Origin of the sequence: Bradyrhizobium yuanmingense, assembly GCF_029167105.1 — a bacterium.
Lineage (GTDB): Bacteria > Pseudomonadota > Alphaproteobacteria > Rhizobiales > Xanthobacteraceae > Bradyrhizobium > Bradyrhizobium yuanmingense_A.
Genome location: NZ_JARFML010000002.1, coordinates 284061 through 341731, shown reverse-complemented (window position 1 = coordinate 341731; position 57671 = coordinate 284061). Strand labels below are relative to the sequence as shown.

The 57671-nt window shown below is 64.6% G+C and carries 52 protein-coding genes, 3 tRNA genes and 1 pseudogene (2 of these 56 cut by a window edge); 36 read left to right on the top strand and 20 right to left on the bottom strand.

The features are described 5' to 3' along the window. Together glnA and P0R31_RS04380 are read right to left on the bottom strand one after the other, a co-directional pair. Positions 1–755: the 5' portion of a type I glutamate--ammonia ligase gene (glnA, locus tag P0R31_RS04385; RefSeq protein WP_036010292.1), read on the bottom strand. 655 nt of this gene lie to the left of the window's left edge; only the first 755 of its 1410 coding nucleotides appear in the window; it begins with the start codon at positions 753–755; the stop codon falls past the left edge of the window. 153 nt (positions 756–908) lie between these two features. Continuing rightward, positions 909–1247, bottom strand: coding sequence for a P-II family nitrogen regulator (locus P0R31_RS04380; RefSeq protein ID WP_007603495.1), 339 nt, complete (start codon positions 1245–1247; stop codon positions 909–911). A 381-nt stretch (positions 1248–1628) separates the two neighbouring features. On the opposite strand from P0R31_RS04380, the gene P0R31_RS04375 reads away from it, so the two are divergent. Continuing rightward, positions 1629–3128, top strand: coding sequence for an NAD(P)H-hydrate dehydratase (locus tag P0R31_RS04375; protein WP_275513010.1), 1500 nt, complete (start codon positions 1629–1631; stop codon positions 3126–3128). Between the two features lie 4 nt (positions 3129–3132). On the opposite strand, the gene P0R31_RS04370 is transcribed toward P0R31_RS04375, so the two are convergent. Next, a complete protein-coding gene (locus P0R31_RS04370; RefSeq protein WP_275513009.1) occupies positions 3133–4434 on the bottom strand; it encodes a multicopper oxidase family protein in 1302 nt (433 codons plus the stop codon). A 154-nt stretch (positions 4435–4588) separates the two neighbouring features. On the opposite strand from P0R31_RS04370, the gene P0R31_RS04365 reads away from it, so the two are divergent. From P0R31_RS04365 to P0R31_RS04355, 3 genes are all read left to right on the top strand, one after another. Further along, a tRNA-Leu gene (locus P0R31_RS04365) sits at positions 4589–4673 on the top strand. A 174-nt stretch (positions 4674–4847) separates the two neighbouring features. After that, the gene (gene tig, locus P0R31_RS04360; protein ID WP_275513008.1) at positions 4848–6209 is read left to right on the top strand and encodes a trigger factor; all 1362 of its coding nucleotides are present in this window, start codon (positions 4848–4850) and stop codon (positions 6207–6209) included. Positions 6210–6490: 281 nt separating this feature from the next. Beyond that, complete coding sequence (locus P0R31_RS04355; RefSeq protein WP_275513007.1) at positions 6491–7126, top strand: ATP-dependent Clp protease proteolytic subunit; 636 nt, start codon at positions 6491–6493, stop codon at positions 7124–7126. Positions 7127–7187: 61 nt separating this feature from the next. Here the strand turns inward: P0R31_RS04355 and P0R31_RS04350 are convergent, their stop codons facing one another. After that, positions 7188–7394, bottom strand: a complete 207-nt coding sequence (locus P0R31_RS04350; protein WP_157283534.1) for a hypothetical protein — start codon at positions 7392–7394, stop codon at positions 7188–7190. A gap of 182 nt (positions 7395–7576) precedes the next feature. Between P0R31_RS04350 and clpX the strand changes: the two genes are divergently transcribed. From clpX to P0R31_RS04335, 3 genes are all read left to right on the top strand, one after another. Continuing rightward, the gene (gene clpX / locus P0R31_RS04345) at positions 7577–8848 is read left to right on the top strand and encodes an ATP-dependent Clp protease ATP-binding subunit ClpX (protein WP_008547851.1); all 1272 of its coding nucleotides are present in this window, start codon (positions 7577–7579) and stop codon (positions 8846–8848) included. 316 nt (positions 8849–9164) lie between these two features. Beyond that, positions 9165–11588, top strand: coding sequence for an endopeptidase La (lon, locus tag P0R31_RS04340; protein ID WP_275513006.1), 2424 nt, complete (start codon positions 9165–9167; stop codon positions 11586–11588). A 72-nt stretch (positions 11589–11660) separates the two neighbouring features. After that, positions 11661–12065: a GFA family protein gene (locus P0R31_RS04335; RefSeq protein WP_275513005.1), complete on the top strand. Its 405-nt coding sequence runs from the start codon at positions 11661–11663 to the stop codon at positions 12063–12065. Positions 12066–12207: 142 nt separating this feature from the next. On the opposite strand, the gene P0R31_RS04330 is transcribed toward P0R31_RS04335, so the two are convergent. Both P0R31_RS04330 and P0R31_RS04325 read right to left on the bottom strand, forming a co-directional pair. Then, positions 12208–12284, bottom strand: a tRNA-Val gene (locus P0R31_RS04330). A 194-nt stretch (positions 12285–12478) separates the two neighbouring features. Then, the gene (locus P0R31_RS04325; RefSeq protein WP_275513004.1) at positions 12479–12841 is read right to left on the bottom strand and encodes a hypothetical protein; all 363 of its coding nucleotides are present in this window, start codon (positions 12839–12841) and stop codon (positions 12479–12481) included. 224 nt (positions 12842–13065) lie between these two features. Here P0R31_RS04325 and P0R31_RS04320 point away from each other — a divergent pair, with 224 nt between their 5' ends. Next, the gene (locus P0R31_RS04320; RefSeq protein WP_275513003.1) at positions 13066–13926 is read left to right on the top strand and encodes a class I SAM-dependent methyltransferase; all 861 of its coding nucleotides are present in this window, start codon (positions 13066–13068) and stop codon (positions 13924–13926) included. A 123-nt stretch (positions 13927–14049) separates the two neighbouring features. Here P0R31_RS04320 and P0R31_RS04315 read toward each other — a convergent pair whose 3' ends face one another. The 6 genes from P0R31_RS04315 to P0R31_RS04290 all read right to left on the bottom strand — a co-directional run bounded on the left by P0R31_RS04315 (position 14050) and on the right by P0R31_RS04290 (position 21271). Further along, positions 14050–15030 (bottom strand): cation diffusion facilitator family transporter, encoded by a 981-nt coding sequence (locus P0R31_RS04315; protein ID WP_275513002.1) that lies wholly within the window; start codon positions 15028–15030, stop codon positions 14050–14052. 2 nt (positions 15031–15032) lie between these two features. Further along, positions 15033–18251, bottom strand: coding sequence for an efflux RND transporter permease subunit (locus P0R31_RS04310; RefSeq protein ID WP_275513001.1), 3219 nt, complete (start codon positions 18249–18251; stop codon positions 15033–15035). Then, complete coding sequence (gene ihpB / locus P0R31_RS04305) at positions 18244–19230, bottom strand: divalent metal ion exporter adaptor subunit IhpB (protein ID WP_275513000.1); 987 nt, start codon at positions 19228–19230, stop codon at positions 18244–18246. Before ihpB ends, P0R31_RS04310 begins: the two co-directional genes overlap by 8 nt. Continuing rightward, on the bottom strand, positions 19227–20501 hold the full coding sequence (gene ihpA, locus P0R31_RS04300; protein ID WP_275512999.1) for a divalent metal ion exporter subunit IhpA: 1275 nt from the start codon (positions 20499–20501) through the stop codon (positions 19227–19229). The genes ihpB and ihpA overlap by 4 nt, the downstream gene beginning before the upstream one ends. A gap of 56 nt (positions 20502–20557) precedes the next feature. Then, positions 20558–20920 (bottom strand): hypothetical protein, encoded by a 363-nt coding sequence (locus P0R31_RS04295; protein WP_275512998.1) that lies wholly within the window; start codon positions 20918–20920, stop codon positions 20558–20560. A gap of 120 nt (positions 20921–21040) precedes the next feature. After that, positions 21041–21271, bottom strand: a complete 231-nt coding sequence (locus P0R31_RS04290) for a hypothetical protein (RefSeq protein WP_036025354.1) — start codon at positions 21269–21271, stop codon at positions 21041–21043. A gap of 354 nt (positions 21272–21625) precedes the next feature. On the opposite strand from P0R31_RS04290, the gene P0R31_RS04285 reads away from it, so the two are divergent. Then, complete coding sequence (locus P0R31_RS04285) at positions 21626–22516, top strand: hypothetical protein (protein WP_275512997.1); 891 nt, start codon at positions 21626–21628, stop codon at positions 22514–22516. A 131-nt stretch (positions 22517–22647) separates the two neighbouring features. On the opposite strand, the pseudogene P0R31_RS04280 reads toward P0R31_RS04285, so the two are convergent. The 3 genes and pseudogenes from P0R31_RS04280 to P0R31_RS04270 all read right to left on the bottom strand — a co-directional run. Beyond that, a pseudogene (locus P0R31_RS04280) lies at positions 22648–23253 on the bottom strand (alpha/beta fold hydrolase); the annotation flags it as partial. A 137-nt stretch (positions 23254–23390) separates the two neighbouring features. Then, positions 23391–24641: a peptidase T gene (pepT, locus tag P0R31_RS04275; protein WP_275512996.1), complete on the bottom strand. Its 1251-nt coding sequence runs from the start codon at positions 24639–24641 to the stop codon at positions 23391–23393. A gap of 104 nt (positions 24642–24745) precedes the next feature. Beyond that, a complete protein-coding gene (locus tag P0R31_RS04270) occupies positions 24746–25075 on the bottom strand; it encodes an HU family DNA-binding protein (RefSeq protein ID WP_036010212.1) in 330 nt (109 codons plus the stop codon). A 234-nt stretch (positions 25076–25309) separates the two neighbouring features. On the opposite strand from P0R31_RS04270, the gene P0R31_RS04265 reads away from it, so the two are divergent. Next, positions 25310–25386: transfer RNA gene (locus P0R31_RS04265), tRNA-Asp, on the top strand. A gap of 99 nt (positions 25387–25485) precedes the next feature. Here the strand turns inward: P0R31_RS04265 and P0R31_RS04260 are convergent. Beyond that, positions 25486–26985 carry a caspase family protein gene (locus P0R31_RS04260; RefSeq protein WP_275512995.1) on the bottom strand — a complete coding sequence of 500 codons (1500 nt, stop codon included), beginning with the start codon at positions 26983–26985 and terminating at the stop codon, positions 25486–25488. 16 nt (positions 26986–27001) lie between these two features. Further along, positions 27002–29128: a caspase family protein gene (locus P0R31_RS04255; protein ID WP_275512994.1), complete on the bottom strand. Its 2127-nt coding sequence runs from the start codon at positions 29126–29128 to the stop codon at positions 27002–27004. A gap of 344 nt (positions 29129–29472) precedes the next feature. On the opposite strand from P0R31_RS04255, the gene P0R31_RS04250 reads away from it, so the two are divergent. Continuing rightward, on the top strand, positions 29473–29724 hold the full coding sequence (locus P0R31_RS04250) for a hypothetical protein (protein WP_275512993.1): 252 nt from the start codon (positions 29473–29475) through the stop codon (positions 29722–29724). Between the two features lie 300 nt (positions 29725–30024). After that, entirely contained in the window at positions 30025–31083 is a 1059-nt protein-coding gene (locus P0R31_RS04245) for a hypothetical protein (RefSeq protein WP_275512992.1), read from the top strand. 167 nt (positions 31084–31250) lie between these two features. Here P0R31_RS04245 and P0R31_RS04240 read toward each other — a convergent pair whose 3' ends face one another. Further along, positions 31251–31454 carry a hypothetical protein gene (locus P0R31_RS04240; RefSeq protein ID WP_036010204.1) on the bottom strand — a complete coding sequence of 68 codons (204 nt, stop codon included), beginning with the start codon at positions 31452–31454 and terminating at the stop codon, positions 31251–31253. A 361-nt stretch (positions 31455–31815) separates the two neighbouring features. On the opposite strand from P0R31_RS04240, the gene P0R31_RS04235 reads away from it, so the two are divergent. From P0R31_RS04235 to P0R31_RS04130, 22 genes are all read left to right on the top strand, one after another. Then, entirely contained in the window at positions 31816–34068 is a 2253-nt protein-coding gene (locus tag P0R31_RS04235; protein WP_275512991.1) for a TonB-dependent siderophore receptor, read from the top strand. Positions 34069–34746: 678 nt separating this feature from the next. Further along, a complete protein-coding gene (locus tag P0R31_RS04230; RefSeq protein WP_008136158.1) occupies positions 34747–35112 on the top strand; it encodes an NADH-quinone oxidoreductase subunit A in 366 nt (121 codons plus the stop codon). Continuing rightward, the gene (locus P0R31_RS04225) at positions 35109–35693 is read left to right on the top strand and encodes a NuoB/complex I 20 kDa subunit family protein (RefSeq protein WP_193760674.1); all 585 of its coding nucleotides are present in this window, start codon (positions 35109–35111) and stop codon (positions 35691–35693) included. The genes P0R31_RS04230 and P0R31_RS04225 overlap by 4 nt, the downstream gene beginning before the upstream one ends. An 11-nt stretch (positions 35694–35704) precedes the next feature. Further along, entirely contained in the window at positions 35705–36319 is a 615-nt protein-coding gene (locus tag P0R31_RS04220) for an NADH-quinone oxidoreductase subunit C (RefSeq protein WP_271498686.1), read from the top strand. 2 nt (positions 36320–36321) lie between these two features. Beyond that, positions 36322–37518, top strand: coding sequence for an NADH-quinone oxidoreductase subunit D (locus P0R31_RS04215; protein WP_036010192.1), 1197 nt, complete (start codon positions 36322–36324; stop codon positions 37516–37518). Beyond that, on the top strand, positions 37518–38495 hold the full coding sequence (locus P0R31_RS04210) for an FkbM family methyltransferase (RefSeq protein ID WP_275512990.1): 978 nt from the start codon (positions 37518–37520) through the stop codon (positions 38493–38495). Before P0R31_RS04215 ends, P0R31_RS04210 begins: the two co-directional genes overlap by 1 nt. A gap of 12 nt (positions 38496–38507) precedes the next feature. Continuing rightward, positions 38508–39119 (top strand): NADH-quinone oxidoreductase subunit NuoE, encoded by a 612-nt coding sequence (gene nuoE / locus P0R31_RS04205; protein WP_275512989.1) that lies wholly within the window; start codon positions 38508–38510, stop codon positions 39117–39119. Next, entirely contained in the window at positions 39119–39319 is a 201-nt protein-coding gene (locus P0R31_RS04200; protein WP_275512988.1) for a hypothetical protein, read from the top strand. Before nuoE ends, P0R31_RS04200 begins: the two co-directional genes overlap by 1 nt. Positions 39320–39334: 15 nt before the next feature. Next, entirely contained in the window at positions 39335–40660 is a 1326-nt protein-coding gene (gene nuoF / locus P0R31_RS04195; protein ID WP_183238902.1) for an NADH-quinone oxidoreductase subunit NuoF, read from the top strand. Between the two features lie 5 nt (positions 40661–40665). Continuing rightward, positions 40666–42741: an NADH-quinone oxidoreductase subunit NuoG gene (nuoG, locus tag P0R31_RS04190; RefSeq protein WP_275512987.1), complete on the top strand. Its 2076-nt coding sequence runs from the start codon at positions 40666–40668 to the stop codon at positions 42739–42741. Positions 42742–42751: 10 nt separating this feature from the next. Further along, a complete protein-coding gene (nuoH, locus tag P0R31_RS04185; protein WP_085969087.1) occupies positions 42752–43819 on the top strand; it encodes an NADH-quinone oxidoreductase subunit NuoH in 1068 nt (355 codons plus the stop codon). Between the two features lie 8 nt (positions 43820–43827). Continuing rightward, positions 43828–44322 (top strand): NADH-quinone oxidoreductase subunit NuoI, encoded by a 495-nt coding sequence (gene nuoI, locus P0R31_RS04180; RefSeq protein ID WP_157283556.1) that lies wholly within the window; start codon positions 43828–43830, stop codon positions 44320–44322. 9 nt (positions 44323–44331) lie between these two features. After that, the gene (locus tag P0R31_RS04175; protein WP_275512986.1) at positions 44332–44970 is read left to right on the top strand and encodes an NADH-quinone oxidoreductase subunit J; all 639 of its coding nucleotides are present in this window, start codon (positions 44332–44334) and stop codon (positions 44968–44970) included. Beyond that, on the top strand, positions 44967–45275 hold the full coding sequence (gene nuoK, locus P0R31_RS04170; protein ID WP_008547737.1) for an NADH-quinone oxidoreductase subunit NuoK: 309 nt from the start codon (positions 44967–44969) through the stop codon (positions 45273–45275). The genes P0R31_RS04175 and nuoK overlap by 4 nt, the downstream gene beginning before the upstream one ends. Before the next feature lie 8 nt (positions 45276–45283). Further along, positions 45284–47374 (top strand): NADH-quinone oxidoreductase subunit L, encoded by a 2091-nt coding sequence (nuoL, locus tag P0R31_RS04165; RefSeq protein WP_275512985.1) that lies wholly within the window; start codon positions 45284–45286, stop codon positions 47372–47374. Continuing rightward, entirely contained in the window at positions 47375–48883 is a 1509-nt protein-coding gene (locus P0R31_RS04160) for an NADH-quinone oxidoreductase subunit M (RefSeq protein WP_275512984.1), read from the top strand. Between the two features lie 22 nt (positions 48884–48905). Beyond that, a complete protein-coding gene (gene nuoN, locus P0R31_RS04155) occupies positions 48906–50342 on the top strand; it encodes an NADH-quinone oxidoreductase subunit NuoN (RefSeq protein WP_275512983.1) in 1437 nt (478 codons plus the stop codon). Between the two features lies 1 nt (position 50343). Continuing rightward, entirely contained in the window at positions 50344–51150 is an 807-nt protein-coding gene (locus P0R31_RS04150; protein WP_275512982.1) for a biotin--[acetyl-CoA-carboxylase] ligase, read from the top strand. Further along, complete coding sequence (locus P0R31_RS04145; RefSeq protein WP_275512981.1) at positions 51150–52820, top strand: ribonuclease J; 1671 nt, start codon at positions 51150–51152, stop codon at positions 52818–52820. The genes P0R31_RS04150 and P0R31_RS04145 overlap by 1 nt, the downstream gene beginning before the upstream one ends. 10 nt (positions 52821–52830) lie before the next feature. Beyond that, on the top strand, positions 52831–53235 hold the full coding sequence (mce, locus tag P0R31_RS04140; RefSeq protein WP_157283560.1) for a methylmalonyl-CoA epimerase: 405 nt from the start codon (positions 52831–52833) through the stop codon (positions 53233–53235). A 9-nt stretch (positions 53236–53244) separates the two neighbouring features. Continuing rightward, a complete protein-coding gene (locus tag P0R31_RS04135; protein WP_275512980.1) occupies positions 53245–53520 on the top strand; it encodes a DUF1467 family protein in 276 nt (91 codons plus the stop codon). A 30-nt stretch (positions 53521–53550) separates the two neighbouring features. Continuing rightward, entirely contained in the window at positions 53551–53898 is a 348-nt protein-coding gene (locus P0R31_RS04130; protein WP_275512979.1) for a hypothetical protein, read from the top strand. Positions 53899–53912: 14 nt separating this feature from the next. Here P0R31_RS04130 and P0R31_RS04125 read toward each other — a convergent pair whose 3' ends face one another. Beyond that, complete coding sequence (locus P0R31_RS04125) at positions 53913–54176, bottom strand: GlsB/YeaQ/YmgE family stress response membrane protein (protein WP_275512978.1); 264 nt, start codon at positions 54174–54176, stop codon at positions 53913–53915. A gap of 32 nt (positions 54177–54208) precedes the next feature. Continuing rightward, the gene (locus P0R31_RS04120; protein ID WP_275512977.1) at positions 54209–54658 is read right to left on the bottom strand and encodes a YidB family protein; all 450 of its coding nucleotides are present in this window, start codon (positions 54656–54658) and stop codon (positions 54209–54211) included. Positions 54659–54931: 273 nt separating this feature from the next. On the opposite strand from P0R31_RS04120, the gene mtnK reads away from it, so the two are divergent. Further along, positions 54932–56212 (top strand): S-methyl-5-thioribose kinase, encoded by a 1281-nt coding sequence (gene mtnK, locus P0R31_RS04115; protein WP_275512976.1) that lies wholly within the window; start codon positions 54932–54934, stop codon positions 56210–56212. A gap of 148 nt (positions 56213–56360) precedes the next feature. Further along, positions 56361–57671, top strand: partial view of an ABC transporter substrate-binding protein gene (locus P0R31_RS04110; protein WP_430516795.1) — the 5' portion only. The gene runs 279 nt beyond the window's last position; the window shows 1311 of its 1590 coding nt (coding positions 1–1311); it begins with the start codon at positions 56361–56363; its stop codon lies off the right edge, out of view.

Genomic DNA, 57671 nt, shown 5'->3' with positions numbered 1-57671 from the left:
TTGCCGTAGATGTGCGCGACCTGGTGGATGCAGTATTTGTAGATCTGGATGTGGTCGGCCATCAGCGTCAGCGTGTCGAACTTCATGCCGAGCTCGTGCTGGGCGGAAGCGACCTCGTGGTGATGCTTCTCGACCTTGACGCCCATCTTGGCCATCGCGCCCAGCATCTCCGAGCGCATGTCCTGCACCGAGTCCTGCGGCGGCACCGGGAAATAGCCGCCCTTGGTGCGGACGCGGTGGCCGAGATTGCCGCCTTCATATTCGGTGTCGGAGTTGGTCGGCAGCTCCGAGGAGTCGAGGCGGAAACCGGTGTTGTAGGGGGTGGAGGAGAAGCGCACGTCGTCGAACACGAAGAACTCGGCTTCGGGGCCGACGAACACGGCGTCGCCCACGCCCATCGACTTCACCATCGCCTCGGCCTTCTTGGCGATGCCGCGGGGGTCGCGGTTATAGGGCTCGCCGGTGGTCGGCTCGAGCACGTCGCAGGTGATGACCATGGTGGTCTCGGCGAAGAACGGGTCGATCGTCGCGGTCACCGGATCGGGCATCAGGCACATGTCGGACTCGTTGATCGCCTTCCAGCCGGCAATCGAGGAGCCGTCGAACATCGTCCCTTCGGCGAAGATGTCTTCATCGATCATGCTGACGTCGAACGTGACGTGCTGCCACTTGCCGCGCGGATCGGTGAAGCGCAGGTCGACGTACTTCACGTCGTTGTCCTTGATCGATTTCAGGACGTCTTTGGCGGTCTTCATGCATACCCCTTATGGCTCTGCGGGTCGGTTTCCAGGTGAGCAAGATTGTTCTCGCTTTTGGCGAGTTCGCGCGCGACCGCACAAACGAAATCAGGCCGCCGAAGCAGCCTTATTTCTTGTCAGAGTGTCGCAAAATGCGGGATAGCACCCGGTTCAGATAGCGTCCAGCCCGGATTCGCCGGTTCGGATGCGGATCGCCTCTTCGATGTTGGAGACGAAGATCTTGCCGTCGCCGATGCGGCCGGTCTGCGCGGCGCGGCGGATCGCGTCGATGGCGCGCTCGACCAGATCGTCGCCGATCACGATCTCGATTTTGACCTTCGGCAGGAAGTCGACGATGTATTCTGCGCCGCGGTAAAGTTCGGCGTGACCCTTCTGCCGGCCAAAGCCCTTGGCCTCGGTGACGGTGATGCCCTGCAGACCGACTTCTTGAAGCGCTTCCTTCACCTCGTCGAGCTTGAATGGCTTGATGATGGCTTCGATTTTCTTCACTGCGCGACTCCCGGCCTTTCGATCCAATAGCAACGTCTTCGTCAGGACGCGCATTTCTCAACGCACGATCTTGTCTTCTCTGTGCCGGGATCCCTGACCCGTCCGGCAACAACGGCCGGCCACGCCCTTCAAGATCTCAGTGAGCACGACGAACCGAAGCGGCTTCCTCGAAAGCAGGGTCTATGCCAAGTTGCAAATGCCCTGATTATCGGAGCGTTATCAGCCTTTTAACGAGCATCTCTGAGTGATGGTGCCGACCTGCACAAAATACCGAAGACCGCAAAATAGGCAAACGGTTCAATATATGTGCAGTTCGACGTTCCCGCCGCCGGATCGGCGCCAAAGATGCCTGTTCAAGAGGCGTTTGTACTAGGAAGTGGCATGGAAGTTCTGACCAACGCCGAAATGCAGCGCGCCGACCAGCTCGCCATCGCGGCCGGCACGCCCGGTTTCAAGCTGATGCTCAGCGCCGGCCAGGCGGTCGCCGAGGCCGCCCAGGGCTTGGTGGAGGAGGGGCCGATCCTGATCGTGGCCGGCCCCGGCAACAATGGCGGGGACGGTTTCGTGGCCGCGGCCGAGCTCGCCGCGCAGGGGCGCGAGGTCTCGGTGATCCTGATGTGCGAGCGGGACCAGCTCCAGGGCGATGCCGCCTCGGCCGCGCGCGGCTGGAAGCACCCGGTGCTGCCGTTCAACCCGCAGGCGATCGGCAGGCCTGCGCTGATCGTCGATGCGCTGTTCGGCGCGGGCCTCAGCCGCACCGTGGATGGCGAAGCGCGCGCCATGATCGAGGCGATCAACGCCAACGGTGCCCCGGTGCTGGCGGTCGACCTGCCGAGCGGCATCAACGGCACCAGCGCGGCCGTGATGGGCGTGGCGGTGAACGCCACCGAGACCGTCACCTTCTTCCGCAAGAAGCCGGCGCATCTGCTCTTGCCCGGGCGCATGCATTGCGGCCGCGTGCGCGTTGCCGACATCGGCATCGATGCGCAGGTGCTGGAGGAGATCGCGCCGCAGACCTTCGAGAACGATCCGGATCTCTGGGGCGCGGCCTTTCCGGTGCCGCGCATCGACGGCCACAAATATGCGCGCGGTCACGTGCTCGCGGTCTCGGGCGATGCAGCCGCGACCGGCGCGGCACGGCTCGCCGCGCGCGGCGCGCTGCGCGCCGGCGCGGGCCTCGTGACGCTGGCGAGCCCGCGCGATGCGCTCGCAATCAATGCTGCCGCGCTCACCGCGGTGATGGTTCGCCCCGTCGACAGCGCGATCGAGTTCGGCGAGCTGCTCGGCGACAAGCGCTACAACACCTGTATCATCGGCCCCGGTGCGGGCATCGGTGAGCGCACCTGCGATCTCGTCCACACCGCGCTTACCGCGTACCGGCATCTGGTGCTCGATGCGGATGCGCTGACGAGCTTTGCCGCAACCCCCGAGCGCCTGTTTGAATCGATCAAATCCTCGCAGGACAATGCGGTGGTGCTGACCCCGCACGAAGGCGAGTTTCCGCGCCTGTTCTCCGACCTCAGCAACAAGCATCCCGGCCGCTCCAAGCTCGAGCGCGTCCGCGCCGCCGCCGAGCGCTGCGGCGCCGTCGTGCTGCTGAAGGGCCCGGACACCACAATCGCCGCCCCCGACGGCCGCGCCACCATCGCCGCCAATGCGCCGCCCTGGCTCGCCACGGCCGGCGCCGGCGACGTGCTCTCCGGGATCATCGCCGGGCTCCTGGCGCAAGGCGTGCCGGCGTTCGAGGCCGCCAGCATCGGCGTCTGGATGCACGGCGAGGCGGGAAGCGAAGCTGGGCCGGGCCTGATCGCGGAGGATCTCACCGAGACGCTGCCGGCCGTGCACCGGCGGATCTATGACGCGCTGGGCATCGAATACTGAACGTTCACTCCACCCCGTACCAGCGCACCAGCCGCGGCGCGGTCCAGTCGGTCACGACGGATTCGATCAGCCAGCGTCCGGGCGAGGTCGCGGCGAAGGCGATGCGCTGGGTCTGGCCGGGCTCGATCGCGAGCGTGTCGAGCCAATAGGGCTTCCAGCCGTCGTCGAGCTTGTCGAGCAGCCGGAAATGGTGGCCGTGCAGGTGAAACACGGTGGTGACGGGGGCGGGGTTCTGCAGCGCCAGCACCACGGTGCGGCCGGTCTTGGCGCGGAAGGCGGGGGCGGAGGCGGTGGAGAAGGTCGCGGGCCGTACCCAGCCGGAATCGGCTGTACCGAGCGCGACATCGAACCGCAGGGCGCCTCTCAGATCGAGCTTCTCGGGCAGATCATTCGGCGGGAGCGGTTGGGGCGGCGGCAGCGGCTCGCGCTCCAGCTTCCCGGAGACGGTCAGGTTTCCGACCCGGCGCGCCTCCTTGCCATCATGCAGCAGAAATGGGGCCGAGGTGGCCGCATCCACGAAGGCGTCGGCCCGCGCACCAGGGGCCAGCACCAACGCGCCGTTGCGCGCGGGGAACGGCTCGGCCGGCTGGCCGTCGAGGGCCATCACGCGGACTTCGTGGTTTTCCAATTTGATTGCGAGAACAGAGCGTTGCGAGCCGTTGATGAAGCGTAGCCGCAGCCGCTCGCCCGCGGAAGCTGAGAGTTCGAATGAAGTCTCGCCGTTGATGGTGTAGAGCGGCATCGTGTCCTTCGGGTCCAAGCCCGGCGGGACCGCGGTGCCATCCGGCCGCAGGCGCCATTCCTGGATCAGCAGGAGCTCGTCACGATCGACGGCGACCGGGCCGGTTTCGGCCACGATGATCGGAAGCGCGCGTGCGGGCTGCTGCAGGCGGTGCTCGAAGAGGCGGAAGTCGGCCAGCAGGGTGCCTGCATCAGGCACTGAAATAATTGATGTTTCCGTCGCACCCGGCGCTGCCGGGGCGCGGCCGCGGAGCGGGTCGGCGGCCATCGGCGCGTGGAGGCTGTACCAGACTGGCGCAATCGGCACAGGGAGGTTGTTGCTGAAGACCAGCTGGCAGCGATCGAAGCGCTTGAGACGCACGTCTCTGAGGTGGCTTACGGCGGCCAGCTCCCAGATTGGTGTAGCCGGCTGACCCGGTCTCAAAGCCAGCGTTGCCGGCCTCGCCTGCAGCGCGAGCTGGGCCGTGACGGAGGGGCCTGCACCGCCCACGATCAGCCCGGCTGCCGAGGCCCCTAAGCCGGCCAAAACCTCGCGCCGATGGGGAGCATGGATCCGCGTTGTCATGGCACGATCCGGACCACGCCGTGCTGGATAAGTCCAGCCGCAGTGCCTATTTGAAGCCTGCCTCCATCAGGCCATTTTTTTGCTGCGAACAGTCAGGCGCATGCTATAAGCCCGGCCGCCCGCGGCATCGCGGCCGGTCTTGATGCAAATTCACGCGGGCGTGGCGGAACTGGTAGACGCGCTGGATTTAGGTTCCAGTGACGAAAGTTGTGGGGGTTCGAGTCCCTCCGCCCGCACCAAGCGCTTATCGCGTTTGCACGGATTACGAGGCCTGCTTCCGCGCGGATGATCGTCCGCCTGAAGCGGGTCCGATGAACCACCGGCGTGGAGGCGATCGCCTCGCGCCGGATCGATTAACGACAGCGTCCCGACGCGCGACGTGCCGGGGCCGAACGAAAAGAAGATTGGACGCCATGCAGGTCACAGAAACCCTCTCCGAAGGTTTGAAGCACGAGTTCAAGATCAGCGTTCCCGCGTCTGATCTCGACGCCAAGGCCGGTGCCAAGCTCGTCGACCTCAAGGACAAGGTCCGCATCAACGGCTTCCGTCCGGGCAAGGTGCCGGTCTCGCACCTGAAGAAGGTCTATGGCCGCTCGGTCATGGCCGAGACGATCGACCAGACCATCCGCGACACCAACACGCAGCTGTTCTCCGAGCGCGGCTTCCGCCTTGCGACCGAGCCGAAAATCACCATGCCGAGCGAACAGGCCGAGGTCGAGGAGCTGCTCAGCGGCAAGACCGATCTGACTTATACTGTCGCGATCGAGGTGGTGCCGGCGATCGCGCTCGCCGACTTCAAGAGCTTCCAGGTCGAGAAGCCCGTTGCCGATGTCACCGACGCCGATGTCGACGAGGCGATCAAGCGCATCGCCGATTCCAACCGCACCTATGCCGATAAGGGCGAGGGCGCCAAGGCCGCGTCGGGCGACCGCGTCACCATCAACTTCACGGGCCGCATCAACGGCGAAGTCTTCGAAGGCGGCACCGGCGAGGGCATCCAGGTCTCGATCGGCTCCAACACCTTCATTCCCGGCTTCGAGGAGCAGCTCATCGGCATCGGCGCGGGTGAGACGCGCACGCTGAAAGTGTCGTTCCCGAAGAACTACATGAACGACAAGCTGGCGGGCCAACCGGCGGAGTTCGAGACCACCGCCACGCTGATCGAGGCGCCGCAGGACCTCGCCATCGACGACGAGTTCGCCAAGTCGCTCGGCCTGGAATCGCTGGACAAGCTGAAGGAAGCCGCACGCGAGCGCCTGGTTGCCGAGTTCGCCACCGCCACGCGCCAGCGCGTCAAGCGCGCGTTGCTCGACCGCCTCGACGAGGCGCATCGCTTCGAGGCGCCGCCCTCGCTGGTGGACGAGGAGTTCAGCCTGATGTGGAACTCGGTCAAGGCCGAGATGGATTCCGCCGGCAAGACCTTTGCCGACGAGGACACCACCGAGGACAAGGCGAAGGAGGAGTATCGCAAGATCGCCGATCGCCGCGTACGGCTTGGCCTGGTGCTCTCCGAGATCGGCGAGAAGAACAAGATCACCGTGACCGACGACGAGGTCGGCCGCGCCGTAATCGAGCGCGCGCGCTCGATGCCCGGCCGCGAGAAGGAGGTCTGGGACTTCTATCGCAACAACGCCCAGGCGCTCGCCCAGCTTCGTGCGCCGATCTACGAGGACAAGGTGGTCGACTTCATCCTCGAGCTCGCCAACGTGACCGAGAAGAAGGTTTCGCGCGAGGACCTCTACAAGGACGACGATGCGGAAAAGACCGCAGCCTGAAGGGTTTGACGCAGCCATCTATTAATGATGATCAACGAAGAGGCCCAGCTAGCCAGGTGGCCGGCTGGGCCTCTTTGTGCGAATCAGCTTCAACTGCCCCCTCGGATTAAGCCTTAATGCGCCGCGCACTTGTCAGACGCGAATTGGGCTATATCTGTCGGTACGCCTTCTACTTCTTACCCAAGTTCCTGCATCACAGGACGTCCATTCGCCTTCCGGCAAATCCAGCCAAGCTGGCAAGCCTGCCCGGCGATGTCCGTCTCCGAAACCCTAGGTGACTCATGCGCGATCCGGTTGAAACCTACATGAACCTCGTGCCCATGGTGGTCGAGCAGACCAATCGTGGCGAGCGCGCCTACGACATTTTCTCGCGCCTCTTGAAGGAGCGGATCATCTTCGTGACCGGCCCGGTCGAGGACGGCATGTCGACGCTGATCGTCGCGCAGCTCTTGTTCCTCGAGGCGGAAAATCCGAAGAAGGAAATCTCGATGTACATCAACTCGCCGGGCGGCGTGGTGACGTCGGGCCTTGCGATCTACGACACCATGCAGTTCATCCGCCCGCCAGTCTCGACCCTGTGCACCGGTCAGGCGGCTTCGATGGGCTCGCTGCTGCTTTGCGCCGGCGAGAAGGACATGCGCTTCTCGCTGCCGAACGCGCGCATCATGGTGCACCAGCCCTCGGGCGGCTTCCAGGGCCAGGCAACCGACATCATGCTGCACGCCCAGGAGATCCTGAACCTGAAGAAGCGGCTCAACGAGATCTACGTCAAGCACACCGGCCAGACCTACAAGTCGATCGAGGATGCGTTGGAACGCGACAAGTTCCTCACGGCGAACGACGCCAAGGAGTTCGGCCTGGTCGACAAGGTGATCGACAAGCGCGCCGAGGAGCCGGCGCCGGCGAAGACCCCGTAGCACTACCGAGCGTCACGACGAGCCCTCGGTTTGCCGTGGACCCGTCAGGGCGGCGTTCACGTTAGGTGCGCGTGCGCGCGGCGCAAAACGCGGTTTTGCGCCCTGCGACAAGCAGAAAGTTCCGCTTTCGTGCTTGTTTTTCGTGGCAATCCAGCAACGCCGGGGTGTTTTCGATCACTTCGCCCGTGCCAAGACCGGAAATCACGGTATTGTCACGGGTAGCCGGCGACCCCCGATTAGCGAATTCTTGATAGTCGGGTGACAGCATGGTTGGCTACGATTGATCGGCTATGATCGCGGGAGAATCGAGCCACCGTGATTCGCACGGAATGTAGTAAAGCGTAGGGTCTTTTTTGGTACGGAATTTGCTCTACTTAAGCTTCATGCCGACCATTGTGTCGGAATGGAGCGATCGAGCGGAACGGGATCGAACCGCGGACGGAGACATGAATGAGTAAGGTCGGCACGAGCGACTCCAAGAACACGCTATATTGCTCGTTCTGCGGCAAGAGCCAGCACGAAGTCCGCAAACTGATCGCGGGTCCCACGGTCTTCATCTGCGACGAGTGCGTCGAGCTCTGCATGGACATCATCCGCGAGGAGAACAAATCCTCGCTGGTCAAGTCGCGCGACGGTATTCCGACGCCGAAGGAAATCTGCAAGGTGCTGGACGATTACGTCATCGGCCAGAGCCATGCGAAGAAGGTCCTGTCGGTCGCGGTGCACAATCACTACAAGCGCCTCAACCACCAGACCAAGCACAACGACGTCGAGCTCGCGAAGTCGAACATCCTGCTGATCGGTCCGACCGGCTCGGGCAAGACGCTGCTCGCGCAGACGCTCGCCCGCATCCTGGACGTGCCGTTCACGATGGCCGATGCGACGACGCTGACCGAAGCCGGCTATGTCGGCGAGGACGTCGAGAACATCATCCTGAAGCTGCTCCAGGCCGCCGACTACAACGTCGAGCGCGCCCAGCGCGGCATCGTCTACATCGACGAAATCGACAAGATCAGCCGCAAGTCCGACAACCCCTCGATCACGCGCGACGTGTCGGGTGAGGGTGTGCAGCAGGCGCTGCTCAAGATCATGGAAGGCACGGTGGCTTCGGTCCCGCCGCAGGGCGGCCGCAAGCATCCGCAGCAGGAGTTCCTGCAGGTGGATACCACCAACATCCTGTTCATCTGCGGCGGCGCTTTCGCCGGCCTCGAGAAGATCATCTCGGCGCGCGGCCGGTCGACCTCGATCGGGTTCGGCGCCCAGGTGCTCGCGCCGGAGGATCGCCGGACCGGCGAGATCTTCCGTCACGTCGAGCCTGAGGACCTCCTGAAGTACGGCCTCATCCCCGAGTTCGTCGGTCGTCTGCCGGTCGTGGCGACGCTCGAGGACCTCGACGAGACCTCGCTGAAGAAGATCCTGACGGAGCCGAAGAACGCGCTGGTGAAACAGTACCAGCGGCTGTTCGAGATGGAGAACATCGAGCTCACCTTCGCCGACGAGGCGCTTGGCGCGGTCGCCCGCAAGGCGATCGAGCGCAAGACCGGCGCGCGAGGCCTGCGTTCGATCCTCGAGGCGATCCTGCTCGAGACCATGTTCGACCTGCCGGGCCTGGAGGGTGTGGAAGAAGTCGTGATCTCCCGCGAAGTCGTGGAAGGCACGGCGCGTCCGCTCTACATTTACGCCGATCGGTCCGATCGCGCGGTCGAGAACGCCAGCGCCTGATCTGACGGCGCTGGAACGCTCCAATCGTCTCCTCGAGTTGGCTGCGGAGCCGTGGTTCCGCAGCCGGTGTTGCGTCGCTTACCGCGTTGCGTAAGCGCCTGATGGCGCGCGTTTTTCAATGACTTGACACCCCCCGGGTCGATAGCCACCTAATGTCGGCGGCGAGCGAAAATTCTCTTCAAGATTCGCCTCAGTTCCGTTCCGGCGAGCCGGTCCAACCTGTAGAGGACCGGTTCTGCGGATCACCTCGGCACCTTGTGGCGGTTGCGCATGATCGCGGGCTGCGTGCAAGGGGGCAAAGCAAAAGGAAAAGGCCATGACCAATCCAAAACCCCGGCCAACAATCGTTCATGGCGAAGCACACGCCTATCCCGTGCTGCCGCTGCGCGACATCGTCGTCTTCCCGCACATGATCGTTCCGCTCTTCGTCGGTCGCGAGAAGTCGATCCGCGCGCTCGAAGAGGTGATGAAGAACGACGCGCTGATCATGCTCGCGACGCAGAAGAACGCGTCCGACGATGATCCGGCGCCCGATGCGATTTACGAGACCGGTACGCTTGCCAGCGTGCTGCAGCTCCTGAAGCTTCCCGACGGCACCGTGAAGGTGCTGGTCGAAGGGCTCGAGCGTGCGCGCGTGGCGAAGTACACCGACCGCGCCGACTATTATGAGGCGACCGCCGTCGCGCTTGCCGACACCGATGCGAAATCGGTCGAGGCGGAAGCGCTGGCGCGCTCGGTCGTGTCCGACTTCGAGAGCTATGTGAAGCTCAACAAGAAGATCTCGGCCGAGGTCGTCGGCGTCGTGCAGGCGATCACCGATTTCGCCAAGCTGGCCGATACGGTCGCCTCGCATCTCGCCGTCAAGATCGCCGATCGCCAGGGCATCCTGGAGACGCTGTCCGTCACCACGCGCCTGGAGAAGGTGCTGGGCCTGATGGAGAGCGAGATCTCGGTGCTGCAGGTCGAGAAGCGCATCCGTTCTCGTGTCAAACGACAAATGGAGAAGACCCAGCGCGAGTATTATCTCAACGAGCAGATGAAGGCGATCCAGAAGGAACTCGGCGACGACGACGGTCGCGACGAGCTCGCCGATCTCGAAGAGAAGATCTCCAAGACCAAGCTCTCCAAGGAAGCGCGCGAGAAAGCGCAGCATGAATTGAAGAAGCTGCGCCAGATGTCGCCGATGTCCGCGGAAGCGACCGTTGTGCGCAACTATCTGGATTGGCTGCTGTCGATCCCGTGGAACAAGAAGTCCAAGGTGAAGAAGGACCTGGAGCAGGCGCAATCAATCCTGGACTCCGATCATTACGGGCTGGAGAAGGTCAAGGAGCGTATCGTCGAGTACCTCGCGGTGCAGTCGCGCGCCAACAAGCTGACCGGGCCGATCCTGTGCCTGGTCGGGCCTCCCGGCGTCGGCAAGACCTCGCTCGGCAAGTCGATCGCGAAGGCGACGGGGCGCGAATTCGTGCGCGTCTCGCTCGGCGGCGTGCGCGACGAGGCCGAGATCCGCGGTCACCGCCGCACCTATATCGGCTCGATGCCCGGCAAGATCATCCAGTCGATGCGCAAGGCGAAGTCGTCCAATCCGCTGTTCCTCTTGGACGAGATCGACAAGATGGGCGCCGATTTCCGCGGCGATCCGTCCTCGGCGCTGCTCGAGGTTCTCGACCCCGAGCAGAACGGGACCTTCAACGACCACTATCTCGAGGTCGACTACGATCTGTCCAACGTGATGTTCATCACCACCGCGAATACGCTCAATATTCCGGGGCCGCTGATGGACCGCATGGAAATCATCCGGATCGCGGGCTACACCGAGAACGAGAAGGTCGAGATCTCGCGCAAGCACCTGATCCCGAACGCGGTGTCCAAGCACGGCCTGGACTCCAAGGAGTTCTCGATCGACGACGAGGCGCTGCTGCTTCTGATCCGCCGCTACACCCGCGAAGCGGGCGTGCGCAATTTGGAGCGTGAGCTCTCTACACTCGCCCGCAAGGCGGTGAAGGAGCTGATGATCTCCAAGAAGAAGTCGGTCAAGGTCACCGAGAAGACTCTGGAAGAGCTGCTCGGCGTGCCGAAGTACCGCTTCGGCGAGATCGAGAGCGAGCCGCAGGTCGGCATCGTCACCGGCCTTGCCTGGACCGATGTCGGCGGCGAGCTGCTGACGATCGAAGGCGTCATGATGCCCGGCAAGGGCAAGATGACGGTCACGGGCAATCTGCGCGACGTCATGAAGGAGTCGATCTCCGCGGCGGCGTCCTACGTCCGCTCGCGTGCGATCAACTACGGCGTCGAGCCGCCGCTGTTCGACAAGCGCGACATCCACGTGCACGTGCCGGAGGGTGCGACGCCGAAGGATGGTCCGTCCGCGGGCGTTGCGATGGCCACCGCGATCATCTCGGTCATGACCGGCATTCCGGTCCGCCACGATGTCGCGATGACCGGCGAGATCACGCTGCGCGGCCGCGTGCTGCCGATCGGCGGCCTCAAGGAGAAGCTGCTGGCTGCGGCCCGCGGCGGCATCAAGACGGTGCTGATCCCCGAGGACAACGCCAAGGATCTCACGGAGATTTCCGATGCGATCAAGGGCGGGATGGAGATCATCCCGGTCTCGCGCCTCGACGACGTTGTCGCCAAGGCGCTGGTGAAGAAGCCGACGCCGATCGTCTGGGAAGAGGACACCAAGGTGACGGTGAAGCCGGACGGCGATGAAGCCGCCGGCGGCCTGACCGCTCACTGAGTGTGCGGCTCGAAAATGATGATAAAACGGCGCCTTCGGGCGCCGTTTTTGTTTGGGGAAGGGGAGGAGGCCATGCACGTCGATGGGCAATGCCATTGCGGGAAGGTCGCGTTCGAGGCCGAGGTCGATCCGGAGGCAGTCTCGGTCTGTCACTGCACCGATTGCCAGACGCTGACGGGCTCGCCGTTCCGCGTGACGGCCATCTGCACCAAGGCCGATGTCCGCCTGACCCGTGGCTCTCCCAAAATCTACGGCAAGCGCGGCGACAACGGCCGCATGCGCTTCCAGCACTTCTGTGCCGATTGCGGTTCCCCGCTGCTCACCAGCGGCGAGGGCGACCAGGCCGACGATTGGGGCATCCGCTGGGGCAGCATCCGGCAACGGAACGCGCTACGGCCGGTGCGGCAGATCTGGTGCCAGTCGGCGGCGGTGTGGATCGATGCGGTGCCGCTGCTGCCGGGCCGGCCGCAGGATTGAGGGCTGAGCTTGCCGGGCTGAATTTCGCCGCGATAAGCCCGCCTTCGCCCGTTGGGCTTCGGCGCGGCAGCCTTCGCTCGCTTCGCGCCCATGACCTGCTGTGCTGGCCTGCCGAGCCGTAGCTCGCGAAGCGAGCGAAGGCTGGTGGGCGGTCACGGATTCGAACCGCGGACCCTCTCGGTGTAAACGAGATGCTCTAACCAGCTGAGCTAACCGCCCAATGGCGCCTCTTTAGCGCCCCGGCGGGTGCCGAAGCAAGGGCCGAGCGCGCCCGACCCGGCTGCAATTGCCGGCCCGGTGAGAGCTTTCATGCCGGACACGGCCAGCCCTGCAGCAGGTCCGCTGCAGGGCAATCTTTCTCGCAGCGCGGATCTCGACGTCCGGCCGAGGAGTCGGCGATCATGCTCTGGGTGTCAGGCTGTCTTGGTGAACATCGTCAGGACACCGTCGACGATGTTGATCGCGACGACTTGTGCCGAGCTCAAGCCCTTGGCCTTGAGCACGGATGCGGCCTGCGGCGTGGCGTCGATGGACTGCCGAAGCGACTGGATGTCCGTCTCGCTCGTATGCGCCACGAGTTCATCGACCTTCGCGCGCACGGCCGGCTGCAGTTCCTTGACGTCCACAACCTGTATGCTCCGTATCACCGTGCCGGACTGCGTGGATGGTTGCTCCGTGTCGGATTGCGATGATGCGCCCTGTGCGTGCACCAGGGCAGGTGTTCCCAGCGAGAGAGCTGCAACGATGACGGATGCCGTGAAGCTGCGCATGGTCATGCCTTTCCAGTTTGAGGAACGGCGAGCCTATCGAGGAAATCTGGTTGGCATCTGATTCCGGTGTGGCCGTTCGGTGAAACGAATGCGGCCGCAATGCGCGAGGGCGAGAGATGGCCGCCTCGGTTCCGGGAGAGCGTGCGCTGGACGTCGCGACGTGCTATCGCCGCTATGCCGCCGTAGAACCGTCAGGAGAAGGGCATCGCGTAATGGGACCGGGGGACAGCATGCAACAGCCCAGCGGACACGAGCAAAACGCCGACCAGATCGCTTATTGGAACGGGCCGAGCGGGCAGCGCTGGGCCGATCGCCATGAGGCGCAGGAGAAACTGCTTGGGCCGATCGCCGACGTGTTAATCGACCGCGCCAAGCCGAAGCCGGGCGAGCGGGTTCTGGATGTCGGCTGCGGCTCCGGCGCGACGACGTTTGCCTTCGCAAAGGCGGTGGCGCCTGGTGGCTTCGCGCTCGGTCTCGACGTCTCCGAGCCGATGCTGGCACAGGCGCGGGCGCTCGCGCCGAAGGGGCTGCCGCTCGATTTCGTGCTGGCGGATGCGACCGTTTATCCGTTCGAGCCGGCGAGCTTCGATCTGCTCGCTTCACGATTCGGCGTGATGTTCTTTGCCGATCCGATCGCGTGCTTCACCAATCTGCGTCGCGCGCTGAAGCCAGCCGGCCGGCTCGCCTTCGCCTGCTGGCGCGAGCCGAAAGAAAATCCGTGGGCGATGGCGCCGCTGATGGCGGTCTATAAGCACGTGCCGAAGATGCCCCCGGTTGGGCCGGAGGAGCCGGGCCCGTTCGCCTTTGCTTCGGAAGAGCGCGTCATGCGCATCCTGAAAGGCGCAGGATTCGTCGGCGCGGCGATGGAGCCGCATGATCTTCCGATGGATATCGCGATCGGTGGCGGGCTCGATGCGGCCGTGGAGGGCTCGCTGCAGATCGGCCCGGCCAGCCGTGCGCTCCAGGGCCATCCGCCGGAGACCTACGAGGCCGCCAAGGCTTCGATCCGCGAAATGCTCACGCCGTTTTTGAAGGGGCAGAGCGTGACGTTGCAGGGCGCGATCTGGATCGTGACGGCGAAGGCTGGCTAGGCCGCAGCTCTCTCCGCTGTCATTGCGAGCGGAGCGAAGCAATCCAGAGTCCCTCCGCGGACACAGTCTGGATTGCTTCGTCGCTTCGCTCCTCGCAATGACGACGGAGGCAGTGCAGCCGCCTCACACCACATCATCCGGTGCCAGCGCGCAGCCGTTGTCCGGATGGGTCTCCACCTGAAGCGTGGTGTGGCCGATGCGGAACGACGTCTTGAGGAGCTGCGTCGTCTCCATCAGGAATGCGTCGCCGCTGCCTGCCGGCATGACGAGATGGCAGGTCAGCGCCGTCTCGGTGGTCGAGATCGGCCAGACGTGGAGGTCGTGGATGGCGGAGACGCCGGGACGCGCGAGCAAAAAGGCCCTGATTGCTGCGAGGTCGGTACCCTTGGGCGCGGCCGCCATCGACATGTCGATGGAGCCGCGCAAGAGGCTGGTCGTGCTCCAGAGGATGGTGGCGCAGATGATGAGGCTGGTGATGGGATCGAGCCAGAGCCAGCCGGTCCAGATGATCAGCGCCGCCGAGACCACGACGCCGAGCGAGACCGCGGCGTCGGCGGCCATGTGCAGATACGCGCCTTCGATGTTGATGTCGTCCTTGCGTCCGCCAGCGAACAGCAGAGCGGTAAAACCGTTGATGAGGATGCCGATGCCGGCGACCACCATCACGGTGACGCCTGCGACCGGCTCCGGCTCGCGCAGGCGCAGGATCGCCTCCCAGCCGATGGCGCCGGTCGCGACCAGCAGGAACACCGCATTGGCGAGCGCCGCCAGGATGGTGGAGGCGCGAAAGCCGTAGGTAAAGCGGCCGCTGGGCGCGCGGCGAGCTGCGATCGAGGCGCCCCAGGCGATGACGAGGCCGAGCACGTCCGACAAATTATGGCCGGCATCGGCGAGCAGGGCGGTGGAGTTGCCGACATAGCCGTAAACCGCCTCGGCGACGACGAGCGCGGTGTTGAGCGTGATGCCGAGCGCGAACGCCTTGCCGAAATTGGCGGGTGCATGGACATGGCCGTGTCCACGGCCATGATCGTGTGTATGGCCATGCGCATGCGAGTGGCCCGCATGATCATGGTCGTGATGACCGTGGTGGTCGTGGCTGCCCAAATCTAGCGCTCCGCAGACGCCGCCAAATCAGGCGCCATTGTAGGCGTTTCATCTGCCGCGTCACGGCGGAACAGCACGTACAGCGCCGGCAGCACCAGCAGCGTCAGGACGGTCGAGGAGAGAATGCCGCCGATCACCACGGTTGCGAGCGGCCGCTGCACCTCGGCGCCGGCGCCCGTGGCGAGCGCCATCGGCACAAAGCCGAGCGAGGCGACGAGGGCGGTCATCAGCACCGGGCGCAGCCGCGTCAGCGCGCCTTCGCGCACCGCCTCCGCGACCGATCGCCCTTCGCTGCGCAGCCGCTCGATGAAGGCGATGATGACGAGGCCATTGAGCACGGCAACGCCGGACAGCGCGATGAAGCCGACGCCGGCGCTGATGGATAGCGGAATGCCGCGGAGCAGCAGCGCGGCAACGCCACCGGTCAGGGCCAGCGGCACGCCGGAGAACACCAGCGCTGCATCCGTAGCCGATCCCATGCCCATGAACAGCAGCAGGAACACCAAGAGCAGCGCCACCGGCACCACGATCGTCAGCCGCTTGGTGGCCGAGACCAGCTGCTCGAACTGGCCGCCCCAGCCGATCCAGTAACCCGGCGGCAGCTTGACCTTCTCGGCAACGGCCGCCTCGGCCTCCGCGACGAAGGAGCCGAGGTCGCGCGCGCGGACATTGGCCGTGACGACGATGCGCCGCTTGCCGTTTTCGCGGCTGATCTGGTTCGGCCCCGGCGTCGCATCGACGGTGGCGACCGACGACAACGGCACGTAGCGCATCTGGGCGAGGGGAGAGCTGGCCAGCGCCGTTCGAACGGCGCTGCCGGTTGCCGCCTCCTCGGCGGGCGGCAGCGGGATCGGGATCGCCCGGATCGCCTCGAGATTGCCACGCAGGTGCTCCGGCAGGCGCACGACGATGTCGAAGCGGCGATCGCCTTCGAACAGCTTGCCGGCCGACTTGCCGCCGACTGCGATCTCGACGATGCCCTGCACCTCGCCGACGCTGAGCCCATAGCGGGCGAGCGCCTGGCGGTCGAGGCGGACGGTGAGGATCGGCAGGCCCGCGACCTGCTCGATCTTGACGTCACTGGCGCCGCGGATGCCACGGATGGCGGCGTCCACCTGCTTGGCGGCGCCTTGCAGGATGTCGAGATCGTCGCCGAATATCTTGACGCCGACATCGGTTCGTACGCCCGAGATCAGCTCGTTGACGCGGAACTGGATCGGCTGGGAGATTTCATAGGCGCTGCCGGGGATCTCGTCTGCAGCATGCTCGATGGCCTCGACCACCTCCGATTTCGACTTGCCGGGGTCGGGCCATTCGGCGCGCGGCTTCAGCATGACGTAGCCATCGGTCTGCGCCGGCGACATCGGGTCGGTGGCGATCTCCGCGGTGCCGATGCGGGTGAAGAACTCCTTCACTTCCGGAACCTGCATGATGCGCTTTTCCAGCGCCTTCTGCAGGTCCAGCGACTGCGTGAGGCTGGTACCTGGAATCCGGATCGAGGCCAGCGCGACGTCCCCTTCGTCGAGACTCGGAATGAACTCGCCGCCCATGCGCGAGGCGGCGATGCCGCTCGCGGTCACGATGAGCACGGCGGACAGGGCGACGGCAAGCCGGTTATCGATGGCAAAGCGGAGCAGGGGGAGGTAGGCGCGCTTCGCCGCGCGCATGAACAGGTTTTCGTGCTCGGACACCTTGCCGGTGACGAAGATGGCGACGGCCGCCGGCACGAAGGTGATGGAGAACAGCACGGCCGCGCCCAGCGCCATCAGCACCGTCAACGCCATCGGCGTGAACATCTTGCCCTCGACGCCGGTCAGCGTCAGCACGGGCAAATAGACCACGGCGATGATCAGCGTTCCGAACAGGCTCGGCTTGATCACCTCGCTCGACCCGCGCAGGATCGCGCGCAGCCGTTCGGCGGTCGTCAGCAGGCCGCCCTTGTCGCGCTGGGCGGCCGCCAGCATGCGCAGGCAATTCTCGACGATGATGACGGCACCATCGACGATGATGCCGAAGTCGATTGCGCCCAGCGACATCAGGTTGGCGCTGACCTTGGTCTCGACCATGCCGGTGATGGTCATGGCCATGGACAGCGGAATGACGCAGGCCGTGACCACCGCGGCGCGGATGTTGCCGAGGATCAGGAACAGCACGGCCACCACCAGCGCCGCGCCTTCCAGCAGGTTGTTCCGAACCGTGCGGATGGTGGCTTCGACCAGGTCGGTGCGGTCGTAGACGGTCCGCGTCACGACGCCCTCGGGCAGCGACTTGGCGATGTCCTCCAGACGGGCCGCGACGCGGCGGGCCACGGTCCGGCTGTTCTCGCCGATCAGCAGCATGGCGGTGCCGAGCACGGTCTCCTCGCCGTTCCAGGTCGCAGCGCCCGTGCGCAAATCGCGCCCCTCGGTGACAGCAGCGACGTCCCTGATCCTAACGGGATTGCCGCCGCGCGAGCCGATCACGATGTCCTGGATTTCGCTGATCGTGCCGACCTGGCCCGGCGAGCGAACCAAATATTGCTCGCCGTTGCGCTCGATATAGCCGGCCCCGACATTGGCGTTGTTGGCGGCGAGCGCGGTCATCACGTCGCGGAAGCCGAGCCGGTAGGCCATCAGCTTGCCGGGATCCGGCAACACGTGGAATTGCCGCTCGAAGCCGCCGATGGTGTTGACCTCGATCACCCCAGGCACGTTGCGCAGCTGCGGCCGGATGATCCAATCCTGCACGGTGCGCAGATCGGTCAGCGAATAATCGTGTCCGCCTTGCGTCTTCGCGCCTGCCTTGGCTTCGACCGTGTACATGAAGATCTCGCCGAGGCCGGTCGAGATCGGACTCATCGCGACCTCGACGCCCGCCGGCAGCTGGTCCTTCACCTGCTGGATGCGTTCGCCGACGAGCTGCCGGGCGAAATAGATGTCGGTGCCGTCCTTGAAGACGATCGTCACCTGGCTGAGGCCGTAGCGCGACAGCGAGCGGGTGTAGTCGAGCTTTGGCAGGCCGCCCATCGCGGTCTCGACCGGGAAGGTGATGCGCTGCTCGGTCTCGAGCGGCGAAGAGCCGGGGGCGCGGGTGTTGATCTGGACCTGGACGTTGGTGATGTCAGGCACGGCGTCGATCGGCAGACGCTGGAAGTTCCAGGCGCCGAAGGCGATCGCGCCGAGCGCGAGGACGAGGACCAGCCAGCGCTGCTGCAGCGAGACGGCGATGAGACGCTCAATCATGCTCGGCCTCGCCCTTGCCCATCTCCGCCTTCACGACGAAGCTGTTTTCGGCGACGTAATGCTCTCCGGCCGAAAGGCCGGCCTTGATCTCGACATGGCGCGGATCGGAATCGCCTGTTTCCACGGGCCGGGCCTCGATCTTGTCGCCGTCCTCGCGCACGAACACGATGGTCTTGTTCTCCAGCGTCTGGATCGCGCTGCGGCGCACGGCGACCGCGACGTTGCGCGCCGCGAGGATCAGCCGCGCCGTGACGAACAGGCCGGGCCTCAGCCGTCCGTCCGGATTTGGCAGCACCACGCGCGCCAGCGCGGTCTGGGTCTCGCTTGAGCCGATCGGTGCCATGTAGGAGATCGTGCCCTTGATCTCGCCGCGGCCGTCGTCGGGATCGATCAGGACCTCGTCGTTGAGGCGGACTCGGCGGAGATCCTGCCGGTAGATCGACAGGTCGACCCAGATGGTGGAGAGGTCGGCGACCACGAAGGCCGGCTTCTGCTCGGAGGCGTATTCGCCGAGCGAGATCTGCCGCTCGATGATGGTGCCGGCAATCGGCGCCTTCAGCTCGTAGACGGTGAGGCTCTGGTTGCTCTCGATCGCGGCGAGCAGGTCGTCCTTGCCGACCTTGTCGCCGATCCGCCTCTGGATGGATTTGGCGAGGCCCGGAAAGCGCGGCGTCACCTGCACCACGGCTTCCTGGTTGGCGCGCAGGATGCCGTTGAAGGCGAGCGTGTCGGTCAGCGTGGCGCTCGCGGCTTCCGCCAGCGTGACGCCCGCGGCCGCCAGCTTGACGTCGGAGATGCGGATGCGGTCGGCGCCGTGCTCGTCCTGCTCGACGCGATCGTTCGGCTTCTTATGTTCGGAATGCTCGGCGTGTTCGCCGTGCTCGGTGTGCGCGAGCTTGTCAGGAGCGAGCAGGGAATAGCCGTAAGCGCCGAGCGCAGCGGCAATGACGGCCACGAGAATGGTGGAGGAGATTTTCATCGTGCGCTCTCCCGCGCCAGCGTGAAGGGATTGCCGACGAGGCCCTCGATGATCGCAACGCCGGCGTGGAAATTCTGCAGCGCCTCCTGCTCGCGCAACCGCGCCTGGGTCACGCTGGCCTGGGCGTCGAGCACTTCGAGCAGGGTAAAGCGGCCCTGGCCGTAGCCTTGCGAGATCGCCTCGGAGGCCTCGACGGCCTTGGGGATCGCGCTCTCGCGCAGCACCGCGAGCTCGCGCAGCGAGCCTTGCAGTGAGTCATAGGCGCGGCCGGCGATCACGATCAGCGCGTTGCGGTTGGCCTCGCGCTCGGCTTTGGTCTTGGCGAGGCTTTCCTGGGCCGAGAGGATGTTGCCCTGGTTCTGGTCAAACACGGGGATCGGCACGGAGACGGTCAGCCGCGCCGCATCGTCGCCCGTTTCGTTGAAGTGGCGCCAGCCGGCCGCGATCCGCACGTCTGGATAGGGCCTGAGCCGTGCCAGCAGCAGCTCGGCATTGCGCTGGGCGTAGACCGCGGTCCAGCGCACCAGCTGCGGATTGGCATCGATGGCCGCAACCACCGCCTGGAACGCCGGCGGGCGTCCGGTGGTGTCGAGCCGGCCGGACACCTCGCCGAATTTGGCGGCGGGATCGCCCATCAGCACCGCAAGCTCGCGCCGGGCGCTCGCCAGCGTCGCCTTGAAGCGTTCGCGGTCCGCCTTCACCAGGGCGGAGGCGACCTCGGCGCGGCCGGTCTCCGCCGGCGAGGAGGCACCGGCCTCGACACGGCGGCGCAGAAGCGGCGTCAGGCGGTCGATCGCGGCGATCTGCTCGTCGAGGATCTGGATGCGCCGCTGCGCGCCGAGCACACTGAGAAAGGCGATCGCGGTCTCCGACAGCACCTCCAGCCTGATCGCCTTGCGCTGGATCGCGGCGACCTCGACGCCGGCTGCACCTGCGGCAATCCGCGCCTCGCGCTTGCCGAACAGCTCGAAGGCCTGGCTGATCTGGAGCGTGGTCTCCGCCGCGCGCGTTCCGCGATATCTGCCGGAGCCGAATGAATCGTCCTGTTCGTAGGACAGTTCCGGATTGAGCAGGGCGCCCGCCTGGATACGCTGGCCCGTGGCGATGCCGACGTCGCGCTCGGCTGCCGTCAGGCGCGGACTCGCCGCCAGCGCGCGCGACAGCGCGCTTCGCATCGTCAAAGTCTGGGCGTGAGCGGGTGCAAGCGCCGATGCTGCAATCAGACACGCTGCCGCGCACGCCAGGCGCGCGGCCATTCCCCTGCAAAACATAAAATCGACCTGTGAAGGATGAACCTAATGGGCGCGGGGGCGCCCGACCAATCCGTTCAGGCAATAGGTCTGGGAGGGGGAGAGTCGGTATCGGGCACAATTCCGGCGAGGCGGGGGGCCTGTTGCGGGCTCGGTGCCGACACGAGCGCGATCGCTGCGGTCGATGGTGCCGGCTGTGCCACGGCCAGCGAAAAGCAGCCGTGGCAATGATGGCCGCCGATGGTCTTGTGGTCGCCATGGCCGGTAGCGCCATCGAGGACCGCGGCGATCTCCGAACCGCCGCGGGGCGTGGTGACGTCGATGTCGTGCGCGCCGTGCAGAGCGCCCGCGAGCAGATAGACCGCCGCGATCAGCACGGACAGCAGCCCGCGCGGAAAACGCGAGCGGCGGGATCCTGAGGGCTGACGGTTTGCGAGCACGAGGTCACTCTGGTTGCGGTCTGTGCCGGGCCTAGCATGGGTGCGGGAACAGTGTCGACCCGCAACATTGTTACGTCCCTGGAACAATTGCCGCAGCAGTGCATGCGCTGCCAGCGCCTGTCACTGGCGGACAATGACGGGCCGATGTGGCGCCATGGTTTCGATCGTGCGGGCCGGAGCTTCGCTGCCATCGTCACCTTCCATGGTGATGACCGCCCGACAGCTCGCTTCCATCGCCCGTTCCAGCCATTTGATGGCTTCGTCGATCCATTGGTCGTGGTGCTCGGGATCGGCGAGGGCCTTCTCCCGGAATGCATTCGCCTGATGCAGGCACGCCGTTCTGCGGTCCACGCGCCTCTCCTGATCTGGAGGTTCCGCCCTGATCGCATCATTGATGATCCCGTCTCCGGCGTCGTTAACATACGACAGAGGAGACGCGTCGGCCGCAACGCGGAAAGGCCCCGGCCGGACGAGCCGACTGGGGCCTCATGTGCTCACAATCTCTATCCCTAGGACTTGGACCGACAACCCGCATCTTCCAAGTTCGTTCCATACGCTCTGTCCAATTTGGAACGTTCCTCATACCTCGCGATTAGCAGAGAAACTGAGGAGGACGGACAATGGACGGACTGATTTACTTGATCGGCTTGATCGTCGTCATCATGGCGATCCTGTCGTTCTTCGGCCTGCGCTGAGAGCGCCGCGATGACGGTCGAAACTCTGATGCGGGAAGAGGTCATCGAAGGCGGCCTGGCAGCCGAGGCGCCTCGAACGATCCAGTGGAGCTCGGTGTTTGCGGGCGCGCTTGCTGCGAGTGCAATGTCGTTCATCCTGATCGGTTTTGGTGTCGCGGTCGGCCTCGGTGTCAGTTCGGCCTCGCCGAGCTGGCGCGATGCATCGGCAGCGTTGGCGCTGCTTTCCGGGCTCTATCTGATCATCCAGGCGATCGTCAGCTTCGGCTTCGGCGGTTACGTCGCCGGCCGAACCACCCGGTCTGAGCCCGCGTTCGCAACGATCGAGGATGACGGCGAGCGGCGAGACGGCCTTCACGGGCTGACCGCCTGGGCGCTGGCGGTCCTGGCCGGCGCGGCGCTGCTGGCGCTTCTCGGCGCCGCCGCGATCGACCGTTCGCCGATGCGCAGTTCGGCGAGCAACACCTCGGCGGCCGAGCCCTTGTTGAGCTATGAGCTCGACAAGCTGTTCCGCGCGCCGCGCCGCGCACCGAACACTGACCTGAGGGACGCGCGCGCCGAAGCCGGACGTATCTTGATGACCTCGTCCAGCCACAGCGGCGTCAGCACCGATGATCGGACCTATCTCGTGCAACAGGTCGCTGCCGTTACGGGACTGGCGGCCCCCGATGCCGAGCGGCGGGTCGATGCGCTGATCGCAGACTCGAAGACGGCCATCAACCGCGCGCGACGCAACTCGATCATCGTGGCGTTCTCGGTCGCAGCCGCGACCCTGATCGGCGCCGCGGTGGCCTGGGCTGCAGCCGTTGCCGGTGGCCGGCATCGTGATGGCGCACCGTTGCCGAACTGGATGGCGAGCGCCAACCGCTTCCACCGCAACCCGCGCGCGATGCCGGTGCCGTAGGCTAAATCGGGGGTGGGCCTACCTGTCCGCCCCCCCGCATGCCGCTGAACGAACCCCGCAACGAGGGCTGTGATCTCCGCCGGGCACTCCAGGCTCGGAAGATGGGCCACATCACGCAGCTCGCGGCCTTCTGCGCCCGGAATTGCCGCGACGAGATGACGGCAGCGGTCCTGCACATAGGGGAAATCGAGGTCACCCCATATGATGAGGGTCGGCACTGCGATCTCATGAAGCCGTTTGAAGAAGGGTCTGATGTCGACGTCCGATCCGAACGGCGGGTAGCGGAGTGCGATGCCGTTCATATCAAGGAACAGATCGCGAGCCGGACCGCCAACGCGACCTTCGGCAGCCCGTGGTCCGTCCAGCCAGAGGCGCGCCTTCATCGCGTTCATCCGATCAAGATCGCCTGACGCTTCGATCTCCTTCCATCGCATCATCAGCGTCTCGATGTCGGCGGGATGGACCGGATCGGGTGCACCCGCGACATTGGGGGCGATCAGAACCAGGGCGCGAACGCGCGAGGGATGCCGGACGGCGGCATCAAGCGCGATGCGCCCGCCAAGTGAGCAGCCGACGAGGATTGCGGGCTCGCCGCCTGCGGTTGCCTCCAGCACTACGAGGAGATCGGCGAGCGCGGAAAAGTCTTCGGGCTCGGCGCGGGTTTCGCCGAGCCCGCGTCGGTCATACCCGACCGCCCTGTGCGTGGCGCTCAATTCATCGAATTGAGTGCGCCACATGCGCCGGTCGCACACATTAGCATGAAGAAACACGACGGCAGGGCCGTCGCCTGCCACTTCTGTCGCGAGGCTGGCACGGCCGGACGCGACGTATTGCATCGAAGCGCGGTGATGATTCATTCCAGTCTCGTCGCGCTTCAGGCCTTCTCCTCCCAGATCATCGCCAGATGCACGATGGTCTCCACCGCCTTTTCCATGTCCTGCCGGCTGACCCATTCGAGCCGCGAATGGAATGCGTGCTCGCCGGCGAAGATGTTGGGGCAGGGCAGGCCCATGAAGGACAGGCGCGAGCCGTCGGTGCCGCCGCGGATCGCGGTGCGCATCGGGCGCAGGCCGGCGCGGCGGATCGCCTCGATGGCGTATTCGAGCACGTGCGGGTGACGGTCGATCACCTGCTTCATGTTGCGGTACTGCTCCTTGACCTCGAACGTGTAGGTCGAGCGCGGATAATCCTTCATCACGTCCTTGACGATGCCCTCGAGCAGCGCCTCCTTCTCCTTCAGCCCGTCCTCGGTGAAGTCGCGGACGATGAAGGAGAGCGTCGCCTGTTCGAGCGCGCCGTCGATGCCGATCGGATGCAGAAAACCTTGCTTGCCCGAGGTGGTCTCGGGCGAGCAGCCCTCCTTCGGCAGACGCTCGACGATGGCGGCGGCGATCTTGATCGCGTGCTCCATCTTGCCCTTGGCGTAGCCGGGATGGGCGCTGACGCCGTTGATGGTGATGGTGGCGCCGTCGGCCGAGAAGGTCTCGTCCTCGACGCAGCCGGCGCTCTCGCCGTCCATGGTGTAGCCGAAATCGGCGCCCAGCTTGTTCAGGTCGACATTGTCGACGCCACGGCCGATCTCCTCGTCCGGCGTGAACAGGATCTTGATGGTGCCGTGCTTCACCTCGGGATTGTTGATGAAGAAATGCGCGGCATCCATGATCTCGGCGACGCCGGCCTTGTTGTCGGCGCCCAACAGCGTGGTGCCGTCGGTGGTGATGATGTCGTTGCCGATCTGGTTCTTCAGCGCAGGGTGCTCATTGAAGCGGATCACCTGGCTGGTGTCGCCGGGCAGCGTGATGTCGCCGCCGCGATAGTTCTTCACGATTTGCGGCTTGACGTCCTTGCCGGTGACGTCGGGCGAGGTGTCCATATGCGAGCAGAAGCAGATCACCGGCACCTTCTTGTCGGTGTTGGCCGGGATCGTTGCGTAGACGTAGCCGTAATCGTCGAGATGCGCGTCCACAACGCCCATGGCTTTCAGCTCGGCAGCGAGCACGCGGCCGAGATCCTTCTGCTTCTCGGTCGACGGCGAGCTGGGAGATGCCGGATCGGACTGGGTATCGATGGTGACGTAGCGCAGGAAGCGCTCGGTCACGGTATGTGAAAAGGAGAGGGAGGACATTTCTGGTCAAACCGCCGCGTGTTCGGGAAGCTGGCGGTATATCAGAAAAGCGGGCCGGGATGCGGCCGGACCCGGGCTCGGGCCAAGCTTGACGTAAAGTGACCTCAAATCGCCTCCTTCAGCTCCTTCACCGGGCGGAACGCGACCTTCCTGGTGGCCTTGATGTGGATCGCTTCGCCGGTGGAAGGATTACGGCCGGTGCGGGCGGCGCGCTTGCGGACCTGGAGGATGCCGAGGCCGACGATGCGGACCCGGTCGCCCTTCTTGAGGTGCTTGGTGATCAGATCGACCATGTCGGTCAGGACGGCCTCGGCATGCTTTTTGGAGACGTCCTGGCGCTCGGCAATGTCGGCGGCGAGGTGCTTGAGCGTGATCGTGGCGGGCGCGGCCGCCTTCTTCGCCGAATCCTTCTTAGCCGGATCCTTCTTAGCCATGTCTGGCCTCCTCGATCTTGCAGGTCGTCCAGAGGGAGATGGGCCCCTGACCCGCAAGTTCCCGGAGGCGTAGACGATTCGGGACCGGACTGACTACGCCGCCGGCGTTGCCGAGGGCCGCGTTCGTGTGTGCCAGCACTGGAATCCGCTGGTTTGAGCTGTGGATGCAACATCCTTGACTTCACCAGATCGGGCCTTTAAGTCCCCCCTCGTTCCGCAGACATTGCGTGTCACGCGGGAGTAGCTCAGTTGGTTAGAGCGCCGGCCTGTCACGCCGGAGGTCGCGGGTTCGAGCCCCGTCTCTCGCGCCATTTTTGGCAAATAGATCAAACAGTTGCTGTCTTTTGCAGCCAAAAGCGCCGCTTGGACTGCCGTTTCATCCCGATCGCTTCCTCCCCGCCAGAATGCGTTTATTTCGGCTTGGACTCCTCGATATGCGCGAGGATGCGCCGTGCGTCGGTGCTGCCGGCCTGCGCCGCCTTGGCCAGGAGCCGCCTGGCCTCGGCAAGGTCCCGTCGGCCGCCGATTCCGTTGGCGTTGCACCGGGCGAGATTGACCAGGGCTTCGAGTCCGCCCATCGCGGCGCCCTTCTGGTACAGCGCCCGAGCCAATTTCAGGTCTCGCCTGGCTCCCAGTCCCTTCTCGGCAAGCTCCCCCATCCTGTTGATGGCGGTCGCATCGCCGAGCTCGGCGGCCCGCTGGTACAACGCATAGGCCTTTGCGGGATCGCTGGTCGCGCCGATTCCACGCTCCTGCTGGAGGCCGAGGCTGACGAGTGCTGGCGCAATCTTCTTCTCGGCGGCCATCTCATAGTAGAAGCGCGAGCGGGCGGGATCTTTCTCGACGCCGTTGCCGTTCTCATACATCAATCCGAGCTCGTAGAGCGCGCGTGCGTTGCCGAGCTCGGATGCCGCCTTGTAGCTCGCCACCGCTCCCGCGTAATCACGCATGGCGAACAATGAACGCCCGAGCTGGTAGTGCAGGCGGTCCACCCCTGGCGACCGCTTGACCGCCTCCGCGCACGCTGCAACCGCGCCCGCCGCCCTTGTATCGTCGCGCGTCTCGCCTTGGTCGGCGCCGGCTGCCCTCAAATCCGCGAGCCCGGCAACGGCGTTGTCGCAGTGCTGCATGACGGCGGGATCGTCCTGGACGACTTGCTTGACGGGATGGAGATAGATCTTGTCCTTGGAAAGCTGACCATACATGTAGGGCGTCTGCTTCCGGTGCGTTGCCTGCCGAACCTCGTCGCGAACGTTGCGAAACACGAAGTTGATCTCGAGGTCGGCCTGCCGGAGGTATTTCAGCAGCGCCGCAGCGAAAGGGCTGTTGCGGCCTTCGCCTTCTTCCGCGGTCCGCCCCGGCTCCGCCGGAAAGAACACGAGCGTGTTGCGGATTGGTGCGCTTCCGGCTGAGGTCAGGGAAGAGCTGCTGCTGCGGCCATTCGGTATGGCAGGGAACGGGTTCTCCCGCATGGCATCCAGGATCACCAGGCCCAGCCTGCGAGCCCGCCCTGCGGCAGCGGTCACCGCAGCCAGGGAAACGGTCTCTGCGTTGGCCGACTCAGGTGTCGCGAGATGCGCATCGACGGGGATCAGGTAACTGCCGACACCGGCAGCTGCGCTGTATCCGGCAAAATAGAAGACCGCGATGTCCGCAGCGGCGGACTTCTCGGTGAAGGCGACGAGCCCCACGCGCAGATCGTCGATGGTCGTGTTCTTGCGCAGATCGACGTCGAAGCCGAGGCCGGCGAGACCCGCGGCAATGTCCTCGGCATCGTTGACGGGAGAGCCGAGCGGCGGCGCGTTCGCGTAGCTCGCGTTTCCAATGACCAAGGCGACACGGCCGTTGGAAGCTTCTGCTTCGGCGTCGAAGAGAAGCCCGATGGCAATGAACAGTGCCAGCCAGCGCAAGATGGAGTCGCGTCCCTTAGTCGATGCTCGAACGGAGCTGCCGCCTCATCCAGTCGCGGTCGGTGAGAAAATCGAGGCCGAGCAGACCATAGTCGACGCGCAGAAACCCGTCCACTCCAGACGACACCGCCGCGGGAGTCTGCCGCGCGACCTCCTGCGCCATCACGCCGACATAGAACCTCGCATCGCCCTTGTATCGATAGCGATAGAGGCGGAGGCCAGTATCGGTCCAGCCGAGTGCCGTGATGTCCTCCTTGAGGCGGATGTCCGATGGAATGGTGACGCGGCTCGCGGCATTCGAAGCGGCAGTAGAGGCCGCTCTGCTGGCCGCGCTCGATGCCGCGCTCGAGGCTGATCGGCTGGCAGCGCTCGAAGCCGCGGATGACGCAGCCGCAGAGGCAGCTCTGCCCGCTGCGGCTGATGCCGCCTGCGATGCCGCCCGGCTCGCTGCGCTCGATGCGGCATTGCTGACCGCAGTCGAAACGGCATTGCTGACAACGTTGCCGACGACGTTGCTGACGACGCCACTGACCACATTGCCGACATTCTGGTTCACGCGTGCAACCACTCGCCGATATTCGCGATTGCGAACCTTTTCCTCTTCCGAGCGGGTGTAGGCGGAAACCAGGAGCCCGCGCCTGCGCGCCTCGGTCACCGCGTTGATCATGCATCCCTTGGGATTGCCCTTGGACCGGCAAAGCTGGAATTGAAGCTGGACGTAGTCGGGGTATTTTTTGATGGATCTGGCACACGCCCCGGAATCGCCGTCGAAGCAGGCGTTCACGTCCCGATCGTGCGCTGATTGCAGCATCAGCTCGGTGGAATTGACCGGTCGCAGGGCAAGGTCGCTGCCCGGCGGCAGGCGGTTATGGCGCGAGCTCGGATAGCGCTCGGCAAATCGGCCAACCACGCTCTTATCGCGTGATTCCTTCAGGACGTCCCATGCCTTCTCGACTGCCTCCGAATTGCCGGTGGTCGTCTCGGCCGAGGCGAGCTGATAGCTCGCCGGTGGCGGACCGGGCATGTCGATCTGCCCGGTGGCTTGGCCCGGCTTAGCCGACTTCTCGAGCGAAGCCAGCGCGACCCGGGCGCTCTCGACATGCTCGCCGAACGGATAGAGATCCAGATAGGCGCGGTAGGCCGCGAGCGACTTCTGTCGCTCGACGATCTTCCAGGCGTTCGTTTCAGCCGTCTGCAACTGCGCAATGCGCCGGTCGATTTCGGCCGTATGCGCGCTCGCCGGGAATTGCTGGGCGAAACGGCGCAAGGTCGCGATCTCGTTGGTCGAGCGGACGAACTCCCAGGCGAGCTGCTCGGCATCTGCTCCACCATCGCTGCTTGCGATGGCGGCTTCGCCGTTGAGATAGATGTCGCCCTTCGGCAGCGTCCCGTAGATTGCCGGCTCTTGTGTCCCGGTCTCCTTCCAGACTTCGTCGTGCACGATCCGGAAGAGATAGTTGATCTCGAGTTGCGGCGTTTCGACATGGCGCAGGAGCGAGCCGGAGTAGGGGCTATTCCGCCCGGCCCCGTCGCTCGCCGTCGTGCCGGCAGCGGCCGCAAAGGCAACGAGCACGTTGTCGCTCACCTCGACAGGGGCAAGACCGCGCGTGTCGGCCGCGAAAGGCGTCGGGGAACGGGGTGTGCCGGACACTGGCGCGGCCGCCTTCGATGGCCGCGACGACAGCGCGCGTCCCGCGGCGGCGACCTTCGTCGTTTCGAACGGGTCGTTGCGACAGGCATCGAGAACCACGAGGCCGATGATCTTCGGCATCACGGAGATATCGATCAGGGTCTCGAGATTGATCGCCTCGGCATAGACATCGATCTCGGACTTGATTTCGGCATCGACCGGAATCAGCCAGTTCTTTCCGTCCATTTCGACGCCGTGGCCCGCGAAGAAGATCACCGCCTTGTCGGCCGTCTTCGCTGCATTGCCGAATTCGATGAGGGCCTGCCGGAAATGATTGTAGTCGAGGTCGGCGAGGTGCCTGACGGAATATCCCAGACGACCCAGCGACGTCGCCATGTCGGCGGCGTCGTTGGCCGGGTTGATGAGTTTTGGGACCTTGCGATAGTTGCTGTTGCCGACGACAAGCGCGATCCTGTCTCCAGCGGCCGCCTGCAGCATTGTCGCAACGAGCATCGACAATGCTAAGCAGCCGAGAACGGCGATCCGGCGTGCCAGATCCTGCAACATGAAGACGGGACGCGAGCTTGCGAGAACGAAAATCCCGAAATGGGCAGGCATTGGCAGAAACTCAGAAAATGAAAAATCGCAGAAACGGGCTAAGGCGGCTTGTTCGTGAATTTTACATCAAGGGATGCTGGATGACGACATCAAAGGCCTCCGTGTTCAGGATTTCGTGAACCGGGAGTGGCGATGCTTCGACCAAGAGGCTGCACGTCGCGAGCGGTGAAACCAGTCGCGCTGCGCTGGTGTTGATGGCGCAGGCGGCCGAAGGCCGGCGACATCTTCGGAGACTGCGGATGACCAGGACAGTCAAGTTCGCCCGTGCGCCGATTCTGGCTCTGCCGCTGCTCGTCGCTTTGTGCAGCGTGGCCCGCTGCAATGATCCGGCCGAGTCGTCACGCGACTCGATCATCCAGAACGTTCGAGAGGACGTGCGGCGGCACATCCGGGCACGGGAAGCAGGCAAGCCCAAGAAAAGTCCGGAGCTGAGCCAGGCGGCAACGCAGCGTGGTGCCACGAAGAAGCGAAACCGCTCGACGGTGGAGTAGAGGGGATATCGGCGCGCCCCCTGCGTTGAGTTGCTCTCGTATCCGGGAGTGTCGCTCGGCGTGCAGCGGGGCCTGGGAAAGTGTTGCAAATGAGCATCAACCGGACGCGCTTGATGGAGCTGAACCCCCAATTCAGCCAATCAGGTGAAGACGCCGCGGGTGCTTTGCAAATAAATTCGGCGCCTGAAGCCTGCGGGAATTTACCTCCCGCCAAGGCTCGGGGCTGAACCAGCAGGGGGCTGATCGAAGACCATGAGGGCAGGAATTCTCCTCCGCGGCTTTGCGGTGGCCGTACCTTTTTTGCTTAGTCTGTTTGCAACGCGACCGGCCTCGGCACAGGAGGTCAATGTTCCGCAGCAAGTCGTCAACAACGCCGTCCAGACCATCATTCAGAACGTCCGCGACCAGATTCAGCATCGCAGGGTCGTTGCTCCTCCTGGAATGCTGCGCTTCAGCGGCGAGGAGTCGGATTTCGACCGTCGTGATCCGTTCGCCGCGAGGGGTGTCAGCAATCCGTTCGGTGCGCTGGCCTACGCCAAGGCTCCGGCACTTGCAGCGCCGTCCCCGGCGGCTTGGCTTTACGGCGTGAACCTCGTCGGCAGTGGCGACAGTGCGCAATCGAGTGGGGTCCAGGTCAGCGTTGCGACGGTGACCGGCGCAGTCGATGTGACCAAGATCGGTATCTTCACTGCAACCGACGCGCTGACCTTCATCGGGACTGGCTCCCACTCGTGGGCGCACACCTTCGTGAATGGCGGACTGACCACCGATGGTTCAGTTCCATCGACTTCCGGCACCCTGTCGTACATCAACGGCGGTTTCTCGACTGACTTCACCGCGCTCGCGAGCTGGACTCGCAACACGTCCAATCTGCCCCTTGCCGCGACCGCGGACGGCAGCGGCATCGCCTATACCTGGAACGGCCAATACCGGTTCGACTTCCCCTACACCGTGTGGTTCGAGCCGACGGTCGGCGTAACCTATTCGGAGAGCTATACCGCCAATTTCGGCAGCAAGACGGGCGATTCAACCGAATTTCACGGTGGCATGCGCGTCGGATTCGAGGCGGACTGGCTGGGCTTTAAGATCCAGCCATCGATCTCGGGGCAGTACTACAGGATCGTCGACGCGAGCGGCGCCGGCGCCGTTGGAGGCGCGGTCCCCGTTGCGGCCGGCATGATCGGTACCAATGGCCTTCGCGGCTCCGCAAAGGTCAACGTGCTCTGGACGCCGCAGCTGTCGTCCTACCTCGAAGTTCATGGCAGCAGCATCACCGTGCCGGACCCGCTTCTGCCTGGGGTTGGCGGATTCGGAACCTCGATCGCGGGGTCTCAGGCCGGCCTTCGCTATACCTGGTAGCGTGATCTCGAAGACGGATGCCCGCCGTGCCCGGCGGGCATCTTCTTGCGCTCCTTCTCGCGTCTGGCGGAGGCAACATCCCCCACGGCGCCGTCGCAAGGGCGAAACCAAACGAAAAGGCCGCCCAAAGGCGGCCGTTTGGTGTCAAACCGGACCTTTTCGGTTGTTCAGCGAATCTCGGACGTCCCGGCGCTGGTCACCACCACCGGCTTGCCGGCCTTGATGACCTGGGTGGACTGTGCGGTCTGGCTGTAATCGGCGTGGGTGCGGGCCGCGATCCCGAAGCCGGCCACGGCAATGCCGGCCACCAGCGCCACCACCACGATCTTCAGGTGGGTCGCACGATCAGCAGAATGAATTGAGTGGTTCATCTGAGCCTCCCGACGGGCTTTGCCGCCGTCTATGGGCTCATCTTCTACGGGCCATCTGTTTCCGGATGGTTTCGCGGGTTCCGCAAAATGGTTTCATCTCCTGCTTGGCGGGGCTCGCCCGGAGTGGGGGTGGGAGGCGGCGCCCTTCCGAGGCCGGGCATATCGATCCGGAGCGAGGGGGTCCCGGAGGCGCGGACGCCAAGCTCATCTGGAGTGCTTCTAAGAGTCTTTCTAAGAAGCTTTCAATTAGGGAAATCGCGCGCCCTCACATAAGCGTCACCACAAGCGCATGCCGTTGGGGAACAGGCGGCATGACGCATCGAACATGCAGCTTTGGGGTGGCGCGTTGAACAGTCTTGGAATGCTGCGGTCGGCCGTGTTGGCGACCGCATCCGCTTGGGTCTTGATGCCTCAGGCATCGCTTGCACAATCTTCCGCGCAGAGTGGCGCGCAGAACATTCCGCCGGTGACGGTCACGGCGCCGGAAGCGCGCCGCCGCACCGCGGCGACGCCTCAGCGCCGCGCAACGCGGATCTCGGTGCAGACCCCCGCCACGAACAGGCCGCAGCCACGGCGCGACGTCGGCTTCGTCGAGACGCCGCGCGGGCCGGTGAACGGCTACGTCGCCGGCCGCAGCTCGTCGGGCACCAAGACCAACACGCCGATCATGGAGACGCCGCAGGCGGTGTCCGTCATCGGTGCCGAGCAGATCCGTGACCAGAAGCCGAACAAGCTCGACGAGGTCCTGCGCTACACCGCCGGCGTGCGGGCAGGGACCTTCGGTGCGGACACTCGCAACGATTGGTGGCTGATCCGCGGCTTCAAGTCAGAGGATATCGGTCTGTTCCTCGACGGCATGCAGCTGTTCTATACGTCTTACGCAAGCTGGAAGCTGCAGACCCCCAACATGGAGCGGGTCGAGGTGTTGCGCGGTCCGTCGGCGGTGCTTTACGGCGGATCAAGCCCGAGCGGCATCGTCAACGTCATCAGCAAGATGCCGCCGGCGGAGCCGATCCGCTACATCGAGGCGGGCGTCAACAATTTTGGCAACGCCTATGTCGGGTTTGATTTCGGCGGTCCGGTTGCGACCAGCCCTGACAACGGCAAGCTGTTCGCACGCGTGGTCGGCCAGGTCCAGAACGGCGGTACGCAGGTCAACTTCACACCTGACAACAACTACTTCATCGCGCCGTCGGTCACGTGGAAGCCCGATGCCGACACGACCTTCACGGTGCTGGCGTCGGCCTCGAAGCAGGATACCCGCGGCATCAACTTCCTGCCCTATCAGGGCACGGTGACCAGCGCGCCGTTCGGCAAGATCCCGACCAGCTTCTTCGTCGGCGATCCCAGTGTCGACAAGTTCACGCGCGAGCAGGAGATGCTCGGCTACCAGTTCGAGCGTCATCTCACCGACGATGTGACGTTCCGGCAGAACGCTCGCTTCGCGCATGTCGACATCACCTATCGCGGCTATGTCGGCAACGGCTGGGACAACATCAACACGGCGACGATGGGCCGCTATAACTGGTATGCGAAAAACACAGCGAATCAGGCCAATCTCGACAACCAGTTAGAGTACCGTTTCAACACCGGCGCCGTCAGGCACACGATGCTGTTCGGTGTCGATCTGCGGGGCTATCAAATCGACGATTACCAGGCCTTCGGGTTCGGTGTGCCCTCGATCAACGTCTTCAATCCGGCCTATGGAGGAGCTGAGGTTCCGCTACCCGGCTCGCCGTTCCGCAACTTCCTCATCACGCAGAAACAGGCTGGCACTTACGTTCAGGACCAGATGAAGCTCGGCAATTTCACGCTGGTGCTGAGCGGCCGCAATGACTGGGTCGAGACGACGCAGGAAGCCCGGGACACCGGCGCCACCGTCGCCAGCCGCGACGACAGTAGGTTCAGCGGCCGTGCGGGGCTGATCTACAATTTCGACAACGGCATCGCGCCCTATGTGTCATACTCGACCAGCTACAATCCGGTCATCGGCCTGAATGCGCAGAACCAGCTGTTTCTGCCGGAGACCGGCCGGCAGGTCGAGATCGGCGTGAAGGTCGCGCCGACGGGCTTCGACGGCTACTTCACCGCCTCGGTGTTCGACCTGAAGCGCCAGAACGTTGCGACGACGACGGTGACGACGCCGGTGCTGCAAAACCAGACTGGCGAGGTAACGTCCCGCGGTATCGAGCTTGAGGCCGTAGCCAACGCCACCAAGGAGCTGAAGTTCATCGGCGCCTTCACCGCCTATCATCTCTTCAACAGCAAGGATCTCAATCCGGCCTTGATCGGCAAGACGCCGACCAACACACCCGAACTCCTGGTGTCGGGTTGGGCGGACTACACCTTCAAGGACGGGCCGCTCGCGGGGTTCGGCTTCGGCGGCGGCGTGCGTTACATCGGCTCGTCCTGGGCCGACCAGGCCAACACGCTCGAGGTTCCCGCGGTCGTGCTCGGCGATCTCGCGCTCCACTATGAATGGCAGAACTGGCGCACGGCGCTGAACGTGATCAACCTGACCGACAAAATCTATGTCGCAAGCTGCGCGTCGGCCACGTCCTGCTTCTACGGCGACCGTCGGCGCGTCACCGCCAGCGTCTCCTACAAATGGTGAGGACAGCCGAGGGCAGGGCCGGAAGGCTCTCGGACCAAGAGCAACCGATCGTGATGTTCGCCCGGCTCCGCCTGGGTGTCCGCTGATCCGCCGTCACGATGAGCTCGCGGGCCATGCCCCCCGGCCCAAAGCTCATCCGAGCGCGGCGCGCGACCGGCAGGTCGCCGCCGCCGCGCTCGCGGCCGGCTTGGAGCCAGTCGCGGACACAATCGCCGGACGAGCTCCGGTCCCGTGATGACGCATGGCTCCTCCGATTACTCTGAGCTGTGGACAGGTCTTTCCTGCACCTGAGGCGGCGGCACCAGCATTGGTGTCGGGGCCGCGCCGATCGGCAAATCTGTCGCCGCGACAATGGGGGGAAGTTGCCCCTGCGGCGCTGCACTGCCGCACCAAAAACCCGAGCATTTGGTCGGTCAGCGCGCAGCGAATAGCTGCCTCGGCCCGAGTGCCGCAATCTCAGAACGGCTGACCTGCGAGACCGTGGCGGCCCTTGCTGGGTGGGGCGATCTGCTCCATACCAGCCGCGGGGTGATTCCGGGATTTTCACCGTTCTGGGGGCGGCAAAGGGCCTGAAAAGAGCGTGTCTTGCGCCCATTGGTGCACTGCGCTAAGGCTCAGAATAATTCCAAATCGGACGAATCCGTGGCTGTCCCGAGGCTGCGGGAAAAGGGCTCGCCAATGAGCGGCATTCTGCAGAACTATCTTCCACTCGTCGTCTTTATAGGGGTAGCGGGCCTGATCGGCCTCGTGCTGCTGATCGCGCCGTTCATCGTGGCGTTCCAGCAGCCGGATCCCGAAAAGCTGTCGGCCTACGAGTGCGGTTTCAACGCCTTCGACGACGCCCGCATGAAGTTCGACGTCCGCTTCTATCTCGTCGCCATCCTCTTCATCATCTTCGATCTCGAGGTGGCGTTTCTGTTTCCCTGGGCGGTGGCGTTCGGCAAGCTTGGCGCGACCGGCTTCTGGTCCATGGTGGTGTTCCTCGCCGTGCTGACGGTCGGGTTCGCCTATGAATGGAAGAAAGGGGCCCTCGAATGGGATTGAACCCGAATACGCAGTCCGCAGGTCCGGTGATCGCACCGGCCCCGAAGGGCATTCTGGATCCGTCGACCGGCAAGCCGGTCGGGGCCAATGATCCGTTCTTCCTCGAGGTCAATTCCGAGCTGTCCGACAAGGGCTTTTTCGTGGCCGCGACCGACGACCTCATCACCTGGGCGCGCACCGGCTCGTTGATGTGGATGACCTTCGGTCTCGCCTGCTGCGCGGTCGAGATGATGCAGGTCTCGATGCCGCGCTACGACGTCGAGCGCTTCGGCTTCGCCCCGCGTGCCTCGCCGCGCCAGTCCGACGTGATGATCGTGGCGGGAACGCTGACCAACAAGATGGCGCCGGCGCTGCGCAAGGTCTACGACCAGATGCCCGAGCCGCGCTACGTCATCTCGATGGGCTCCTGCGCCAATGGCGGCGGCTATTATCACTATTCCTACTCGGTCGTGCGCGGCTGCGACCGCATCGTGCCGATCGACATCTACGTGCCGGGCTGCCCGCCCACGGCGGAAGCGCTGCTCTACGGCGTGCTGCTGCTGCAGAAGAAGATCCGGCGCACCGGCACCATCGAACGCTAAGGTTTTACGTCATGGACGACGCCAAGCTCGACGCCCTGGGGCAGACGATCGTTAGCGCGCTTCCGGGCGCCGCGACCGGTCACTCGGTGGCCTTCAACCAGCTCACCGTGGACGTCGAGGCCGCCAGGATCGTCGAGGTGGTCAAGTACCTCCGCGATGATCCGAACTGCCGGTTCGTCAACATCACCGACATCACGGCGGTGGACTACCCGGATCGCGAGAAGCGCTTCGACGTGATCTATCACTTCCTGTCGCCGACCTTGAACGCGCGGATCCGGCTCAAGGCGCAAGCCGACGAGACCACGCAGGTGCCGTCGCTGATCGAAATCTTCCCGGGCGCGGACTGGTTCGAGCGCGAAGCCTACGATCTCTACGGCGTGTTCTTCGTCGGCCATCCCGACATGCGCCGCATCCTCACCGACTACGGCTTCGAGGGCCATCCGCTGCGCAAGGATTTCCCGCTCACCGGCTTCGTCGAGGTCCGCTACGACGATCAGGAGAAGCGGGTGGTGTACGAGCCGGTCCGGCTCAACCAGGAATTCCGCAAGTTCGACTTTTTGTCTCCTTGGGAAGGAGCCGACTATCCGGTGCTTCCGGGCGATGAAAAAGCGGGGCCGAAGGTCTGATCATGAACGAGCAACCGCAGAACCTCCGCAACTTCACCATCAACTTCGGACCGCAACACCCGGCGGCGCACGGCGTGCTGCGCCTCGTGCTGGAGCTGGACGGCGAAGTCGTCGAGCGTGTTGATCCGCATATCGGCCTGCTTCACCGCGGCACCGAGAAGCTGATCGAGCAGAAGACGTACTTGCAGGCGATCCCTTATTTCGACCGCCTCGACTACGTCGCGCCGATGAACCAGGAGCACGCCTTTTGCCTCGCCGCAGAAAAGCTGCTCGGCATCGAGGTGCCGCGCCGCGGCCAGCTGATCCGCGTGCTCTATTGCGAGATCGGCCGCATCCTCTCGCATCTGCTCAACGTCACCACGCAGGCGATGGACGTCGGCGCGCTGACCCCGCCGCTGTGGGGCTTCGAAGAGCGCGAGAAGCTGATGGTGTTCTACGAGCGCGCTTCGGGCAGCCGCATGCATGCGGCTTATTTCCGTATCGGCGGCGTGCATCAGGACCTGCCGCAGAAGCTGGTCGACGACATCGAGGCCTGGTGCGATCCGTTCCTCAAGGTGGTCGACGATCTCGACCGTCTGCTCACCGCCAATCGCATCTTCAAGCAGCGCAACGTCGATATCGGCGTGGTGCCGCTGAAGGAAGCCTGGGAATGGGGTTTCTCGGGTGTGATGGTGCGCGGCTCGGGCGCGGCCTGGGACTTGCGCAAGTCGCAGCCCTATGAGTGCTACGCCGAGATGGATTTCGACATCCCGATCGGCAAGAACGGCGACTGCTACGACCGCTACCTGATCCGCATGGAAGAGATGCGCCAGTCCGTGCGCATCATGAAGCAGTGCATCCAGAAGCTGAACGCGCCCGACGGCAAGGGCCCGGTCGTCGTCGAAGACAACAAGGTCGCGCCGCCGCGCCGCGGCGAGATGAAGCGCTCGATGGAAGCGCTGATCCACCACTTCAAGCTCTACACCGAAGGCGTCCACGTGCCGGCCGGCGAGGTCTATGCCGCGGTCGAGGCGCCCAAGGGCGAGTTCGGCGTCTATCTCGTCGCCGACGGCACCAACAAGCCCTACAAGTGCAAGATCCGCGCGCCGGGCTTTGCGCATCTGCAGGCGATGGACCACATCTGCCGCGGCCATCTGCTCGCCGACGTCTCGGCAATCCTCGGCTCGCTCGACATCGTGTTCGGAGAGGTCGATCGGTGATGGCGCAGGCGCCAATCCAGTTTGACCGCGCCTCGGGGGCCCTTGAAGGGGCCAACCTGTGGGAGCGGACGGCTGCCTTGGCGCTGGTGACGGGATCGAAGATCTCCTCGCACTTCTCGCATATGGGCTACATCGCCTGCGCGAACCTGCTGCGAAAAACGCTTCCCGAACGCAACATCGCGATCCGGCTCAATCCCGACGCCGTGTTCGAATTCCCCTATGGCGACGGTTATTGGAGCAAGCTGCTCAATCGCTCGTATAACTATGAAGACGAGCTCGAGCTTCTGTTCGCCGACTCCATCGACGTCGACTACACGCTGCTCGATTGCGGCGCCAATTACGGCTATTGGTCGGTGCTGGTCTCGAGCAAGCCGTTCGGCGCGCACAAGGCGATAGCGATCGAGCCGTCGGGCCAGAACTATCCGAAGCTCGCCAACAATGCCCGCGTCAACGGCGGCCGCTTCGAGACGATGAAATGCGCCATCGGCTCAGCCCGCGGCACCGCGCGTCTGTCGGGCACCAAGCACGAGGCCTTCAGCATCGCCGGCGATCAGTCGGCGGGCGGCGAGGAGGTGCCGGTGATCGCGCTCGACAATTTGATCGAGGACGGCAAGGTCGCGGCCACCGGCAAATACCTGATCAAGCTCGACGTCGAAGGCGTCGAGATCGAGGCGATCAAGGGCGGGGCACGACTGCTGCAGGCCGACAGCGTCATCATGTGCGAGGAGCACGGCAGCGACCGTTCTCACGCCGTGTCGCGCTTCATCCTCGAACAGACCCCGCTGAAGCTGATCGTATTCGATCCGCGCAGCAACCGCATGGAGACCGTGACCGAGCTGTCGATCCTCGACCGCATCAAGGTCTCGACCCACGTCGGCTACAACGTTTTCGGCACCGCAAGCGCATTCTGGCAGGACAGGATCGAGGCCATGAACGCCAAGAACCTGAATGCCAAGACCGCGCGCCGCATGCAGTGAGAGATTGAAGAGATGTCCGTTCGCCGATTAGCACCGAAGGAAGTCCAGCCCGCGAGCTTTGCGTTCACGGAGGAGAACCTCGCATTTGCGCGGCAGCAGATCGCGAAATATCCGGCCGGACGCCAGGCCTCGGCCGTCATCGCCATTCTCTGGCGCGCGCAGGAGCAGAACGAGGGCTGGGTGTCGGAAGCCGCGATCCGCGTCATCGCCGACATGCTCGACATGCCCTATATCCGCGTGCTGGAAGTCGCGACCTTCTACACGATGTTTCAGCTCGCTCCCGTCGGCAGGAAGGCCCACGTCCAGGTCTGCGGCACCACGCCGTGCCGCCTGCGCGGCGCCGAGGACCTGATCCACGTCTGCGAGTATCGCATCCATCACGAGCCCTTTCACCTCTCCAAGGACGGCAATTTCAGCTGGGAGGAGGTGGAGTGCCTGGGCGCCTGCGTGAACGCGCCGATGGTGCTGATCGGCAAGGACACCTATGAGGACCTGACCAAGGAAAGCTTCGGCAAGGTGCTCGACGGCTTCGCTTCGGGCAATCCGCCCAAGCCCGGTCCGCAGAACGGCCGCCAATTCTCGGCGCCGATGACCGGACCGACCACGCTCAAGGAGATCACCTGATGCGTGATCTCGTCGTAACCGGAGGGACCGCGGCCGTGAAGAAATGGAGCTTCGTCGCCATGCACGCCGCGATCGCGGCTGCCTTCATGTTCCTGCTGCAGCGTTACTTCATGAACGCGTCGCAGGAGACCAGTCTGCTCTGGGCGCTGTTCTTCGCCGTCTGCGCCGCCGGACTTGCCTACAAGCAGTCCATTCGTTGATCGGAAAGCACTGATATGCTCGAGGACAAGGACCGCATCTTCAAGAACCTCTACGGCCTCCATGATTGGGGGCTGGAGGGTGCGCGGCGTCGTGGCGCCTGGGATGGCACCAAGAACATCATCGACAAGGGCCGCGACTGGATCATCAACGAGATGAAGGCGTCGGGCCTGCGCGGTCGCGGCGGCGCCGGCTTCCCGACCGGTCTCAAATGGTCCTTCATGCCGAAGGAATCGACCGACGGCCGTCCCAGCTATCTCGTCGTCAACGCCGACGAATCCGAGCCCGGCACCTGCAAGGACCGCGAGATCATGCGGCATGATCCGCATCTGTTGGTCGAGGGCTGCCTGATCGCGAGCTTCGCGATGAACGCGCATGCCTGCTATATCTATGTCCGCGGCGAGTTCATCCGCGAGCGCGAGCGCCTTCAGGCCGCGATCGACCAGGCCTACGAGGCCAAGCTGATCGGCAAGGACAACGTCAACGGCTGGCCGTTCGACCTCTACGTCGCCCACGGCGCCGGCGCCTATATCTGCGGCGAGGAGACCGCGCTGCTCGAAAGTCTCGAGGGCAAGAAGGGCCAGCCGCGGCTGAAGCCGCCGTTCCCGGCGAATGTCGGTCTGTTCGGCTGCCCGACCACCGTCAACAACGTCGAGTCCATCGCCGTTGCGCCCGATATCCTGCGCCGCGGCGCGGCGTGGTTCGCCGGCATCGGCCGGCCGAACAATGTCGGCACCAAGCTGTTCTGCATTTCCGGCCATGTCGAGCGGCCCTGCAACGTCGAAGAGGCCATGGGCATCCCGTTCCGTGAGCTGATCGACAAGCATTGCGGCGGCATTCGCGGCGGCTGGGATAACCTCAAGGCCGTGATCCCCGGCGGCTCGTCGGTGCGCATGGTGCCGGCCGAGCAGATCATCGACACGCCGATGGATTTCGACAGCCTGAGCAAGCTGCGCTCGGGCCTCGGCACCGCCGCGGTGATCGTAATGGACAAGTCGACCGACCTGATCCGTGCGATCGCCCGCATCTCCTATTTCTACAAGCACGAGAGCTGCGGCCAGTGCACGCCGTGCCGCGAGGGCACGGGCTGGATGTGGCGCGTGCTGACCCGCATGGCCGAAGGCCGCGCCCACAAGCGCGAGATCGACATGCTGCTCGAGGTCACCAAGCAGGTCGAAGGCCACACCATCTGCGCGCTCGGCGACGCCGCGGCCTGGCCGATCCAGGGCCTGATCACGCATTTCCGCCACGAGATCGAAGCGCGCATCGACCAATATTCGCACAAGGCCGATGTCGACGACATCGGCGTCCGCGATCCCGTGAACATGGTCGCGGCGGAGTAAGAGACATGACCAAGCTCATCATCGACGGCAAAGAGATCGATGTCCCCGCCGAGTACACGCTGCTTCAGGCGTGCGAGGCGGCCGGCGCCGAGATTCCGCGCTTCTGCTATCACGAGCGGCTGTCGATCGCCGGCAATTGCCGGATGTGCCTCGTCGAGGTGAAGGGCGGCCCGAAGCCGGTCGCGAGCTGCGCCTGGGGCGTGCGCGATTGCCGTCCGGGCCCCAAGGGCGAGCCGCCGGAGATTTCGACGCGTTCGCCGATGGTGAAGAAGGCGCGCGAAGGCGTGATGGAATTCCTTCTGATCAACCATCCGCTGGACTGCCCGATCTGCGACCAGGGCGGCGAGTGCGACCTGCAGGACCAGGCGATGGGCTATGGTGTCGACACCAGCCGCTTCGCCGAGAACAAGCGCGCGGTCGAGGACAAATATCTCGGCGCGTTGGTCAAGACCTCGATGAATCGCTGCATCCAGTGCACGCGCTGCGTCCGCTTCTCGGCGGAAGTCGCCGGCGCGCCCGAGATGGGCGCCACCGGCCGCGGCGAGGACATGGAGATCACGACCTATCTGGAGCACGCGCTGACGTCCGAATTGCAGGGCAACCTCGTCGACATCTGCCCGGTTGGCGCGTTGACCTCGAAGCCCTATGCCTTCGCGGCGCGCCCGTGGGAGCTCGGCAAGACCCAGTCGATCGACGTCATGGACGGCGTCGGTTCTGCGATCCGCGTCGACACCCGCGGCCGCGAGGTGATGCGGATCCTGCCGCGCATCAACGAGGCCGTGAACGAGGAGTGGATCTCGGACAAGACCCGGCACGTCGTCGATGGCCTGCGCACCCAGCGTCTCGACCGGCCCTATATCCGCGAGGCCGGCAAGCTGCGCGCAGCGAGCTGGACCGAGGCCTTCGCCGCGATCGCCGCCAAGGCGGCGCGCACCGACGGCAAGCGCATCGGCGCGATCGCAGGCGATCTCGCCGGCGTCGAGGAGATGTTCGCGCTGAAGGACCTGCTCGGCAAATACGGTTCGAGCAATTTGGCCGTGCAAGGCGGCGACGCCTTTGATCCCGCGCTCGGCCGCGGCTCCTACATCTTCAATCCGACGCTCGCCGGCGTCGAGCAGGCGGACGCGCTGCTCATCATCGGCGCGAACCCGCGGAAAGAGGCGGCCGTGTTCAACGCCCGCATCCGCAAGCGCTGGCGCGCCGGCGGCTTCAAGGTCGGCGTGATCGGCGCCAAGCCCGATCTCACCTATGATTACGACCATCTCGGTGCGGGCACCGAGACGCTGGCCGAGCTCGCGGCCGGCAAGCACTCCTTCATGGACGTGCTGAAGAACGCCAAGAGCCCGATCATCCTGGTCGGTGCGGGCGCGGCCGCCCGTCACGACGGCGCCGCCATTCTCGCCGCCAGCGCCAAGCTCGCGCTCGATGTCGGCGCGGTCAAGGACGGCTGGAACGGTTTCGGCGTGCTGCACGAGACCGCCTCGCGCGTCGGCGCGCTCGACATCGGCTTTGCCGCAACAAGCGGCGGCCTCAACGCCGCGCAGATGACGACCTTCGGCACGCTCGACTTGCTGTTCCTGCTCGGGGCCGACGAGATCAAGGCGCCTGACGGGACCTTCGTCGTCTATATCGGCACTCATGGCGATCGCGGCGCGCACCGCGCCGACGTCATCCTGCCGGCGGCCGCCTACACCGAGAAATCCGCGATCTACGTCAACACCGAAGGCCGCGTGCAGATGACCGGCCGCGCCGCGTTCCCGCCGGGCGAAGCCCGCGAGGACTGGGCGATCATCCGCGCATTGTCGGAAGCACTCGGCAGGAAGCTCGGCTATGACTCGCTGGCGCAGTTGCGTCAGGCGATGTTCAAGGCCGTGCCGCATCTGATCCGTCTCGACCAGATCGAGGCCGGCTCGGCCGACCAGATCAAGAAACTGGCGGGGAAGGGCGGTTCGCCCGAGAAGGCGCCGTTCAAGCCTCTGGTCGAGGACTTCTATTTGACCAACCCAATCGCGCGTGCGTCCGCCGTGATGGCGGAATGCTCGCGCCTCGCCTCCGGGCAGATGCTGACCGCAGCGGAGTGAGCGTGATCTGATGGAATTCTTCGAAAGCGCATTCTGGACTGGGTTTCTCTGGCCGCTGATCATCATGGTCGCGCAGAGCGTCCTGGTGCTCGTCGTCCTGCTGGTCGCGATCGCCTATATCCTGCTCGCCGACCGCAAGATCTGGGCGGCGGTGCAGATCCGGCGCGGCCCGAACGTCGTCGGCCCATGGGGCCTGCTGCAATCCTTCGCCGACCTTTTGAAGTTCGTGCTGAAGGAGCCGATCATCCCGGCCGGCGCCAACAAGGGCGTGTTCCTTCTTGCTCCCTTGGTCTCATGCGTGCTCGCGCTCGCCGCCTGGGCCGTGATCCCGACCAATCTCGGCTGGGTGATCGCCGACATCAATGTCGGTGTCCTCTTCATCTTCGCGATCTCGTCGCTATCGATCTACGGCATCATCATGGCCGGCTGGTCGTCGAACTCGAAATACCCCTTCCTGGCCGCGCTGCGCTCGGCGGCGCAGATGGTGTCCTACGAAGTCTCGATCGGCTTCGTCATCATCACCGTCCTGCTCTGCGCCGGCACGCTGAACCTGACCGCGGTGGTCGAGGCCCAGCACGCGCGCGGCCTTGCCAGCCTGATCGGGCTGCCGCAGCTGACGATCCTGAACTGGTACGTCTGGCCGCTGTTCCCGATGTTCGTGGTGTTCTACGTCTCGGCGCTGGCGGAAACCAACCGTCCGCCCTTCGACCTCGTCGAAGCCGAATCCGAGCTCGTCGCCGGCTTCATGGTCGAATACGGCTCGACGCCATACCTCTTGTTCATGCTCGGCGAGTATGTCGCGATCGTCACGATGTGCGCGCTGGCGACCATCCTCTTCCTCGGAGGCTGGCTGCCGCCGGTGGACCTGCCGCCCTTCAACTGGGTGCCGGGGATCATCTGGTTCTCGCTGAAACTGTTCTTCATGTTCTTCCTGTTCGCGATGGCGAAGGCGATCGTGCCGCGCTACCGCTACGATCAATTGATGCGCCTCGGCTGGAAGGTGTTCCTGCCGCTGTCGCTGGCGATGGTGATCGTGGTGGCCGGCGTGCTGCATTTCGCCGGCATCGCGCCGAAGTGAGGGCCGTCATGGGTATCAACGTCAACGCCACTGCACGCTCGCTTCTGCTGTCGGAATTCGTCTCGGCGTTCTTCCTCGCCATGCGTTATTTCTTCCAGCCGAAGCCGACGCTGAACTATCCGTTCGAGAAGGGCCCGATCTCGCCCCGCTTTCGCGGCGAGCATGCGCTGCGCCGCTATCCGAACGGCGAAGAGCGCTGCATTGCCTGCAAGCTGTGCGAGGCGGTCTGCCCGGCGCAGGCCATCACCATCGAGGCTGGCCCGCGCCGCAACGACGGCACCCGCCGCACCGTGCGCTACGACATCGACATGGTGAAGTGCATCTATTGCGGCCTCTGCCAGGAAGCCTGTCCGGTCGATGCGATCGTCGAGGGCCCGAATTTCGAGTTCGCGACCGAGACCCGCGAGGAGCTCTATTATGACAAGGCCAAGCTGCTCGCCAACGGCGACCGCTGGGAACGCGAGATCGCCAAGGCGATCGAGCTCGATGCGCCGTACCGGTGAGGTGAGGGCATGATCCTTCCCGCGCTGTTCTTCTATCTCTTTGCCGGCGTCTGCGTCGCCTCGGCCGTGATGGTGATTGTCTCGCGCAATCCCGTGCACTCCGTGCTGTACCTGATCCTGGCCTTCGTCAACGCCTCCGGCCTGTTCGTGCTGATGGGCGCCGAGTTTCTCGGCATGATGCTGATCGTCGTCTATGTCGGCGCGGTCGCGGTGCTGTTCCTGTTCGTGATCATGATGCTCGATGTCGACTTCCTCGAGCTGCGCGAGGGCTTCATCGAGTATCTGCCGGTCGGTCTCGTGATCGGCGGCATCTTCCTATTCGAGCTGCTGCTCACCGTGGGCTTCTGGGTCATCAACCCCGGCGTCTCCAAGACGATCACGGCGGCGATCCCGGCCAACGTCTCCAACACCGAGGCGCTCGGGCTCGTGCTCTATACGAAGTACATCCATTACTTCCAGCTCTCGGGCATGGTGCTCCTGGTCGCCATGATCGGCGCCATCGTGCTGACGCTGCGCCACAAGGAGAAGGTCAAGCGGCAGGACATCAACGTTCAGAACGCACGCACACCCGACATGGCGATGGCGATGCGCAAGGTGGCGCCGGGGCAGGGGCTCTCGGACGCGGACGCGGCGGAGTGGGTGAAATGACGATCGGGCTCGGACATTATCTGGCGGTCGGCGCGATCCTGTTCACGCTCGGCATCCTCGGCATCTTCCTGAACCGCAAGAACATCATCGTCATCCTGATGTCGATCGAGCTGATCCTGCTCTCGGTCAACATCAACCTCGTGGCGTTCTCGACCTTCCTCGGCGACATCGTCGGCCAGGTCTTCGCGTTGCTGGTGCTGACGGTCGCGGCGGCTGAAGCTGCGATCGGTCTCGCCATCCTGGTGGTCTATTTCCGCAACCGCGGCTCGATCGCGGTTGAGGACGTCAATCTGATGAAGGGCTGAGCTCTCCAATGGTTCAGGCGATCGTTTTTCTGCCTCTGCTGGGCGCCATTCTGGCTGGCCTGATCGCGCTGTTCGGCGCCCATGCCCGCAACCCCTCGGGCGACGAGCTCGATCATCACGGCGACCACGGCCATGGCGCGCATGCCCATGCGTCCGACAAGATCAACGAGGATGCCTCCGTCATCCACGAGAGCCATCACGACGACGATCACGCCCACGGCCCGACCGAGCCGCCGGCGGCGGGCTCGCGCGCGGCCGAGCTGATCACCACCGGGCTGCTGTTCGTTTCGGCGGCCCTGTCCTGGATGACGCTGGTCGACGTCGGCTTCATGCATCACGATTACAGGATCCAGCTCTTGCCCTGGATCTTCTCCGGCGATCTCCAGGTCTGGTGGACGCTGCGCGTCGACACGCTCACGGCGGTGATGCTGGTGGTGGTGACGACCGTCTCCTCGCTCGTGCACCTCTATTCCATCGGCTACATGGACGAGGACCCGAACCGGCCGCGCTTCTTCGGCTATCTCTCGCTGTTCACCTTCGCCATGCTGATGCTGGTGACGGCCGACAATTTGGTGCAGCTGTTCTTCGGCTGGGAAGGCGTCGGTCTCGCCAGCTATCTCTTGATCGGCTTCTGGTACCAGAAGCCCTCGGCGAATGCCGCCGCCATCAAGGCCTTCGTGGTCAACCGCGTCGGCGACTTCGGCTTCGCGCTCGGCATCTTCGCGGTCTTCATGCTGGTCGGCTCGACCGACTTCGAGACCATCTTCCACGCCGCGCCCGGCCTCACCGGCAAGACCATCAACTTCCTCGGCTGGCACGCCGACGCGCTGACCCTGACCTGCCTGTTGCTGTTCATGGGCGCGATGGGCAAGTCCGCCCAGTTCCTGCTGCACACCTGGTTGCCGGACGCGATGGAAGGCCCGACCCCGGTGTCGGCGCTGATCCACGCCGCGACCATGGTCACCGCTGGCGTGTTCATGGTGGCGCGCCTGTCGCCGCTGTTCGAGCTCGCGCCGACCGCCCAGGCCGTCGTGATGTTCTTCGGCGCCACCACCGCGTTCTTCGCGGCCACGATCGGTCTCGTCCAGAACGACATCAAGCGCATCGTCGCCTATTCGACCTGTTCGCAGCTCGGCTACATGTTCGTGGCGATGGGAGCGGGGGCCTATTCGGTCGGCATGTTCCACCTGTTCACCCACGCCTTCTTCAAGGCGCTGCTGTTCCTAGGCTCCGGCTCGGTGATCTACGCGATGCACCACGAGCAGGACATCCGCAACATGGGCGGCCTCTGGAAGAAGATCCCCTACACCTATGCGGTGATGGTGGTCGGCACGCTGGCCCTGACCGGCTTCCCGCTCACCGCCGGCTACTTCTCCAAGGACGCGATCATCGAGTCCGCCTACGCCTCGCACAATCCGTTCGCGGTGTACGGCTTCCTGATGACGATCATCGCCGCCGGCCTGACCTCGTTCTACTCCTGGCGCCTGATCTTCAAGACCTTCCACGGCGAGCCCCATGACGAGCATCATTACGAGGCCGCGCATGAGGCCCCGCTCTGGATCCTGATCCCGATCGGCGTGCTCGCGGTCGGCTCCTTCGTCGCAGGCCTGCCGTTCAAGGAGCTGTTCGCCGGCCACGGCGTCGAGGAGTTCTTCCGCGAGTCCGTGAAGATGAACCCGCACATCATCGAGGAGATGCATCACATCCCGCAGACCATCGCCTTCCTGCCGACGGTGATGATGGTGCTGGGCTTCCTCGTCTCCTACCTGTTCTACATCCGCCGGCCCTATCTGCCGGTCGAGCTCGCAAACACGCAGCCGATGCTGTACCAGTTCCTGCTCAACAAATGGTACTTCGACGAGCTCTATGACCTCATCTTCGTCCGTCCGGCGAAGTGGCTCGGCTATCAGCTCTGGAAGAAGGGCGACGGCTTCATCATCGACGGCTTCGGCCCCGACGGCGTCTCCGCCCGCGTGCTGGACGTCACCCGCAACGTCGTCAAGATCCAGACCGGTTATCTCTATCACTACGCATTCGCCATGCTGATCGGCGCCGCCGGCCTGATCACCTGGTTCATGTTCGGCTTTGGAGGCCAGTAAATGACAACCTGGCCCATTCTTTCGGTCACGACGTTCCTGCCGCTGGTCGGCGCGCTGATCGTCTATCTGAGCCGCGGTAACGACGAGGCGGCGCGGCGCAATTCGCGCTGGATCGCGCTCTGGACCACGCTTATCACCTTCGCGGTGTCGGTGATCCTGGTCATGCGCTTCGACCCCGGCAATCCCGATTTCCAGTTCGTCGAGAAGGCGAACTGGCTCGCCACCGGCATCACCTACCACATGGGTGTCGACGGCATCTCGCTGCCGCTCGTGATCCTCACCACCGCCGTGATGCCGTTCTGCATCATCGCGAGCTGGAAGGCGATCACCAACCGCGTCCGCGAATACATGATGGCGTTCCTGATCCTGGAAACGCTGATGATCGGCACCTTCTCGGCGCTCGATCTCGTGCTGTTCTATTTGTTCTTCGAGGGCGGCCTGATCCCGATGTTCCTGATCATCGGCGTCTGGGGCGGTCCGCGCCGGGTCTATGCCTCGTTCAAGTTCTTCCTCTACACGCTGCTCGGCTCGGTCCTGATGCTGCTCGCGATCATGGCGCTGTACTGGAACGGCGGCACCACTGACATCCCGACCCTGATGCACACCGCGGTGCCGCGATCGTTGCAGACCTGGGCGTGGCTCGCCTTCTTCGCGTCCTTTGCGGTGAAGATGCCGATGTGGCCCGTGCACACCTGGCTTCCCGACGCGCATGTCGAGGCACCGACCGCGGGCTCTGTGGTCCTCGCCGCGATCCTGCTGAAGATGGGCGGCTACGGCTTCCTGCGCTTCTCGCTGCCGATGTTCCCACTGGCCTCGCACGACTTCGCGCCGCTGGTGTTCACGCTCTCGGCCATCGCCATCATCTACACCTCGCTGGTGGCGCTGATGCAGGAGGACATGAAGAAGCTGATCGCGTACTCGTCGGTCGCGCATATGGGCTTCGTCACCATGGGCATCTTCGCCGGCACCATGCAGGGCGTCGCCGGCGGCGTGTTCCAGATGATCTCGCACGGCATCGTCTCCGGCGCGCTGTTCCTCTGCGTCGGCGTCGTCTACGACCGCCTGCACACCCGCGAGATCGCGGCCTATGGCGGCCTGGTCAACCGGATGCCGCTCTATGCGATGACCTTCATGGTGTTCACCATGGCCAATGTCGGTCTGCCCGGGACCAGCGGCTTCGTCGGCGAGTTCATGACGCTGCTCGGCACCTTCAAGGTCTCGATCCCGACCGCGTTCTTCGCCAGCTTCGGTGTGATCCTCTCGGCGGCCTACGCGCTGTGGCTCTACCGCAAGGTCGTGTTCGGGGCGCTGGTCAAGCCGCAGCTGGCGAGCATGAAGGATCTCACCTTGCGGGAGTGCGTCATTCTATTCCCGATGATCGCGCTGACGATCCTGTTCGGCGTCTATCCGAAGCCGGTGCTCGACATGTCGGCCGCCTCGGTCCAGCAACTCGTCAACAATTACAATACCGCCGTGACGGCCGTGAAGGCCGCCGCACTGCTCCAGTGATCGGGCAGGTCAGGATATCGCCATGAGCTTTTCGACTGCAGGTTATCAACTGGCGCCGGTGCTGCCCGAGCTCGTGCTCGCGGTCGGCGCCATGGCACTTCTGATGCTCGGGGCCTATCGCGGGCAGGAGACGACCAGGACCGTGACGTCGCTGGCGGTGGTGCTCCTGATCGTGGTCGGTGCGCTCGTCTACATGCAGCCCGCGGGCAAGCAGGTGACGTTCGGCGGCAGCTTCATCGTCGACGACTTCGCCCGCTTCATGAAGATCCTGGCCCTGATCGGCTCGGCCGTGACGCTCGTCCTGTCGACCGAGTTCCTGTCCGACCCGTCGCGCCGCATCTTCGAATACGCCATCCTGGTGCTTCTCTCGACCCTCGGCATGATGGTGCTGATCTCGGCCGGCGACCTGATCTCGCTCTATCTCGGTCTCGAATTGATGTCGCTGGCGCTCTACGTCGTCGCGGCCTCGAACCGCGACAACGCCAAGTCGACCGAGGCCGGCCTGAAGTACTTCGTGCTCGGCGCGTTGTCCTCGGGCATGCTGCTGTACGGGGCGTCGCTGGTCTACGGCTTCACTGGCACGGTTAGCTTCACCGGCATCGCCGCGGCCGCGACGGTCTCGAATGTCGGCCTGGTGTTCGGCCTCGTCTTCCTGCTCGTCGGTCTCTGCTTCAAGGTCTCGGCGGTGCCGTTCCACATGTGGACGCCTGACGTCTACGAGGGCGCGCCGACCCCGGTCACCGCCTTCTTCGCCTCGGCGCCGAAGGTCGCCGCGCTCGCCGTCTTCACCCGCGTCACGCTGACCGCATTCCCCGGCATCGTCTCGCAGTGGCAGCAGATCCTGGTGTTCGTGTCGATCGCCTCGATGGCGCTCGGCTCCTTCGCCGCCATCGGCCAGAGCAACATCAAGCGCCTGATGGCCTATTCCTCGATCGGCCACATGGGCTTTGCGCTGGTCGGTCTTGCCTCCGGCACGGTCGAGGGCGCGCAGGGCGTCCTGATGTACATCGTGATTTACGTCGCGATGACGCTCGGCTCGTTCTCGATCATTCTCGCCATGAAGCGCAACGGCCAGGCCGTGGAGCAGATCAGCGATTTCGCCGGCATGTCGCGCACCAATCCGCTGCTCGCCTTCATGTTCGCGATGCTGCTGTTCTCGCTCGCCGGCATCCCGCCGCTCGCCGGCTTCTTCGCCAAATGGTACGTCTTCGTCGCCGCCATCAAGGCGAACCTGTTCACGCTCGCCGTCATTGGCGTGCTGACCAGCGTGGTCGGCGCCTACTATTATCTCGCGATCGTCAAGACGATGTATTTCGACGAGCCGGCCGGCCGGGTCGATCCGGTGCGCATCGAGGTGCGGACGGTGCTGGCGGTGGCTGGCCTGTTCAACATCCTGTTTGCGCTGTTCGCGGGGCCCGTGGTGAGCGTCGCCTCCGCCGCGGCAAAGTCGTTGTTCTAGGATGGCCTTCGCGCTCGGTCCTCGCGCATCGGCTGCGGGCTACAGGCTCGCGGCGTTCGAGCGGACCGGCTCGACCAATACCGAGGCGATCGAACACGCCAGGGCCGGCGAGCGCGGCCCGATGTGGTTCGTCACGTCCGAGCAGACCGCCGGCCGCGGCCGGCGCCAGCGCGCCTGGATCGCGCCGCGCGGCAATCTCGCCGCCAGCATTCTCGAAGTCATGGACGTCGCCCCCGCCGTCGCTGCCACGCTCGGCTTTGCCGCAGGGCTGGCCGAGGCGGCGGCGCTGGAGAAGGTGAGCCTCGAGGCCGCGCTCCGTCTCGGCGAAGGCCGGCCCTGCTACGTCCTGAAATGGCCGAATGACGTGCTCGCCGGCGGCAAGAAGCTGGTCGGCATTGGCCTCGAGGCCGAGGCGGTCAGTGGCGGCCTTGCCGTCGTGGTCGGCATCGGGACCAATGTGGTCGCCGCGCCCGAGGGCACCCCGACGCCAGCGGTGTCGCTGGCCGCCCTCGGCGTCCAGATCAGCGCCGAGGAGCTGTTCATGGCGCTGTCGGATGCCTGGGTCGAGTTCCGCGGCATCTGGGACAAGGGCCGCGGCTTTGCCGAGATCCGCAGGCTCTGGCTGGAGCGTGCCGCAGGACTCGGCGAGAAGGTCGCGATCCACACGGGAACGACGACGCTGGAAGGCATTTTCGACACGATCGACGACACCGGCTGCCTGATCGTCCGCACCGCGGAGGGCCGCCTCGTGCCGGTGGCGGCCGGCGAGGTGTTCTTCGGTCCCGTCGCCTCCGTGGGAGCTGCTTGATGGCAAGGCCCGACGAACTGGTGTTTGCGCCGCTCGGCGGAGTCGGCGAGATCGGCATGAACCTGTCGATCTACGGCCTCGGCAACCGTCACCAGCGCGCCTGGCTCGCGGTCGACCTCGGCGTCTCCTTCGGCGACGAGGAGCATCTGCCAGGCATCGACCTGATCATGCCAGACATCTCCTTCCTGGAGAAGGAGCGCAAGAACCTGATGGGCCTCGTGCTGACCCACGCCCATGAGGATCATTTCGGCGCCATCATCGACCTCTGGCCGAAGCTGAAATGCCCGATCTACGCCACCAGGTTCAGCGCGGCGCTGTTCGAGGCCAAATGCGCCGCCGAGCGCAACGCGCCCGAGATTCCGGTCACCGTGGTGCCCTCAGGCGGCCGTGTCGATATCGGCCCGTTCAACGTCGAGTTCATTCCCGTCGCGCATTCGATTCCGGAGGCGCATGCGCTCGCGATCCACACCGAAGCGGGCATCGTGCTGCACACCGGCGACTGGAAGATCGACCCGACCCCGACGCTTGGAGCCCCGACCGACGAGAAGCGGCTGCGCGAATTGGGCGAAGAGGGCGTGCTCGCCTTGATCGGCGATTCCACCAATGCCGTGCGCGACGGCCGTTCGCCCTCCGAGGCCGAGGTCGCCCGAACCATCATCGACCTCGTCAAATCCGCCAAGGGCCGCGTCGCGGTGACGACATTCGCCTCCAACGTCGCCCGCGTCAAAGCGGTGGCTGACGCGGCGAAAGCCGCCGACCGCGAGGTCGTCGTGGTCGGCCGGGCCATGGAGCGCGTGGTGCAGGTCGCGCGCGAGACCGGCTATCTCGAGGGCGTGCAGAATTTCCGCTCGCCCGAGGTCTATGGCCACCTGCCGCAGGACAAGGTGCTGGCGCTGTGCACGGGCAGCCAGGGCGAGCCGCGCGCCGCGCTGGCCCGCATCGCCAATGACGACCATCCTGAAATCACGCTGAACCGCGGCGACAGCGTCATCTTCTCCTCGCGCACCATTCCCGGCAACGAGAAGGCGGTCGGCTCGATCATCAACAATCTGGTGCTGCAGGGCGTCGAGGTCATCACCGACCGCGATGCGCTGGTCCACGTCTCCGGCCATCCCCGCCGCGATGAATTGCGCGATATGATCTCGTGGGTGAAGCCGCAGCTCCTGATCCCGGTCCACGGCGAGGCCCTGCATCTCAACGAGCACGCCAAGCTCGCCCGCGCCGCCGGCGTGCCGCGCGTCCTGGTTTGCCGCAACGGCGATCTCGTGAAGCTCGGCCCCGGCGACCCCGGCATCGTCGGCGAGGTGCCTTCGGGCCGGCTCTACAAGGATGGCACGATCCTGGAGGATTCCAAGTCCCGTGCCGTCATCGAGCGGCGCCGCATGGCTTTCTCCGGCTGCGCCTTCGTCGCCATCGCCATGACCGCCCAGGGGGAGCTGGTCGACGAACCCGAGGTCGATCTGGTCGGCATCCCCGAGAAGAACAGGGCCGGCGAGACCTTCGACGACATCGTCTTCGATGCCGTGATGTCGACCATCGAAGGCCTGCCGAGGGCGCGGCGGCGCGATCCGGATGCTCTGGCCGAGTCGGTGCGACGCGCTGTCCGGGCCGTGATCAACGAACATTGGGGCAAAAAGCCCCCCTGTCTGGTACATGTACTGACGGTATAGGGAGGGGAACATGTTGGGCCGGCTCAACCATGTCGCGATCGCGACCAGGGACGCGGTCAAGGCCGCGAAGATCTACGGTGCGGCCTTCGGCGCCCAGATTTCCGAGGCGGTGCCGCTGCCCGAGCACGGTGTCACCACCGTGTTCGCGACCCTGCCCAACACCAAGATCGAGTTCATCGAGCCGCTCGGCGAGGCCTCGCCGATCGCGAAGTTCATCGAGCGCAATCCCGACGGCGGCATCCATCACGTCTGCTACGAGGTCGTCGACATCATCGCCTCGCGCGACACGCTGGTGAAGGAGGGCGCGAGGGTGCTCGGCGACGGCGTGCCGAAGATCGGCGCCCACGGCAAGCCGGTGCTGTTCCTGCACCCCAAGGATTTTTCCGGCGCCCTGGTCGAGATCGAGCAGGCATAGGGCCGCGCCATGGCCATCCAGATTTCAACCTGGCTCGCGATCTATTTCGTGCTCTGGTGGGTCATGCTGTTCGTGACGCTGCCGTTCGGCGTGCGCAGCCAGCACGAGGACGGTGTTGGCGCGCCCGGCACGGACCCCGGTGCTCCCATCCTCACCCGCATGGGGCCCAAGCTGATCTGGACCACGATCATCTCGGCAATCGTGTTCGGCATTGGCCTTGCGGCCTATCATGCCGGCTATCTCTCGATCGAGCGCCTGTCGAAGATGATGGGAATGCCATTTTAAGTTTTGATTGGCGTTGTTATGGGGTCAAAAATGACATTTCAGCGTATCGTCATTGCGCTTCTGGTGCTGATCGTCGCAGGGCTCGGTGCCATCGGCTATTTCGAATGGCGGATGGCGGTGCAGGTGCGCACCCTGAAGGCGTTCGTTGAGGGCTATGTCTTCAACGAGGCCGTGCTGGCCTGCGAGCAGGCCAAAAGCTCGACGCCGTTCAAATGGAACGGTGGCAAGAGCACCTCGGTGATCGGCCTGAACTCGGTCAAGACGGACAAATACACGGTCAGCGCCAGCTACACGCTGGTCGCGGACAGCGTCTATTGCGACTACGATCCGGTCAAGAGAACGGCCGGGATCGGCTCGAGCTTCCTGGAGCGGGAGTAGCGATCCGGGCGAACTTAGATCGCGCGGCGCTGCCGGCCAGCGACGAGACCGTAAACGAACAGCACGATGATCGCGCCGACCACGGCGCCGATCAGGCCCGCACCCTCGCCAGGGCGATACCAGCCCAGCGCTTGCCCGAGATAGGAAGCGACGAAGGCGCCGACGATGCCGAGGATGGTCGTCAGGATGAACCCTGAAGGTTCGTTGTCGCCCGGCATGATGAACTTGGCAATCACGCCGGCGAGAAAGCCAATGATGATAGTCCAAAGAAGGCTCATATGTACACCTCTTCTGAGTTGAGCCGTTGCAGCTAGGCGTTGGGCAAACGTCCATCCGGCGTGTATTTGTCGATGGCAGTCGGAAGCTCTCGGGATAGCCGTGTGATGATCTCGTCCTGAGAAAGCCCGGTCTGCTGCGCGAGCTTCTCAAGGACGTCGCTGCCGATGGCTTGCTTGAGCTCAGGCGGGGAGATTTCCTTGTTGGGGCCCGGCTTCACCCATGAATCGGCGATCTCGCCCTGCCCATTCTGGTTGAATCTCTCCAGGAGCTCGCCAATCCCGCCATTGAGCAGGCCCCCGATTCCGCCTGCGCCGAGCATGCCGCCGAGATTGCCGAGCACGCCTCCGAGCGGTTGCTGGCCGGCGGTGGACGAGCCGCTCCCAGCGCCTTTCAGCAGCTCAGCCAGTTTGTCGCGATTCTGATAGCCGGCGATGGCCAGCATCGCCAGCAGGGCAGTCATGGAGGGCATTCCGCGGCTCATCGCTAGCTCCTTATAGAAGGTCAGAAACCCAAAACCGGCTCAGCCTGCTTGGGTTCCTCAATCGGCCAATCGGAGCTCGCGACCAAGCGTCCCAGCCGGTTGCCCGATGCCGATAACCCTGCGTCATGTTCCGCGCGCCGGCACGACAACGCACCAGGTGGCAGACCGCGTTGATTGCGACTAGGATCCGATCAAAACAATGGCCGGGATCGGCTCGAGCTTCCTGGAGCGGGAGTAGCGATCCGGCCATGCCAAGCATGGGATGGGATCGTCATGGGGCAGGGGGACTACCGGATTCTGCATGAGGCCGATCTGCGGGCCTATCTCGCGGGCCTGCCGGACCTGAAGGGACTGCTCGGCGGCGAGCCGGCGTCCTGGGCGATCACCGAGGTCGGCGACGGCAACCTCAACCTCGTCTTCATCGTCAAGGGCGCGCGCGGCGGCGTCGCCGTGAAGCAGGCCCTGCCTTACGTCCGCCTCGTCGGCGAGAGCTGGCCCTTGCCGCTGTCGCGCGCCCATTACGAGTATCTCGCGCTGTCCCGCCAGGCCCAGCTCGCGCCTGGCCTGGTGCCGGCCGTGCTGCATCACAACGAAGCCCTGGCGCTGACCGTGATGGAGCTGCTCGAGCCCCACATCATCATGCGAAAGGGCCTGGTCGCGGCAACGCGCTATCCGCGTTTCGTCGACGACATCACGACCTTCATGGCGCGGACGCTGTTCTTCACCTCCGACCTCGCGCTATCAGCGGCCGAGAAGAAGGAGGCCATCGCGGCGTTTGCCGGCAACCACGCGCTCTGCAAGATCACCGAGGACCTGATCTTCACCGATCCCTACCGCATCGCCGAGCAGAACCGTTGGACCGCGCCCTATCTCGACGGCCTCGCCGCGAGCCTGCGCGAGGATTTGGAGCTGCACGTCGCGGTCTCCCGGCTGAAGCTGAAATTCATGGCGAGCCCGGAAGCGCTGATCCATGGCGACCTCCACACCGGCTCGATCATGGTCACGGACGGCCAGACGCGGGTGATCGACCCGGAGTTCGCATTCTATGGTCCCATGGGCTTCGACGTCGGCGCCGTGCTGGCCAATCTCCTGATGGCCTATTTCGCTTCCGCCGGCCACGAGCGCGCGCCGGGCGACCGGGCGGCATTCGAGGCCTGGGTGCTGGAGACGGTCGAGCAGGTCTGGACAGAGTTCGCCCGAAAGTTCCTCGATCTCTGGCGGGCGGGAGGCACCGGCGATGCCTATCCGCCGTCGCTCTTTCCCGGCGAGAAGGGGGCGGCGCGGCTGGAGGCCGAGCGGCAGGCCTACAGGCAGCGCCTGTTCAGTGATGCGGTCGGATTCGCCGCCGCAAAAATCATCCGACGCATCTTCGGTCTCGCCCACAACATCGATTTCGAGCTGATCGAGGATGCAAAGAAGCGCGCGGTTAGCGAGGCTCGTGCCGTGCGGCTGGCGAGGGCGATGATGGTGGAGACGGGAGCGTTCCCTTCGATCGCCGACGTCACCGGCGCCGCGCGAAAACTGCGGGACTGGATGCCGGAATTGTCGGGCTGACAGGTCGTCCGATGGCGCACCGCGTCAAAGGCCCCTCCGAAGGAGTGCCTCAGGAACCGGCATCATTTGCCGTCAAAACGAAGCTTGCTTTCGGCAGGCGACGAATGATCAAATCACTCATCGGAATACGCCTGCGTCGGGGGGACACATGATGTTCAAGACCATCGCGATCGTTGCCGGTTTGGGACTGGCGCTCGCCGCCACAGCCGAGGCGCAGACGCCGCGCAAGGGCGGAACCATCCGCATGACGGCGCCCTACGGATCGAGCTTCACCAGCCTCGACATTCACACCACGCAGCGCGCCCAGGACGAGATCTACGCCAAGGCCCTGCACCGCTCGCTCTACATCTGGAATTCGGCGGAAGGAAAGCCGGTGCTGGAACTCGCCAAGGAGGACGTGGTCTCGGGCGGAGGCCTCGTTCACACCTTCAAGCTGCGCGACGACGCCTATTTCCACAGCGGCCGCAAGATGACCGCCGACGACATCATCTGGTCCTACAACCGCATCATGGACGGCAGCAAAGCCTATCCCGGCGCGCGTTACGTCCGCGTGATCGAGGGCGCAGCCGCAGTCGAGAAAGGCCAGGCCAAGGAGATCTCCGGCCTGAAGAAGATCGACGACTTCACCATCGAGATGAAGCTGACCGAGAAGGTTGATCCCGGCTTCTACTTCTTCACCGCGCTGACCTCGATCTATCCCGCCGACGAGGCCGCCAAGGAAAGCTTCATCCAGAAGCCGATCGGTCTCGGTCCGTTCAAGTTCGTGGAGCACGTGCCGGGATCGCGCATCGTCCTGGAGCGCTGGGACCGGTTCTACAAGCCCGGCAAGCCCTATGCCGACAAGATCGTGGTGTCGGTGATGGGCGAGGCCGCGGCGCGCGACGTCGCCTTCCGCAACAAGGAGATCGACACCTCGGTGCTGGGACCTGCGCAGTACGTCGCCTACCAGTCCGATGCCGACCTCAAGGGCACCATCGTCGAGGTCGCCGAGGTGTTCACGCGCTACATGGGCATGAATCCCGCGGTCAAGCCGTTCTCCGACAAGCGCGTGAGGCAGGCGATCAATTACGCCATCGATACCGATTTGATCATCAACAAGCTGGTCAAGGGCAAGGCCTACCGCGCCACCAGCTGGCTGCCGCTGACCTCGCCGGCCTACGACAAGGCGATGAAGCCTTACCCCTTCGATCCCGCCAAGGCCAAGCAATTGCTCACCGAGGCCGGCTACGCATCCGGCTTCGAGTTCGAATGGACCACCAGCCAGAATGAAAGCTGGGGCCTGCCGATCGTCTCGGCCGTCATTCCGATGCTGGACAAGGTCGGCATCAAGGCCAAGGTCAAGCAGGTCGAGACCGCGGTGCTGGCCGAGGTGGTCCGCACCGGCGACTACCAGGCCTTCATCTATTCCCAGGCAAGCGGCCCGGATCCTCAGGCCGCGCTGAAATGCTTCCATTCGGCG

Coding starts and splice junctions, on each gene's coding strand:
- P0R31_RS04375 (WP_275513010.1), top strand. CDS start 1,629: ATGGAAGTTCTGACCAACGCCGAAATGCAGCGCGCCGACCAGCTCGCC.
- P0R31_RS04370 (WP_275513009.1), bottom strand. CDS start 4,434: ATGACAACGCGGATCCATGCTCCCCATCGGCGCGAGGTTTTGGCCGGC.
- tig (WP_275513008.1), top strand. CDS start 4,848: ATGCAGGTCACAGAAACCCTCTCCGAAGGTTTGAAGCACGAGTTCAAG.
- P0R31_RS04355 (WP_275513007.1), top strand. CDS start 6,491: ATGCGCGATCCGGTTGAAACCTACATGAACCTCGTGCCCATGGTGGTC.
- P0R31_RS04350 (WP_157283534.1), bottom strand. CDS start 7,394: ATGCTGTCACCCGACTATCAAGAATTCGCTAATCGGGGGTCGCCGGCT.
- clpX (WP_008547851.1), top strand. CDS start 7,577: ATGAGTAAGGTCGGCACGAGCGACTCCAAGAACACGCTATATTGCTCG.
- lon (WP_275513006.1), top strand. CDS start 9,165: ATGACCAATCCAAAACCCCGGCCAACAATCGTTCATGGCGAAGCACAC.
- P0R31_RS04335 (WP_275513005.1), top strand. CDS start 11,661: ATGCACGTCGATGGGCAATGCCATTGCGGGAAGGTCGCGTTCGAGGCC.
- P0R31_RS04325 (WP_275513004.1), bottom strand. CDS start 12,841: ATGACCATGCGCAGCTTCACGGCATCCGTCATCGTTGCAGCTCTCTCG.
- P0R31_RS04320 (WP_275513003.1), top strand. CDS start 13,066: ATGCAACAGCCCAGCGGACACGAGCAAAACGCCGACCAGATCGCTTAT.
- P0R31_RS04310 (WP_275513001.1), bottom strand. CDS start 18,251: ATGATTGAGCGTCTCATCGCCGTCTCGCTGCAGCAGCGCTGGCTGGTC.
- ihpB (WP_275513000.1), bottom strand. CDS start 19,230: ATGAAAATCTCCTCCACCATTCTCGTGGCCGTCATTGCCGCTGCGCTC.
- ihpA (WP_275512999.1), bottom strand. CDS start 20,501: ATGTTTTGCAGGGGAATGGCCGCGCGCCTGGCGTGCGCGGCAGCGTGT.
- P0R31_RS04285 (WP_275512997.1), top strand. CDS start 21,626: ATGACGGTCGAAACTCTGATGCGGGAAGAGGTCATCGAAGGCGGCCTG.
- pepT (WP_275512996.1), bottom strand. CDS start 24,641: ATGTCCTCCCTCTCCTTTTCACATACCGTGACCGAGCGCTTCCTGCGC.
- P0R31_RS04270 (WP_036010212.1), bottom strand. CDS start 25,075: ATGGCTAAGAAGGATCCGGCTAAGAAGGATTCGGCGAAGAAGGCGGCC.
- P0R31_RS04255 (WP_275512994.1), bottom strand. CDS start 29,128: ATGCTCGTTGCGACAATGCTGCAGGCGGCCGCTGGAGACAGGATCGCG.
- P0R31_RS04250 (WP_275512993.1), top strand. CDS start 29,473: ATGACCAGGACAGTCAAGTTCGCCCGTGCGCCGATTCTGGCTCTGCCG.
- P0R31_RS04240 (WP_036010204.1), bottom strand. CDS start 31,454: ATGAACCACTCAATTCATTCTGCTGATCGTGCGACCCACCTGAAGATC.
- P0R31_RS04235 (WP_275512991.1), top strand. CDS start 31,816: ATGCTGCGGTCGGCCGTGTTGGCGACCGCATCCGCTTGGGTCTTGATG.
- P0R31_RS04230 (WP_008136158.1), top strand. CDS start 34,747: ATGAGCGGCATTCTGCAGAACTATCTTCCACTCGTCGTCTTTATAGGG.
- P0R31_RS04220 (WP_271498686.1), top strand. CDS start 35,705: ATGGACGACGCCAAGCTCGACGCCCTGGGGCAGACGATCGTTAGCGCG.
- P0R31_RS04215 (WP_036010192.1), top strand. CDS start 36,322: ATGAACGAGCAACCGCAGAACCTCCGCAACTTCACCATCAACTTCGGA.
- P0R31_RS04210 (WP_275512990.1), top strand. CDS start 37,518: ATGGCGCAGGCGCCAATCCAGTTTGACCGCGCCTCGGGGGCCCTTGAA.
- nuoE (WP_275512989.1), top strand. CDS start 38,508: ATGTCCGTTCGCCGATTAGCACCGAAGGAAGTCCAGCCCGCGAGCTTT.
- P0R31_RS04200 (WP_275512988.1), top strand. CDS start 39,119: ATGCGTGATCTCGTCGTAACCGGAGGGACCGCGGCCGTGAAGAAATGG.
- nuoF (WP_183238902.1), top strand. CDS start 39,335: ATGCTCGAGGACAAGGACCGCATCTTCAAGAACCTCTACGGCCTCCAT.
- nuoG (WP_275512987.1), top strand. CDS start 40,666: ATGACCAAGCTCATCATCGACGGCAAAGAGATCGATGTCCCCGCCGAG.
- nuoH (WP_085969087.1), top strand. CDS start 42,752: ATGGAATTCTTCGAAAGCGCATTCTGGACTGGGTTTCTCTGGCCGCTG.
- nuoI (WP_157283556.1), top strand. CDS start 43,828: ATGGGTATCAACGTCAACGCCACTGCACGCTCGCTTCTGCTGTCGGAA.
- P0R31_RS04175 (WP_275512986.1), top strand. CDS start 44,332: ATGATCCTTCCCGCGCTGTTCTTCTATCTCTTTGCCGGCGTCTGCGTC.
- nuoK (WP_008547737.1), top strand. CDS start 44,967: ATGACGATCGGGCTCGGACATTATCTGGCGGTCGGCGCGATCCTGTTC.
- nuoL (WP_275512985.1), top strand. CDS start 45,284: ATGGTTCAGGCGATCGTTTTTCTGCCTCTGCTGGGCGCCATTCTGGCT.
- P0R31_RS04160 (WP_275512984.1), top strand. CDS start 47,375: ATGACAACCTGGCCCATTCTTTCGGTCACGACGTTCCTGCCGCTGGTC.
- nuoN (WP_275512983.1), top strand. CDS start 48,906: ATGAGCTTTTCGACTGCAGGTTATCAACTGGCGCCGGTGCTGCCCGAG.
- P0R31_RS04150 (WP_275512982.1), top strand. CDS start 50,344: ATGGCCTTCGCGCTCGGTCCTCGCGCATCGGCTGCGGGCTACAGGCTC.
- P0R31_RS04145 (WP_275512981.1), top strand. CDS start 51,150: ATGGCAAGGCCCGACGAACTGGTGTTTGCGCCGCTCGGCGGAGTCGGC.
- mce (WP_157283560.1), top strand. CDS start 52,831: ATGTTGGGCCGGCTCAACCATGTCGCGATCGCGACCAGGGACGCGGTC.
- P0R31_RS04135 (WP_275512980.1), top strand. CDS start 53,245: ATGGCCATCCAGATTTCAACCTGGCTCGCGATCTATTTCGTGCTCTGG.
- P0R31_RS04130 (WP_275512979.1), top strand. CDS start 53,551: ATGACATTTCAGCGTATCGTCATTGCGCTTCTGGTGCTGATCGTCGCA.
- P0R31_RS04125 (WP_275512978.1), bottom strand. CDS start 54,176: ATGAGCCTTCTTTGGACTATCATCATTGGCTTTCTCGCCGGCGTGATT.
- P0R31_RS04120 (WP_275512977.1), bottom strand. CDS start 54,658: ATGAGCCGCGGAATGCCCTCCATGACTGCCCTGCTGGCGATGCTGGCC.
- mtnK (WP_275512976.1), top strand. CDS start 54,932: ATGGGGCAGGGGGACTACCGGATTCTGCATGAGGCCGATCTGCGGGCC.